Raw genomic sequence first — 55,626 nt, 5'->3', positions numbered from 1 at the left:
CCCGGGCAGCGATGGGGCATCTGTGCATATTCTCACCCGCTGCAAACTGTCCGGTCAGACCGGTGTCGAAATGGAGGCGCTGACAGCAGCAAGTGTTACAGCACTGACGCTTTACGACATGTGCAAGGCCGTAGACCGTGGCATGGAGATCGGTTCGGTGCGTCTGTTGGAGAAGAAAGGCGGCCGGAGTGGCCACTGGGTCGCCGATAACGCCTGATCTGGCGAACCGCTGCGCTCGTAAAAGCTGGTTATCAGAACCACTCCGGAGGAGCGACAGTGCCGAGACTACGCCAAGCGGGCGGGCCCGTGCTAGAATGCGCGGCCCGATTGACTGAACCACGAGGAAACACTGTGGCTGTTCGTTACATCCAGACCTGCCGGTTGCCGACCCCGTTCGGGGTGTTTGATATGCACGGCTTTGAAGAACCGGACACCGGAAAGGAACACGTTGCCCTGACTCTGGGCGACCTGGACAGTGACGAACCCATGCTTGCCCGCACCCATTCCGAGTGTCTGACTGGCGATGCCCTCTACAGCATGCGTTGTGATTGCGGTTATCAGCTGGAAGAGGCTCTGCGCAGCATCGCCCGGGAAGGTCGGGGTATTCTGATGTATCTTCGTCAGGAAGGGCGGGGCATCGGGTTGCTGAACAAAATCCGCGCCTACCACCTGCAGGATCAGGGTGCTGACACAGTTGAAGCCAATGAGCGCCTGGGGTTTGCGGCGGATCTGCGCGATTACAGCATGTGCAAGGACATGCTGCAGCACCTGGGTATCAAGAGCCTGCGGCTGATGACCAACAATCCCCGCAAGGTGAAGGCGTTATCTTCCTACGGTATTGCTATTGCCGAGAGAGTGCCTCTGCATGTGGGCAGAAACCCCCACAATGAACACTATCTCGATACCAAGCAGAGCAAGTTGGGGCACTGGTTGGAGACACACCAGGACGATGATCCCGAGGTGTGACTCGACCCGCTACTGATCTGCTGACGAAAAAGCCCGCGAGTTTCGCGGGCTTTTTGCGTTTTTAGGGCAACTTGCTCGTTTATTTGACGACTTTCAGGCTCTGGTGGCGGAGGGTTTCCATCCGCGTGCGAATGGAAGATTCAATGCCGGTTGCATCCAGACCGCATTCGGCCAGCAGTTCTCCATGCTTGCCATGGTCCATAAAGGTGTCCGGCAGGCCCAGTTGAAGAATCGGCATGGACACCAGCCGGCTGTTCAGAAACTCGGTTACAGCGCTGCCCGCGCCACCGGCAATGGCGTTCTCTTCCAGCGTCACCAGCAGTTCATGCTGCTCGGCCAGTTCCAGAACCAGTTCTTCATCGAGGGGCTTTACGAAGCGCATGTCGGCAACTGTTGCACCAATTGCCTCCGCCGCCTCCAGCGCCGGGGCCAGCAGGGTGCCAAAGTTCAGGATGGCAACTCCTCTGCCGCTGCGAAGCTTGCGGCCCTTGCCAATCTCCAGAGGGGTCAATTCCTGCTGTATTTCGGCGCCGGGCCCGGTACCGCGGGGATAGCGCACTGACGCCGGCCCCTCATACAGCATGCCGGTCTGGAGCATCTGGCGGGTTTCGTTTTCATCTGACGGTGTCATCACCACCATGTTGGGCACGCAGCGCAGGTAGCTGATATCAAAGGCGCCGGCATGGGTCGGGCCGTCTTCTCCGACCAGCCCTGCCCGATCTATAGCGAACAGGACATCGAGGTTCTGTATGGCGACATCGTGGATCAACTGGTCGTAAGCCCGCTGCAGGAACGTCGAGTAAATGGCGACAACCGGCTTGGCGCCATCGCAGGCCAGGCCCGCGGCTAAAGTGACGGCGTGCTGCTCGGCAATGGCGACATCGAAATAGCGTTCCGGGAAGCGCTGTGAGAATGCCAGCAGATCCGACCCTTCGCACATGGCAGGGGTGATGCCGACCACGCGCTCATCCTGCTCGGCGGAGTCGCAGAGCCACTGGCCGAACACGTTGGCATACTTGGGCTTCTTCGGTGTCGGCTTGACCGGTTCGGGCTTGCTCGGTGGCACCGGTTCAATCTTGTTGATGGCGTGGTAGCCAATCGGGTCGGCCTCGGCAGGCGCAAAGCCTTTGCCCTTGGTGGTTACCACGTGGAGGAACTGCGGGCCTTCAAGTTCGCGGATGTTCTCCAGGGTCTCCACCAGCAGGGGCAGGTCATGACCGTCGATAGGGCCGATGTAGTTGAACCCCAGTTCCTCGAACAGTGTTCCCGGGGCAATCATGCCCTTGAAGTGCTCCTCGGTCTTCTTGGCCAGCGCCATCAGGTGTGGCGCTCCCTGCAAAACTTTCTTGCTGCTGTCGCGGACCTGGTTGTAGGTGCGACTGGACAACAGTTTGGCAAAGTAATTGGACAGGCCCCCCACATTCCGGGAGATCGACATGTCGTTGTCGTTGAGAATAACCAGCATGTCGGCGTGCAGGTGACCGGCGTGATTCAGGGCCTCGAACGCCATACCGGCGGTCATGGCGCCGTCACCAATAACGGCAATACTCTTGCGGCCGGACTTTTGCAGGCGCGCGGCGATGGCCATGCCCAGTGCTGCGCTGATGGAAGTGCTCGAGTGGCCAACGCCAAAGGTGTCGTATTCGCTTTCGGCCCGTTTCGGGAAGCCGGCCAGCCCGCCCTTGCGCCGGATGCTGCCCATTGATTCCTTCCGGCCAGTCAGAATCTTGTGGGGATAGGCCTGATGGCCGACGTCCCAGACCAGACGGTCGCTGGGCGTATCAAAGACGTAGTGAAGGGCAACGGTAAGCTCAAGCACGCCGAGGCCCGCGCCGAAATGGCCGCCGGTCTGGCCCACTGACCATAACAGAAATGCCCTGAGCTCCCGGGCGAGCAGGGTCAACTGCTCCGGGGCCAGCTCTCTCAGCTGGGCCGGTTCATCAATCCGGTCCAACAGAGGCGTGTTGGGCCGCTGCGACGGGATTTCCTTGAAAATATAAGTGTCCTGCATCTGCTCGGGTCTTTTCCGGTACGTTCAGTAACTGACTGGCATTATAAGGGAACAGGGGAAGCTGTTTCACACAAAGCGGGCCAGTTGTTACGAAAATATTTACGGCCAGTGTGCGCCTTCGGGGCGCCGGGGTTCAATGGGTTCTTGCCACCACGTAATCGGCCATGGCCCGGAGGGGGTCGGCTTCGGCGCCGAAATCCTTCAGGCTTCGCTGGGCCTGTTCAAGCAGATCTGCCAGATGCTCCCGGGCGCCGGCCACGCCCAATAGAGCGGGGTAGGTGGGCTTGGCTCGGGCCGCGTCCGAACCCTGGGGCTTGCCAATGACCGTTGTGTCGCCTTCTATGTCCAGCAGGTCATCCTGAACCTGGAAGGCCAGGCCCAATGCCTTGGCGTACTCTGTCAAGGAGGCCAGAGCCTGTTCGCTGACAGAGGGTGCGGTCAGGGCGCCAATCCGCACGCTGGTCTCGATCAGGGCGCCAGTCTTGTGCCGGTGCATGGTTTCGAGCTGGGCCAGTGCCAGGGTTTTGCCAACGGATTCAAGATCGATGGCCTGGCCACCAACCATTCCACCGTGGCCGCTGGCCCGGGCCAATTCCCGCACCATAATCAGGCGCACGGATTCTGGCAGTCCCGGAGCTTCGGCCAGCCAGCCGAATGCCAGCGCCTGCAGGGCATCTCCGGCCAGGATGGCTGTGGCTTCGTCGAAGGCTATGTGGGTGGTGGGCCGTCCGCGGCGCAATTCGTCATCATCCATGGCCGGCAGGTCATCGTGGATCAGTGAATAGGCATGGATCAATTCCACCGCGCAGGCCGGGATCAGGGCCTCGTCGCCGGTCTGTCCAAGTGCCTTTGCCGCGGCAAGGCAAAGGGCTGGCCGGATCCGCTTGCCGCCGCCCAGTACGCTGTAGCGCATGGCTTCCTGCAATCGGCCGGAGGCGGAATCACGGGTGATGCAACGGTCCAGTTCCGCATCGACGCGGGCCCGGCAGGTTTCCAGAAAATCAGAGGCAAGCGGGTTTGGTCCGGGCATCAGTCAGCATCATCCGGAGAAAACGGGCGGGTTTCGAGGGTGCCGTCGCTGTTCTGGACCAGCTGTTCAACCCGTTGCTCGGCGCTCTTCAGCGCCTGCTGGCATTCACGGGTCAGCTTTACACCTCGCTCAAACGCCGTGAGGGACTGTTCCAGAGACAGCTCGCCCTGTTCCAGATCGCGAACCAGCCTTTCCAGCTCATCCAGAGATTTCTCAAAATCGGCTATCGATGTGGCGCCTTGTTCACCGGCCATCAGGGGCCCTCCGATCGGGTGGCAGAATTTCGCGGATTATACCAGAGCCTGATCGCTATCGCTGCCAATGGAAGTGACGTCGTTCACCGGGTTCGGCGTCCGGGCCCCAGCTCTGTTCGGTCACCTGGATTTCGCCCCCTGCAGAGACGGTCACCACGGTGGTTGCCCGGGTGCCATAATCGGTCCCGACGATAAAGGGCGATGACAGGAAACGCTCGGTCCCCAGTCCAACACCGGTGTCGGGCAGCAGATGGTCCGGTGCCGGCGTGCTGTCCTGAAGCAGAGGAATCAGGTCGTTGTGCAGCTTTTCCGCGTTCTGGCCGGCGGCGCCAATGATCTCGCCTGCAGACTCGCGCAAACGCAGAAGCTTGGGCCAGGGTGTCTGCAGGAGGTGGTTGCTCAGGCCATAGACCCCACGGTGGACATGCCGACCGGGGTGTGCATCCCGATTACTGAAATACCAGCCGTTTTCAGTGGTAAGGCGCACTAGGTTGAAGCCGGAAAACTGGTCGGCCTTATCGAGCAGATAGCCCTCAAGCTGCTCCCGCGACTCGGTCAGAGCCCGCAAAGGCAGTTCGCCCCGGCTGATTCGACCGGTTTCCGGTGTGCCTTCGCGAACGTTGGTCACAGCACTGACCTCGCCTTTGGCATTTATCGCAAGCCAGGTGCCCCCGGAAAGCAGGTCGCGGCCGGCAAGTACCCGGGTGCCGGAGTCCGTGGTCCACCAGTTCATGGCGGCCGTCGGGCGACGGAAGAATTCATCCCGATTGGCCGCGACTACCAGCGGAAAATGAGGGTTCTGGCCAAGGGCAAAGGCGATCAGGCACATGGTGGCGGATAGCGCTCCCGGAGTTAATGAAGTTGACTCTTGCGCTGTGTATCATACCAGCCTTGGTTTTCCCGGGTGTGCCTCAAACTATGACCCTGATTTATGTAATCGCATCGTATCTTGCCCTTGGCGCCCTGGCGGGCACCGTAGCGGGCCTGTTCGGCATTGGTGGCGGGCTGATCATCGTGCCTGTGCTGATGTTCAGTTTTGGACTGCAGGGAATCAATCCGGACATTATTCCCCATCTGGCCGTTGGTACCTCGCTGGCAACCATCGTTTTCACTTCGGTCAGCTCTATCCGATCCCATAACAAGCATGGGGCCGTGCGCTGGGACCTGTTCCGACCCATGACCGTGGGAATCGTGGCCGGGGCTCTGGTTGGCGCCTGGACAGCATCCCTGTTGAGCGGGCGCGCCCTGGAACTGGTGATCGGTATTTTCGTGATCCTGGTGGGTCTCAAGATGTTTTTCCAGGTCGACCCCAAACCCGGTCGCGATGTCCCGGGCGTCGTCGGTCTGGGCGCTGCCGGCGGCGGTATCGGCTGGGCCTCCGCGATTTTCGGAATCGGTGGTGGAACCCTAACGGTTCCGTATCTGAGTTGGTGCAACGTGCGGATGCAGCAAGCGGTGGGAACATCGGCGGCCTGTGGCCTGCCGATTGCCATCGCCGGTGCCCTGGGTAACATCTGGACCGGATGGAGCAACCCCGCATTGCCGGAGCTGAGTGCCGGATTCATTTATCTGCCGGCCCTGATCGGTATCATTCTCACCAGCGTTTTCTTTGCCCGGGTGGGTGCCAATCTGGCCCATCGACTGAATGCCCGGATTCTCAAGCGCACTTTCTCCATCATGCTCCTGCTGGTGGGGCTTCGTTTTCTCCTGAGCTGAGAGGTAGTTGATGCTGCAGCATCCCCAGATTGATCCGGTGGCCATCGCCATCGGCCCCCTCAAGATCCACTGGTACGGTCTGACCTATCTGTTTGGTTTCGTGGCCGGCTGGTGGCTTGGGCGGCTTCGCACCCGCAAACCCTGGTCGCCCATCAACGAAGAGCAGATGGGCGATCTGCTGTTTTACCTGGCCCTCGGGGTGATCCTGGGCGGGCGTTTCGGCTATGTCCTGTTCTACAACTTTGATGCCTTCCTGGCTGACCCGCTGTGGCTACTCCGTGTCTGGGAAGGCGGCATGTCCTTCCACGGCGGTCTGCTGGGCGTGATGCTTGCCATGTGGTGGTATGGCCGCAAGGTGGGTAGTGGTTTCTGGCGCATGGCAGATTTTGTAGCGCCGCTGGTACCCCTGGGTCTTGGCGCAGGGCGTATCGGAAACTTCATCAACGGCGAGCTGTGGGGCAAGCCTACGGATGTTGCCTGGGGCATGGTATTTCGCACGGCGCCGGACTCGCTCGCCCGGCACCCGTCGCAGCTGTACCAGTTTGCCCTGGAGGGAGTCGCCCTGTTCGTGATTCTTTGGTGGTTCTCATCCCGGCAGCGGCCGACTATGGCTGTTTCCGGTCTTTTCCTGGTCTGCTACGGCGTATTCCGGTTCCTGGTGGAGTTCGTGCGCCAGCCGGATCCGCAACTGGGTTACCTTGCTTTTGACTGGCTCACCATGGGGCAGGTACTGTCCTTTCCGATGATCGTTGCCGGCGCCGCCCTGATGTTTATTGCCTACCGGAGACAAGCCCGATGAAAGCCTATCTCGACCTGATGCAAGACGTTGTTGATAACGGATTCGACAAGGGAGACCGTACCGGTGTCGGCACCCGGTCGGTGTTCGGCCGCCAGATCCGTTTCAACCTGCAGGAAGGCTTTCCCCTGGTGACCACCAAGAAGGTCCACCTGCGCAGCATTATTTATGAATTGCTCTGGTTTCTCCGGGGCTCCACCGACAACACCTGGCTGCAGGAGCGGAAGGTCTCCATCTGGAACGAGTGGGCATTGGAGAATGGTGACCTCGGGCCCATTTACGGCAAGCAGTGGCGTAGCTGGCAGTGCCCGAATGGTGAGGTGGTCGACCAGATCAGCGAAGTGATCGAACAGATCCGCACCAAGCCCAATTCCCGCCGCCTGATTGTCTCTGCCTGGAACCCGGCAGAGCTCCCGGATGAATCCATTGGCCCGCAGGATAACGTTCGTGAGGGCCGCATGGCCCTGGCGCCTTGCCACTGCCTGTTTCAGTTCTATGTGGCCGACGGAAAGCTGTCCTGCCAGCTCTACCAGCGCAGCGCTGACCTGTTCCTGGGGGTGCCGTTCAATATCGCTTCCTATGCCTTGCTGACGCACATGATCGCTCAACAGTGCGATCTGGAAGTGGGGGAGTTCGTCCATACCTTTGGTGACTGTCACCTGTACCAGAACCATCTGACCGATGACATCGTCTTTGAGCAGCTCAAGCGCGAGCCGCGGGGCTTGCCGACGCTGGTGATCAAACGCAAGCCCGAGAGCATCTTCGAGTACGAGCTGGAGGACTTCGAGTTTGCGGGGTATGACCCGCATCCGGGCATCAAGGCGCCGATTGCCATCTGATTCAATTTCAAACAGGCGAGTCCATGAGAAAAGCACTGATTGTCGCCATGTCCCGCAACCGGGTCATCGGCCGGAACAACAAATTGCCCTGGTATTTGCCGGGTGATCTCCGTTATTTCAAACAGGCCACCATGGGTAAGCCCATAATCATGGGGCGGAAAACCTGGGACTCCATCGGTCGACCGTTACCGGGCAGGATGAACGTGGTGATTTCCAGGAACGAAACCTGGGAAGCACCAACCGGAACGGTCGCCGCCAAGTCATTGCCCGAGGCGCTGGTGAAAGCTGAAGCCCAGGCCGAGCTTGAGGGTGGCGACGAGGTGATGATCATCGGTGGCGGGCAGATCTACGCCGAGGCATTGCCGATGATTGATCGGATGTACATCACCCAGGTGCACGCTGAGGTTGACGGCGATGCGTTTTTTCCGGAAGTGAACTGGGATGAGTGGGAAGAAATCGGACGGGAGGATTTCTCCGCGTCCGATAACAACCCTTACGACTACAGCTTCGTGGTCTATCAGCGCCAGGCTTAAGCCTGGCGAGGTGGGCGCTTGCCAGCGGGCTTGCCGCCCTTACCGGGAGACTTGCCTTTGGGCCCCGGGCCGCCGCGTCCCTTCGGTCCTTTCTTGAATCCGCCTTTCGGGCCTTTGCGGTTATCGCCCGGGCGGCCACCCTTGCGGTCGCGACGCGGCGGAGGCGTGGCGGAGACCACCGGCAGTGCCTCGGGCTGCTCCAGAGGCAGGGAACCGGGTTGGGCCGCTTCCATCCAGCAGGCCAGGGCACCCGCCACCATGGCCATATCCATCTCGTTGCGCTCGGCGATCTCGTCCAGCAGGGCCATGGTCTTGGCCAGCTTCTTGTCTTCAGCGAACGCCAGTAGCTGGGTTTCAAACTGCTGCTCGCGCATTTTCTTCAGTTCAACCGGTGACGGCAGCTCATAGGCCTGCATAGGGGAGTTGGTGGCACGTTCCAGCGTGCGCAGCCAGCTCCGCTCCCGGGGCGTGACCAGCAGAATGGCCTTGCCTTCCCGACCGGCGCGGCCGGTACGGCCAACACGGTGGATGTAGGCTTCGGTGTCGTAGGGCACATCGTAGTTGATCACGTGGGTAATGCGCGGCACGTCCAGACCGCGGGCCGCCACGTCGGTCGCCACGATAATGTCTTTCTTGCTGCGCTTGAGGTCTTCAACGGTCTGCTCGCGCTGACGCTGGTTCAAATCGCCGTTCAGTGGTGCCACCGCGTGCCCGCGTGCCGACAGTTTCTCGGCCAGCAGCGTGGTTTCAGCCTTGGTGCGCACGAAGATGATGGAGGCGTCAAACGGCTCCACTTCGAGAATCCGTGTCAGGGCGTCTAGTTTACGCTCGGCGTAGACCGGCAAAACAAACTGGGAGATGCGCTCGACCGTGCGGGTTTCGCTTTCAATGCGAACTTCCGTGGCGTTGCGCAGGTAAGTCTGGGCCACTTTCTTGATTTGCGGCGGCATGGTGGCTGAAAACAGGGCGCGTTGGCAGTTCTCCGGCGTTTTCGCCAGGATCGCTTCCACGTCGTCGATAAAGCCCATGCGCAGCATTTCATCGGCTTCATCCAGAACCAGTGCCTTCAGACCGTCCAGTTTCAGGGTGCCTTTGCGCAGGTGGTCGAGCATGCGGCCCGGGGTACCCACAACGACCTGGGCACCCCGGCGGAGGCCCTTGATCTGGGGGTAAAAATCCTGGCCGCCGTAGATGGGCAGCACATGGAAATTCCGGAACTTGCTGGCATAGGTGGTAAAAGCTTCAGCCACCTGGATGGCCAGTTCCCGTGTTGGTGCCAGCACCAGAATCTGGGGTTCGGTAACAGAGGCGTCAATCCGGCTCAGCAGGGGCAGTGCAAATGCCGCGGTTTTACCGGTACCTGTCTGGGCAACACCCAACAGATGGTTGCCGGCAAGCAGCGCGGGAATAGACTGGGCCTGGATGGGAGACGGGGTTTCGTAGCCAACGGCGGACACAGCTTCAAGTACGGCTGGATCAAGCCCCAGTTCGGCAAAGGACAATTCAGACATTGATTCACTCGGAATTCGGGAGGTAGAGCATTGCCGGGCAATGCATGATGTGCGGGCATTATAGCGGTTTTGTTGATGTTTTAATACGCAAAACCCCGGAGGCGCTGTAGGTACTTGCCGGGGACCGGTTATTGCGTTGCCGTCCGATCTTGGGCAGGCTTCGTATTATCCCGATAGGTTGCTAACAGGAACTTGAGATGACCTTTGACGAATTATTGCAGGCGGCCCGTGGCAGCGAGGAACTGATCATGCCCGGCAGTTGGTCCCAGGGAAGAGCTACATTCGGTGGTCTTACGGCTGCATTGATGTTCGAGAGAATGGAGATGCTTGTTGCCGAGGGCCGCGCCATGCGGTCATTGCAGGTCTCGTTCGTGGGACCGGTGGAGCCCGAAGTGCCGGCCAGATTTGAGGCCGAGATTCTGCGTGAGGGAAAAGCGGTCAGTCAGGTGCAGGGGCGCATTGTCCAGACAGGAGAAACCCGGCTGGTCTGTCTGGCCAGCTTTGGCGGCGACCGGGAGTCGGAGGTACAGGTGGACGCGCTTCCAGCGCCCGAGGCGCCTCCGATGGATCAATGTCACGGGCTCGACTATATCGAGGGTGTGACACCGGAATTCATCCAGCAGATTGAGATGCGATGGGCGTTCGGAAACCTGCCGTTCAGTGGCAAAGGCGGTCGGGAACTGGGCGGTTGGATGCAGTTCCGGAAAACTCCGGAGTCGTTCTCTGACGCCCATATCGTTGCCCTCATTGATGCCTGGCCCCCGGCAGTACTGCCGTATGTCAAACAGCGGGTACGAACCAGTTCCCTGAGCTGGGCTTTGGACATCGTCCATCCCAGGCCGGCCATGGAACCGGGAGACTGGCTGTTGTACAAGGTCTCTATCGATCAGGCGGGTGCCGGTTACGGTCATACCCAGGCCGGTATCTGGACTGCCAAAGGCGAGCTTGTGGCTTTGAGTCGCCAGACGGTGACCGTGTTCGGGTGATGGAAATGGCGGCTCAGGCCGCCATTTCCGATTTCAGGGCATCGATGATAATGCGGGCGAAGTCTTCCGGTGAATCTTCCTGCAGGAAGTGCCCTCCCCGGAGCGTGATGTGGGGTTGGCCATGGGCACCGGGAATCCGACGCTGCATATGCCTGTCGCCGCCCCGGGTAATGGGGTCGCCACTGCTGAAACAGGTGATAAACGGTTTTTTCCAACGTTCAAGCACCTGCCAGGCGGCCTTGTTTGCATCGCTGTCCGGTGTGCCAGGCTCAGTTGGCACCAGCTTCGGAAACGCCCTGGCTCCGGCCTTGAACTCCGCCGATGGAAAAGGAGCCTCGTAGGCGGCCAGTTCAGCCTTGCTCAGCGTGCGATCGGTTCCCAGCTGCACAATGCGCCCAACCGGAAACCAGGGACTGTGTGTGGCAAAGGCCTTCCAGACTGAGAATACCGCAGGCACAGGCGCCTCCCCGGTTGGCAGCATGCCATTGCCCACGATGATGCGGCTGAAGCGCTGTCGGTGTTCGGCTGCCAGACGAAGGCCCAGCAGCGATCCCCAGTTCTGGCAAACCAGGGTGATGTTGGTGAGGTCCAGCTGTTCCAGCCAACTGGTCAGCCATGCCAGGTGGCGGCCATAACTGTAGTCGGTCACCGAGGCCGGCTTGTCGGATTTGCCAAAGCCGATCAGATCCGGAGCCAGTACCCGATGTCCGGCGCTTGCCACGAGGGGAATCATGTGCCGGTAAAGGTAGGACCAGGATGGTTCGCCGTGGAGCATGAGTACCGGCGACGCGCCTCGCGGGCCCTCGTCAACGTAGTGCATCCGGAGCCCGGGTTCTACGTCGAGATGGTTTGGAGTAAAAGGGTAATCCGGAAGACCTGCGAAGCGGGCTTCATCGGTTCTCAGAATACGCATGCCATCGACTGTCCTGACTGATTGGTTGCGTGATTGCCGGGCGGCATCCGGTGATCAGAATGCCCTACTACAATCGTCGAATATCAGGATAAAGCAGATGGAAAATTTGTGTGTTTGAGTTGCGTAACAGAGCGTTGCCGCTTTGAATCAGGACGCGATGCCGAACAGGCGTTCGGGGTTGTCAACGCGGGCCAGAGCCTCGTCGCAGCAATTGACTGCACCGCAATCGTCAGCTGAACAAAGGCCAATGGTGCGGCATTCCATGTCCTGCTGGTGGTCACCCTGATTGTTGAAAATCCGGGCCCTGGAGAGAATCGAATGGCAGTGGCCGCACAGCAGGGTAGGAACCGCGCTGCCCTCAGCCAGAAGTGCCGTGTAATGCTGTGTTTGAGTCATAAATATCCTCCTGATACTGCCCAACATATGGGCCAAGTATGACATTTCAAAGTCGGGTTGCCGGATTTATACGGCTTAACTGTCTGGATCGACCAGTGGCCGACGGTTGGATCGCTTGTCATCCCAGTCCAGCTCCTTCGGGTCATACCAGCCAATCGCCTCCAGAACTCTTTCCCGTGTCTGTGGCGACAGTGTGGGCCAGAGCTCCTGGAAGTCCTCCAGGCCAAGGTCCCGCTGCTTCTGTTGCTTGCTCTGAAGTCGGTTGATGATACGTGGCAACTGCAGGGCTTCGCCGAGCTGACCGGGCACCACGACTTCCTGGCCCATCACCTTGCGCCGGTGCGTTCTGGCGGCCAGTACCTTGCGCAGCTCGGTGGCCGCGTCCAGGGCTGTTTCGACAGTGAAGGTTTCCAGTTCCAACAACATGACCTGTCTATTAGTTGAACAACAACCGTCCACTATAACCCGAAGAGAGCTACAGTGGCCACGCCAGCGTGGTAGGGTAGAATGCATTCGTTAACATGCAGAACCACATCAGGGAACCGCAAAAATTATGTACGCAAAACTTGAAACACGGACTTTTCTGGCGTTGCTGGTCGGCGTTTCCCTTGCCTTTGTATTTCTGATGAAGCCCTTCTTCGGGCCCATATTCTGGGCGGTCGCCATCGCCCTGATTTTTCACCCGGTGCAGCAACTGCTCGTACGTAAACTGGGTGACCGGCCAAACATCAACGCGCTGATTACCCTGTGCATCTGCATGTTTATTGTGGTTATCCCGGTTCTGGTTCTGGTGACATCTCTGGTTGCCGAGGGCGTCGCGCTCTACCAGCAGATCCAGAGTGGCGCCATTCGCCCCGGGGAATACATTGATCGGGTCAATCAGTCTTTTCCGGCTATTCAGGCGTTCCTGGCACAGTTTGACATCAGCTTTGCCGAGCTGAGGGACCGGGCGGTGAGTATTTTTGTCGGCGGCAGTCAGTTCCTTGGCAAGCAGGCCCTGGGCGTTGGCCAGAACACCTTCCAGTTTTTCCTCGGCCTGGCCTTGATGGTGTATCTGGCGTTCTTCCTGCTGCGGGATGGTAGTGCACTGGTGGAGTTGATCATCCGGGCGCTGCCACTGGGCGACGAACGGGAGCGGTTGCTGTTCGCCAAGTTTGCAGAGGTAACCCGGGCGACGGTCAAGGGAAACCTGCTGATTGCAATCATCCAGGGGGCCCTGGGCGGGCTGATTTTCTGGGTCCTCGGGATCTCCGGGGCCCTGCTCTGGGGTGTGGTCATGGCGATCGTATCGCTGTTGCCGGCGGTTGGTGCCGCTTTGGTCTGGGTGCCCGCTGCCATCTACCTCGCGGCGGTTGGAGACGTGATCGAGGCGGTGGTTCTGACGGCCTTCGGAGTCGTGGTCATAGGGCTGGCGGACAACCTGTTGCGCCCGGTACTGGTTGGTCGCGATACCAAACTGCCTGATTACATTGTCCTGCTGTCGACTCTTGGCGGCATCGTCATGTTCGGCATCAACGGGTTCGTGATGGGGCCGTTGGTGGCAGCCCTGTTCATGGCGTTCTGGGGGATTTTCATCCGCGAGTTCAGCGAAGAGGCCCACCGCCAGTCGGCCACTGTGGAAGATGAGGCGCATGAGTCTGACAGGTCAACGGGACATGATGTCCGGTAAGGCGACATACGACAAAAGTATGGTAGGCTTTTAACCGTTTGCCCCAGCCTGTGGAGATAGGCACCACATAACAAGAAAGAAACGGATATCGAAGAGATATCAGGAGTTAGCAGGTGAGTACCATGAAAAAAGCAACTTCCCGACTGGGACGCCTGACCGCCGCGGCCGGACTGGCGGTCACACTGGGCTTTGCCCCTGCAGCCTTCGCTGATGAGATCGTTGCACTCAAGAATGCACTTTACGGAGCCGGGTACGATATTACCAATGTCAGCCCGCAGATGGACGACTCTACCCGGTCTGCGTTGACCCGGTTCCAGCAGGATAACGGTCTCCAGGCCACCGGTATTTTGGACGATCCGACCAAGGAAGCCCTGGGCATGATTTCGGTTCAGGTGGCCGCGTCGGCGCCAGCACAGTCTACCGGAACCAGTAGCGCTCCGGCTCAGGAATCAGCGTCTTCCGCAGCGGCGGAGACTTCGGCCCCGGAGCCTGAGCAGGACGACGCCATCGAAGAAGATGACGACGGCGGCTGGTCGCTCTGGTAACCGGAATCTTCTGAACAGAAAAAGCCCGCCGGGTTTCCCCGCCGGGCTTTTTTACTGGCCAGCGTTCAGGATTTTCAGTCGAGCTTTTCCAGATCCCGAACGGCACCCTTGTCGGCACTTGTGGCCAGTAGCGCATAGGCTTTCAGGGCTGCAGATACCTTGCGGTCCCGCGGCAGTTCCGGTTTCCAGCCCTTGGCATCCCGGGCTTCCCGGCGACGATCGAGCTCGCGCTGGTCGACTTCAACGTTGATGCTACGGTTCGGAATGTCGATGCGGATCGTATCGCCATTCTCGATCAGTCCAATGGCTCCACCGGCGGCTGCCTCCGGCGACGCGTGGCCGATGGACAGGCCCGAGGTGCCGCCTGAGAAACGTCCGTCTGTCAGCAGTGCGCAATCCTTTCCGAGGCCCTTGGATTTCAGATAGCTGGTCGGATAGAGCATTTCCTGCATGCCCGGGCCACCACGGGGGCCTTCATAGCGGATGATCACAACCTCACCCGGCTTGATCTCGTCTGCGAGAATGCCGGCAACGGCAGAATCCTGGCTCTCGAATACCCGGGCCTTGCCTTCGAATACATAGATGCTTTCGTCCACCCCCGCGGTTTTGACCACGCAGCCGTCAAGGGCAATATTGCCGTAAAGCACCGCCAGGCCGCCCTCGGAGCTGTAGGCGTGCTCAACCGAGCGTATACAGCCGGTTTCCCGGTCGCCATCGAGTGTTGGCCAACGGGTGCTCTGGGAGAAGGCCGTCTGGGTGGGAATGCCGGCAGGCCCGGCTCTGTAGAACTCGACCACTTCGGTGGTCGGCGACCTCATGATGTCCCAGGTCTCCAACGCTTCCTTCATGGTTTTGCTGTGAACCGTCGGAAGATCGGTGTTGATCAATCCGCCTCGTTCCAATTCGCCGAGAATGCCCATGATGCCACCTGCACGGTGCACGTCTTCCATATGGTATTTGGGCGAGTTGGGCGCGACTTTGCACAGCTGCGGAACTTTGCGCGACAGCTGGTCGATTTCGTTCAGGGTGAACGGAACGCCGCCTTCCTGGGCGGCCGCCAGCAAGTGAAGGATGGTGTTTGTCGAGCCGCCCATGGCGATGTCCATAACCATGGCATTCTCAAAGGCCGCCATTGAGGCAATGCTCAGAGGCAGAACGCTGGCGTCGTCTTCCTCGTAATAGCGCCGCGCATTCTCCACAATCTGTCGACCGGCCTTCAGGAACAGCTGTTCCCGGTCGGCGTGCGTGGCCAGGAGTGAGCCGTTGCCCGGCAGCGCCAGACCGATGGCTTCGGTGAGGCAGTTCATGGAGTTGGCGGTGAACATGCCGGAACAGGAGCCACAGGTGGGACAGGCGCTGCGCTCATACTCTTCCACCTGTTCGTCGGAGGCGTTGGGGTCTGCAGCAATGACCATGGCGTCCACCAGATCGAGCTTGTGCTCGGACAGTTTGGTCTTGCCTGCTTCCATGGGTCCGCCGGAGACGAAAATCGTGGGGATGTTCAGGCGCATGGCGGCCATCAGCATGCCCGGGGTGATCTTGTCGCAGTTGGAAATACAGACGAGAGCGTCGGCGCAGTGGGCGTTCACCATGTACTCTACCGAATCCGCAATGATTTCCCGGGATGGCAGGGAGTACAGCATGCCGTCGTGGCCCATGGCGATGCCGTCGTCGACCGCGATGGTGTTGAATTCCTTGGCAACACCCCTGGCTGCCTCGATTTCGCGGCACACCAGCTGACCGAGGTCTTTGAGGTGCACATGGCCCGGCACGAACTGAGTGAAAGAGTTGGCAACCGCGATAATGGGTTTGCCGAAATCTCCGTCTTTCATACCGGTAGCGCGCCAAAGGGCACGGGCGCCGGCCATGTTGCGACCTGCGGTGGATGTCCGCGAACGATACTGAGGCATGGTGTTCTGTTCTCTCTGTTGTTACCTGATGACGGTGATCAAAAAAACAGAGGATACCAGATTAGACTCGAGGCGCATGGTTGTTTTCAGAGTCGCTGTTTACAATAGTTAACACAATTGCCAACTTATTTTCCGGTTTGAACCGACAAGGAGTATGCCTATGGCCGGCCAGGAAAGCCTGCCGCTTCGTCGCCTGAAAGAGTTTCAGCCATTAAACCGGCTGACCGATGATCAACTGGTCCTGCTTGCCAGCCGCGCCGAGCGACGGACTCATGGGCCCGGACAAAGGGTTCTGGAGCGGGGTGTCCGGGATGGTCTGGACTTTTTCCTGGTAGCGGGAAAGATCGAACTTGAATCCGTGGATGGCCGGAAAACAATCATCGAAGCTGAAACCGAGAAGGCCCAGAACCCCATTGCCCGGCTCCAACCCCGTATGTATGACGTTACGGCTGTCAAACCCTCTGAATTCCTGGTTGTCGAGCAGGACATCCTTAACCAGTTGCTGCGTTCGGCGCCTGTCGAACAGGTTGAGATGGATTCAGGTGAAGGTAATGGAGGGCTGGAGAGCGAGGAGCATCACCTGCTGATGGAGTTCCTGTCGGAGTTGCGGTCGAACCAGGTCAAGCTGCCCAGTGTGCCGGATGTGGCGTGGAAAGTGCGGCGAGCGGTCGATCGAGAGGAATCAACGGCGGATCAGGTAGCGCTGGCGGTGTCAGCGGACCCGGCTATGGCGGCCAAACTGGTCCGCGCCTGCAACAGCCCTCTGTACAGAGGGTTCAGTGACGTCCGGAACGTCCGGGAAGCCGTGGTTCGCCTTGGCATGCGTACCACCCGGCAACTGGTGACGGTGTTTTCCATGCGGGAGGTATTCAAGACCCGCCAGGCGTCACTTCAGAAAGAGATGGAAAAGCTCTGGCGGCATTCCCGGGAGGTGGCAGCCCTGTGCTGGGTGTTGGCGGATCACGCCACGAAACTGAATCCGGAGGAGGCGTTGCTGGCGGGCTTGCTCCACGATATTGGCGTGGTGCCGATACTCGTCCAGGCTGAACACCATGTGAACCTCTTTGCCGATGAGGCCAACCTGAGCCATGCGATCAGGGAGCTCAGGGCAGACGTGGGCACTGCTGTACTCGAGAACTGGTCCTTCCCGCCGGCCTTTGTGGAAGCGGTCCGCCATGCCGAAGACTGGGGCTATGAATGCCGCGAGACGACGCCCCAGCTCGTGGATGTGGTTATCGTGGCGCAATTGCATTCGATGATTGGTTCCAGCCAGAATGCCGAGCTGCCCCCGTTCGATCAGGTGCCGGCGTATCGGCGTCTGGGTGAACTTGAACTCAATGCCTCCCGCAGTTTGCAGCTTCTGACGGAGGCCAGGGCCCGGGTCGACGAAGTTCAGCAATTGTTGGCCATCCGATGATGCGGGCTGTGTAAACTGTGGAGTCTGCTTTCCGGTGACTGTTGCGCTTATGAATGTACCTTTGTTCCCCCTGAATTCCATCGTCCTGCCCAGGGGGAGGATTCCATTGCAGCTGTTCGAGCCGCGCTACATCGACATGCTGACGCGTTGCCTCAAGGAGGATCGCGGGTTCGTTGTGGTGCTGTTGCAGGAAGGCGGAGAGACCGGGCGCACCGCAGCCTTTTACGACATTGGCACCTATGTGCGAATTATCGATTTCCAACAGCTTGATAACGGCCTTCTGGGGATTACTGTTGAGGGTGAATCCAAGGTGTCGGTGGTTCGGAGCTGGCAACAGGAAGACGGGCTGAATGTTGGCGACGTGGAGTGCCTGCTGGAAGAGTCAGAGAGTGAGGTGCCGGCGCGCTATAGCGAACTGCCCTCCGTGCTCAAGGCGCTGTTCCGGCATCCGGTCATCCGCGATCTGAACATGGACATTGATTATGGCGATGCCCGGGATGTTGGCTGGAGGCTTACGGAGCTATTGCCTCTGGACAAACAGGAAAAGCAGAAACTGGTAGAGTTGCAGGACCCGCTGGAACGCCTGAGCCGACTTCAGGAGCTTCTGGAAGCGCTCGAGGAGGGCTAGGTTCTAGCCGATCGGACGGAAATTCAGTACGGCTTCGTCCCATGACAGCACGATATACCCGCCTGCAAATACCGCCCATACAACTGCTGCAGCTACGATGGTTATATCCGGTGCCAAAGGGACCTTGTCGTACCGGCTGTAGCTCGCCCGTACGGCTCCGGTGACAGCCAGCGCCAGTAGCAACCCTCCGATCACGTCAGTGAACCAGTGAACCCCCAGGTAAAGCCGGCTTAGAGCCACAGGAACCAATGGGAGAGAGAGCAGGACATAGTAGTGCCAGCGCTTTCGGTGCCGGCTTTCACCGGCAACGAAGCTTGCCAGCAGGGTAACCAGCAAGGTAATACCTGCCGTATGGCCGCTCGGGAAGGCGCCGGAATTCGGTGGCCCCATGACTTCTTCCGGCCGGGGAACGCCGAGCAGAGATTTCAGGGCCCAGACCAGAACCACCGTTAAAACGACGGCCACCACAATATGGACAGCAGCGGCGTAGTAGCCTCGGAACATCATTGCTGCGCATGCCAGGGCACCGGCAGCCACAAGTACCGGGGCGTCACCAAGCAGCGTGATGGCAATGAAGGGACCATCGAGCAGCGGCTGGCGGAGTTGCTCGAACCAGAGAAGAGTCGCCCGGTCGAACCCATCAAGCAGGTGAGTCGCTGTGGCCAGTTGTCCCCAGAGTAACAGCAGGGCGGAAGCGCCCAGTGCGAGCATGAATGAGGCCAGCGGAAATTCACCTTCCCGGGCCGGGCGCTGATTGGTATACAGGCGCCAGAATCGGTGAGTGGCGTCGTACTGTGCCATCCACTGTTTCAGCCATTGGTAGAAGCGGCTGCTTTCGCCAAGCCCCAGCTGGAACCGCAATAGCACGAAATAGACCACGGTCAGGGCCGCGAGGCTGATACCGATCACCGCATAGAAGTGCGCAGGCGGCCTGATCTCGCTAGCCAGGGCACTGCCCACGAGAAATCCCGGGAAGATATAAACCGGTGCCCAGGCGATGGCCGAGCCGATGTTGAAGGCCAGAAAGCGACGCCAGGACATCATCAGGGCCCCGGCCACGAGAGGAATAACCGGTCGTACCGGCCCGACAAAGCGGCCGATGATCACGCTTTTGCCACCGTGACGGTTAAAGAAACGCTCGCCGGTGCTGATAATTTTGGGATAACGGCTCAGTGGCCAGGACGTTGTGAGTCGACCCTGCAGCAGTCGCCCGAGACCGAAGCTTGCCGTATCGCCCGCAATGGCGCCCAGCCCCGCCCAGAGCAATGCTTCTGGCAAGGGCATCCCGGTTTCACCGGCCAGCACAGCGACGGCAAACAGTATGGCAACACCCGGGACAATAATGCCGGCGATGGCAAGGGATTCGATAAAAGCGGTCGTAAACAGCGCCGTAGCAAGCCAGCCGGGATGCAGGCTCAGCCATGCCGACAGGTCATTCAGCCAGGCACTGCTCATGTTTCGATGGTTTCTCCCGGGCTGAACCAGACCGAATCCGTGCCGCGTCTGCGAGCTTCCTCCATGGCCTGGTGGGCCCGATTGCGGAGTGTGTCGGTTCGGGTGTCGCCGCTGCCTCGGGTGGTGCAGCCCAGGCTGACAGTGGCTTTGCCTACCACAGGCCAATGGTGCTCAGCGATGGTCCGGCGAATCCGCTCGGCTATCACCCTCACCCCTTCCTCCGGCGTAAATGGCAGGATCAGGAAAAACTCGAAGTCTTTCAGGGTATACAGGGTGTCACCGGCACGAATCACGCCAAAGAGGTGTTCGGTCATATCCCGGAACAGGCCCTGGACCTGATCTCTGCCGTGGAGGTCGGCTACCTCATCCGCGTAATCGATGCTCAGGTCGATCACTGAGAGGCAATGGCCGGTGGCTATGGCGCGGCTGATTTCTTTCTGCAGGGTTTCATCGAGGAAGCGCGCGTTGTGGGCGCCGGTCACCGGATCGGTGATGGCCAGATCCTCGGCCGACTGTGCCATATGATCGTAGTGCCAGATGTACAGGGCGGCGACCGCCAGAAGAATAAACAGCCCCCCGGTAATGGCAATGGCGTCAGCCGGCGCCTGTTCCAGGAACAGGAGGATCGTCATGGGCACCAATAGCAAAAGGGAGAGCCCCACACCCTGTCGCAACGGCAGGATCAGCAGGTTCAGTACGAGCAGGGGCATTGCCCAGTGGCTGATGCCGGGTGCATCCATGGTCAGCAGTGCTGCCAGCATGCCGCTGTTCAGGCCGGAGAGAATGATAAGGTGCCCTGGCGCTGACAGTTGGTGCCGGCGACAGATAATGGTGTAAATGGCGCCAGCCAGGGTCAGGACCGCCATCCCGGAGGCCAGATAGAAAAGCTCGTAGAAGCCGTAACGCAGGTTCTGCATGGCCAGGGTGAAAATGAACAGGCAGGCGATGCCATAGCCGAAGGCGTGGGTCCAGGTTCGGAGTCGGGTCTCTGTCATGATGCCGGTCCCTGTGCCTGAGGTTGGCCCGGTTGCGCCGGCTGCGACCATGAACTGTAGGCCTGGCTCCGGTTGCCACCCTGCTGCTGGGCCCGGCGCAGGGCATTCGCTGCGCTTTGCTGAAGGCTGTTGGCATCGTCACCGATATTCAGGCCGGCGATCCCGGTGCTGACAGTGAGGTTCATGCCGTGGGACTCGAGAAGTGTTGCCAGGCCCTTGCGGATCGTCTCGGCACGGGTGATGGCGTCGCTGGTGGAGATGCCTGGCAGGATCACCAGAAACTGAAGATCGGCCACCCGGTAATAGGTATCGAAGTCACGGATCTGGGAGTGCAGGTAGCGACCAATGCGAGGAAGTATCGAGCGTATGTCTTCGTCGGGATCATTGTCGCTGAGGTGGGTGTCCAGTCCGATCATGATAACGGACATGTCCGTACCTTCCCGCTCGCTGCGCTGGATTTCCTTGTGCAGATCAGCGGAAAGATATTCCCGGCTGGCAGCCTGGGTAAGTTCATCGGTCCGACGCAACGGGGCCAGTTGCCGGGCTTTGTAGTCGCGAAGGAAGACCAGCAGCGCAGAGAGCAGCATGGTGAGCAGAAAAGCGCTGATCATTTGGTGGCGGTCGGCAAGGCCAACGCCCCATTGTGTCGCGATCATCGCCAGAACAGCGATCAGCAGCGTCACCAGTACAGCGGCCGCGGGCGGAACCAGTGCGAAAGCGGCCAGTGGAAGTGCGTAGAGCCAGTGGCTAAGCACCCAGGGGCCGGTCCAGAAGCCGGCCAGAAGAATCAGCAGAAGAATGGCAAAAAAGGCCTGCTGGACTCGGGGCCAGGGCTGATTCACCCGGCTGGGGTGGAAGGTTTTGCCAGAGATTACAATGCCTGAGGCCGCAGCTGCGGCTGCTGCAACCATGGGCTCTCCCAGCAAGGCACAAAGCGTCGCAATGGCGATCAGGGCCGCGAAACCTGCCCGTGACAATTTGCTTAACAGGAATTTTTCGGCCATCTGGGCCATGGTGTCCTTCCTTTTCCTGAGCTCCCTGAAAAAAACGACCCCGGGGAGTTGATCAAAAGCTCCTTCAGGTTCCGAGTATGGCATATCGCAGCGGTATAATATCTGTTTGGGATGCGTACTTGAAACGGGAAAGGTAAAGTTAGGCACTTATTCCTGATTCCGCTTGAAAACAGAAAGGTATTTGAATGGATATTGCAGCGTACATGGCTGAGGTTGGGCAGCAAGCCCGAGCAGCGGCAACCGGAGTGGCTCGTTCGACCACGGCCGTGCGTAATCAGGCGCTCCTGGCGACGGCCGAGGCTCTGGATGCAGCCCGGGAAGAACTGGGCCTGGCCAATGGCAAAGACCTGCAGAGGGGCCGTGAAAATGGCCTGGATGCGGCGATGCTCGATCGTCTGGAGCTCACGCCCCAGCGAATCGATACCATGATCGAGGGCCTTCGTCAGGTCGCGTCGTTGCCGGACCCGATCGGTGCCATTACCGACATGGCCTACCGTCCCTCCGGTATCCAGGTGGGCAAGATGCGTGTTCCGCTTGGCGTCATCGGTATTATTTACGAGTCACGCCCCAATGTGACGGTCGAGGCTGCGAGTCTGTGCCTGAAATCCGGCAATGCAACCATTCTCCGGGGCGGCTCCGAGTCCATTCATTCCAACCAAGCCATCGCCCGTTGTCTTTCTGAGGGGCTGGCGAGAGCCGGGCTGCCCGAGAACGCGGTACAGGTAATCAAAACAACGGATCGCGCGGCCGTGGGTGAGTTGATCACCATGCCGGAGTATGTCGATGTGATTGTGCCCAGAGGTGGCAAAGGCCTGATCGAGCGCATCAGCCGAGATGCCCGGGTGCCGGTCATCAAGCACCTGGATGGTGTCTGTCATGTCTACATCGACAGCCATGCGGATCCGGAAAAGGCGATGAAAGTGGCGATCAATGCCAAAACCCATCGGTACGGTACCTGCAACACCATGGAAACCCTGCTGGTCGACGCCGAGATCGCTGAGGATATCCTGCCTCTGCTTGCGCAGGCCTTCGTTGAGAAAGGTGTGGAACTGCGGGGCTGTGAACGGACCCGGGCCATCGTAGACGGCGTGGCAGAAGCCACCGAGGCGGACTGGGAGGCCGAATACCTGGCTCCGGTGCTGGCGGTGCGCGTGGTTGACGGGCTGGATGGCGCTATTGAGCATATCAACCGTTACAGTTCCCAGCATACCGACAGTATCATCACCGAGAACTACACGAGGGCGCGTCGGTTCATCACGGAGGTGGATTCCAGTTCGGTGATGGTTAATGCGTCCACGCGCTTCGCGGACGGCTTTGAGTATGGTCTGGGGGCTGAAATCGGTATCTCCACTGACAAGATCCACGCCCGGGGTCCGGTGGGGCTCGAGGGGCTCACGTCCCAGAAGTACGTGGTCTTCGGTGACGGGCATATCCGGACCTGATGCCCATGCATGTCATTTATGGTGGAACCTTCGATCCGGTGCATCATGGCCACCTGAGGCTGGCCCTTGAAATCAGTGACCGTCTTGGCGTGGAGTACGTCAGCCTGGTGCCCTGTCATATTCCGCCGCATCGGGGCCAGACCGGGGCTTCCTCTGGCCAGCGCCTGGCGCTGCTGAGGCTGGCGGTGGCCAACGAGCCCCAGTTACGGATTGACGACCGGGAACTGGCGCGGGAGGGGGCCTCCTACACGGCCGATACCCTGCGTCAGCTGCGGGCCGAGCTGGGACCCCGTGAGCCCCTGGTGATGGTGGTTGGCACCGATGCCTTTGCCGGGTTCGATCGCTGGCGGGAATGGCAGCAGATTCCGGAACTGGCCCACGTGGTGGTAGTCCGCCGGCCCGGTCCGGCGCTGGACCCCGCGGGCGAGCCTGCCCGGATGCTGGCGGAACGGGGCGTGAGCGGTCCCGAGGCCCTGCACGAGAGGGCCTTTGGCCATTTCCTCGAGCTGGATCCACCACTCTTGGATATTTCCGCCACCGGCATCCGGGAACGGATTGGTGACGGGCGGTCGCCACGCTACCTGATGCCGGATCCCGTATGGGCAGAAATTCGTCGCCTGGGGCTCTATGGTGCATGCCCCGACGGGAACTTTTAGTGCTACAATCGCGTCTGAATATGACATTTCGGGCGGCCATACCGGCAAACGCCCGTCCAACAGGGTGATTATGCAGGCAGAGCAACTGAAAGATCTGGTAATTAATGCGCTTGAAGATGTGAAAGCACAGGACATCAGCGTGATTGATGTCCGTGACCGCACCAGTGTCACCGACTTCATGGTTCTGGCATCCGGAACATCCAATCGACATGTAAAATCCCTCGCCGACTCCGTTGTAATCGAAGCCAAAGAGCAGGGTGTGCGGGCCAGCAATGTTGAAGGCGCTGGCGTCAGCGACTGGATCCTTGTGGACCTGGGCGATGTGGTTGTTCACGTGATGATGCCTGCCACACGGGAGTTTTACGATCTGGAGCGCTTCTGGCGCGATGCTCCCGATCTTGGTGTTGCGGGCAGCGAATAATCATGCGGTTACGCCTGATCTGCGTGGGGCAGAAAATGCCCGACTGGGTCAGTACCGGATTCGGAGATTACGCTCGCCGCATGCCGCCGGAGCTACCCGTGGAACTGGTTGAAATTCCCGTCGCCCACCGGGGCAAGAATCCCGACATTCCCAGACTGATGCAGCGTGAAAGTGACGCCATCCTCGCGGCGACTGGTCCGAAAGACCGGGTGATCGCACTGGAGGTTGGCGGTCGCCCCTGGTCGACGGAAAAACTGGCGACCCAACTGGAAAACTGGCAGCAGGATGGCCGAGATGTGAGCTTTCTGGTTGGCGGACCAGACGGCCTTGCCGAAGATTGCCGGAAGCGGGCCGACCAGCAGTGGTCGCTGTCCGCGCTCACCTTGCCCCACCCGCTGGTACGCATTGTTCTGGCAGAACAGCTGTACCGGGCCTGGTCGATCACCCGCAATCACCCGTATCACCGGGCCTAGGGGCTAGTTATGCCATGGGGTGAATTCAAGGATACAGCGGCAGAACGCCGGCTCTTCCAGCGCCGGACCCTGGTAATGCTGGCTTTTGTAATGCTGGCGATTGGCGGCCTTATTGCGCGGATGTACCAGCTTCAGGTCGTCGAACACGAGGTATACACCACCCTTTCGGACAAAAACCGCGTCCAGGTTCAGTCAGTGCCACCCCCGCGGGGGCTGGTGTACGATCGTAATGACACCCTGCTAGCCGAGAACCGGCCCGTTTTCAGCGTAACGCTCGTTCCTGAGCGGGTGCAGGGCATGGATGATACCCTGGCTCAGCTTGGCAAAATCCTGGAGATTTCCGACGAAGACCGCGAACGTTTCCAGCGCCGGCTTCAGGAACCCCGTCGACCCTTCCAGGAAATTCCCCTCCGCTACGACCTGAATGAACAGGAGATGGCCCGTCTCGCTGTGCATCGTCATGAGCTTCCTGGGGTAGAGGTCAAGGCTGAGCTTGTTCGTTTCTACCCGCACAGTGAATTGACGGCCCATGCCCTTGGCTTTGTCGGGCGTATCAACCGCGACGAGTTGCAGCGGATCGATCCGGTCAACTATGCCGGCACCAACTACATCGGCAAGTCGGGCATCGAACGTTTCTATGAAGAGATCCTTCACGGTCAGGTCGGCTACCAGCACGTTGAAACCAACGCACGGGGTCGAACGCTGCGAGTTCTGGAGCGGGAAAACCCTGTGCCTGGAGAAGATCTGCAGCTGCACCTGGATCTAAGGTTGCAACAGCGCGCTCACGAGCTATTGGACGGTCGCAGGGGTGCCATTATTGCGATTGAACCTGATACCGGTGGCATTCTTGCCCTGGCCAGTGTGCCGGGTTTCGACGCCAATAAATTCGTTACCGGGATCAGCGTCAACGACTATCGGGAGCTGAGCGACAGTAAGGACAAGCCCCTGTTCAATCGGGCCTTGCGGGGGCAGTACCCTCCGGGTTCGACGGTGAAACCTATGCTCGCAGTAGCCGCCCTTGATAGCGGGGCCACCACCCGGGATTACACCATCTGGGATCCCGGGCATTTCCGTCTGCGTGAAGGCGGCCGGCTATGGCGGGACTGGAAGCGTACCGGACATGGCTGGGTTGATCTGAAGGATGCGGTGGCCGAATCCTGCGACGTTTATTTCTACGAGGTGGCCGTGGAGATGGGGGTGGATACCATGCACAGTTATCTGTCCCATTTCGGTTTCGGAGAAGACGCTACTCTCGATGTCTCGGGTGCCCTGAGCGGTTTGCTGCCTTCCCGGGACTGGAAACGCGCGGTCCGGAATGAGCCCTGGTATCCGGGGGATTCCGTCAATATGGGCATCGGTCAGGGTTTCATGCTGGCTACACCCTTGCAGTTGGCGACGGCAACCGCCTTGATAGCCAACCGTGGCCGATGGGTAGAGCCAAGGCTGCTGAAAGACATCAAAGGGGACCGGCCAGTCGAGGAATTCCTGCCTGCCGAGACTCACGAACCGCTCAATCTCAAGAACTCCGACGACTGGGAATATGTCGTCGACACCATGGTTGAGGTCATGCATGGGCCGAAAGGAACGGCACGCTCTGTCGGCCGGGGTGCGTCTTACAAGATGGCGGGCAAGACTGGTACAGCGCAGGTTTTCAGTCTTGCAGAAGATGAAGAATACGATGAAGAGGAAATCCGCGAGCGGCTCCGGGATCACGCGCTTTTTGTCGGTTTTGCGCCGGCGGATAAACCGGAAATCGCGGTTGCTGTCATTGTCGAAAACGGGGGCAGCGGCAGTGGTACCGCCGCGCCGGTGGCCCGGGCTCTGTTTGATTCCTGGCTGCTTGAGTACAACCAGGCCGATGGCGCACTGGTCAGTGGGGTTGGTGAGGTGGCCAACTGATGGCTTTCAAGGCGTTACTGGATTCAACCGCGAGCAATCCACTTGGCCGGCACCGAAGTATCTGGACCGCGCTGCATCTGGATCCAATTCTTTTGCTCCTGCTGCTTCTGCTGGTTTCCGGCGGGCTGTTCGTTCTGTACAGCGGCGCTGACCGGAACTTCGAAGTCGTCAAGGCCCAGGGCATACGCCTGGGTGTCGCGTTTGTGGTGATGCTGGTGTTTGCCCAGCTGGATCCTTCGGTGTTCCGCCGATGGGCGCCCTGGCTATACGCAGCCGGCATTGTTGCATTGATTGCCGTCATGCTGGTTGGTGTCGGTGCCAAGGGCGCTCAGCGTTGGCTGGCGATACCGGGGCTGCCTCGTTTCCAGCCCTCGGAGCTTATGAAACTGGTGGTTCCCATGATGGCGGCCTGGTACCTGTCCAGGCATTTCCTGCCACCGAGGTTCCGGCATGTGGCTGTGGGGCTCGCGATCGTTCTTGTGCCCATGATCATGATCATGCAGCAGCCGGATCTGGGGACGTCGCTGCTGGTGGGCATGGCGGGCATTTTCGTGGTGTTTTTCGCAGGCATCAGCTGGAAACTGATCACCGCTTTTGTGGCCCTGGTGTCCGTGTCGGCTCCGCTGATGTGGTTTTTCGTCATGAGGGAATATCAGAAACAACGGGTACTGACACTCCTCGATCCGCAAAGTGACCCCCTGGGTGCTGGCTGGAACATCATCCAGTCCAAGACGGCGATTGGTTCCGGGGGTGTGGACGGGAAAGGCTGGCTGCAAGGGACTCAGTCACACCTTGAGTTTCTTCCGGAGAGCCATACCGATTTTATCGTTGCGGTGCTGGCGGAGGAATTCGGTTTTGTAGGTATGCTGATCCTGATGACGGTGTATTTCCTGATTATCCTTCGTTGCCTGTACATTGCCGTCACGGCTCAGGACTCGTTCAGTCGGCTGCTGGCCGGTGCGCTCACCATGACGTTCTTTATCTACATCTTCGTGAATGTCGGGATGGTAAGCGGACTTTTGCCCGTGGTTGGTGTGCCATTGCCCCTGATCAGCTATGGTGGCACTTCGGGTGTGACACTGATGGCAGCGTTTGGCGTTCTGATGTCGATCCATACGCATCGACGAATGATTGGTGCCTGAGCGGTGGTCAATCGAACCATGGCGGTCGGGTAATGGTGATTGCGGCGCAGAACCCGTTACAATGATAGCCAGAGCGCCGAACACCTGACGGCGGTGCCAGTGAAGTGAAGAGGAACTCCGGACAGTGAACTTCAAGCCATCATTCTTTCTCCTGCTGACGGTTGTGGTGTCCGTGATACTCGGCGGCTGCGCGTCAGCTCCGGAAACCGACCACTCCTCTCGCTATACCCTGGCGACCGACAGGGCGCCCTCGGGCAATTTTGATGTCTCCGGGCTTGATGATGCGGTCCCGGTTTATGAGGCGCCCCGCAGGGCCGGTAATAAATCGCCCTACAAGGTCTGGGGAAAGCAGTATCACGTCCTTGACAGCAACGACGGTTATGTTGCCCGGGGTACGGCCAGCTGGTACGGCGAAAAATTCCATGGCCACAAGACGTCCAATGGCGAAACCTTTGACATGTATGCCATGTCCGCCGCGCACAAATCCCTGCGGATTCCTGGTTTTGCCCGGGTAACGAATCTGGATAATGGCCGCTCGGTGATCGTCCGTGTCAACGATCGTGGGCCTTTTCACAGCGACAGAATCATCGATCTGTCCTACGCTGCCGCTAAAAAGCTGGGCTACCAGGCCCGGGGCACGGCGAGGGTGGAAGTCGCCGCCATTACGGTCAGGCCGGATGGATCCATGTTCATTGCCGGTCAGCCCTTTTCTCCGGGAGACGCGACCACATACGCAGAAAGCCGGGTGAAGGCAAGCGGCGACATGGCAATGAGCAACCGGTCATTGTTTGTACAGCTGGGCTCCTTCAGCAGCCGGGACCCGGCCGAGAAGCTGCTCAGCCAGGTAAGGTCGGTGCTGGAAAACCCGATGCGTGTTCGGGCTGTTGATACCTCCTCGGGGCGATTTCACCGGGTTCAGGTGGGCCCGTTCAGCGATGAAGACAGCGCCAGGCGCACCCAGAGCCTCCTGGAAGCTCGGGGTTTCGATCAGTCCATCGTGCTGACCGATACGCACTGAGCATGGCAAACAAGACACCTTCATAAGAAACACACTTAACGACGAATGAATGGACCCATGGCCTTAAACTCTGTTTTTCGAACCCTATCTATTGTCTTTGTGTTGATGCTTGCTCTGACAGGCAAGGCGATGTCCCAGGCGGTACTGATTCCGTCGCCGCCGCAGATTGCTGGCAGCTCTTATGTGCTGATGGATCCCAAGAGCGGACGGATCATCATGGAGGAGAACAGCCACGAGCGTTTGCCGCCCGCCAGTCTGACCAAAATGATGACCGCGTATATCGTTGAGCGGGAGCTTGATGAGGGCCGGATTGCCATGTCCGACATGGTGCCGATCAGCGTGAATGCCTGGAAAACCGAGGGGTCCCGAACCTTCGTCCGGGAAGGCACTCAGGTGTCGGTTGAGGATCTGCTCAGGGGGGTGATCATTCAGTCGGGCAACGATGCCTCAGTCGCCCTTGCGGAATTTGTTGCTGGTAGCGAAGACGCCTTCGTTGATATCATGAACCAGCAGGCCCAGTTGCTGGGCATGAAAGACACCAACTTTGAAAACGCTACCGGTCTGCCGTCGCCGGATCATTTTTCAACGGCCTATGACCTGGCCATGCTGGCGCAGGCAATCATCAATGATTACCCGGAAAACTATCCGCTGTACGCTGAAAAGCACTTCACCTATAACAATATCCGCCAACCGAACCGGAACAGCCTGCTCTGGCGTGATGACAGCGTCGATGGTCTGAAGACCGGTCACACCGAGGAAGCTGGCTACTGTCTGGTTGCTTCGGCCAAGCGCAACGACACCCGCCTTATTGCGGTCGTCATGGGTACCAACAGCTCAGAAGCTCGGGCTCAGGAAATCCAGAAGATGCTGAATTACGGCTTCCGCTACTACGAGAGCGAACGCCTGTTCCAGTCCGGCCAGGAGCTGATTGAAGCCCGTGTCTGGGGTGGCCAGACTGACCAACTGTCAGTAGGCATGACCGAAGACGTCTATGTCACCATTCCTCGGGGTTCAAGAAACGATCTGGAGTCCACGGTTGACCTTGATTCTGTGATCAAAGCACCCATCAAGGTCGGGGATGAGCTGGGACGGGTCAAGGTGTCCTATAACGGTGAGGTACTGGTTGATCAGCCGGTGCTGGCCCTGACCGAAGTTCCGGAGGGCGGATTCTTCAAGCGCATCTGGGATGCCATCAAGCTCTTTTTCGTTCAGTTATTTCAGTAGGGTGATGTTGATCCCGGGGAGTAAAGCGGCATGAGTCAGCCGAAAGCACCAAAAATTGAGTTTCCTTGCGACTACGTGATCAAGGTGATCGGCAATGCAGCGCCGGATTTCACCGAGTTCGTGGTTGAGGTTGTGGAGCAGCATGCGCCCGGGATCAGCGAAACCGACATCACGGTTAACGACAGCAGCAAGGGCCGGTTTTCCTCGGTCCAGCTCAAGATTGTGGCAACGGGTGAAGCACAGCTCAAAGCCCTGTTCAAAGATCTCAAGGCCAGCGGCCGCGTGCACATGGTGCTCTGAGCCCGATGCCTGACCTGATTGTTCGATCCCTAGGGGAGCAGCCCTACCTGGAAACCTGGGAGGCCATGAAAGCGTTCACCGCCGACCGCGATGACAGCGTGGCGGACGAGTTATGGTGCCTTGAGCACCCCCGGGTCTATACCCAGGGCCAGGCGGGTAAGGCGGAGCATATCCTCGCTCCGGGCGATATTCCGGTGATCCCGGTTGATCGGGGCGGGCAGGTGACCTATCACGGGCCCGGTCAGTTGGTGATTTACCTGATGATCAACCTGACTCGAAAAAAAATGGGTGTGCGTTCCCTGGTGGATGAGATTGAACAGTCCATAGTCCGCACCCTGGCCGGTTTGGGTATTGAGGCCGCCCCCAGGCCGGATGCGCCCGGTGTTTACGTGGGAGATGCCAAGATCGCTTCCCTCGGCCTCAGGGTTCGCCGTGGTTGTTCTTTCCACGGACTGGCATTGAACGTGGATATGGACATGGAACCCTTCCAGCGGATTAATCCCTGTGGCTATGCCGGCATGGCCATGTGCCAGGTGCGGGACTTTGTTCCGGGTATAACCCTGGCCGACGTGCAGCAACGACTGTCAGAGCAACTCGTCAACGGCCTGGCCCGCGGGGATGTCGAGTTCTGCCAGGGTTGGTAGTTCAGGCCGCCGCTTCATCCTCATAACCGCAGGCGCGGTTTCGGCCCTCGGATTTGGCCCGGTACAGGGCTTCATCTGCCCGCTGAAGGAGGCGGTCGATGGACTCGGATCCCCGGATTGATGCCACGCCCACACTGATTGTGGCCTGCACCTGACCCTGCTCGGTGCTGACGGATCTTTCGGAAAATGCTTCCCGGATCCGGTTGGCAGATGACATGGCCTCCTCGGTGGTTGTCTCCGGCAGCAGTACCAGGTATTCCTCACCGCCCCACCGGGCCAGGGTGTCAACCTTGCGACATTGCTCCCGCAGGGTTCTGGCCACCAGGGTGATCAATTCGTCCCCGACGTGATGTCCGTAGTTATCGTTGACGCTCTTGAACAGGTCGATGTCCATCAGCAGTACAGAAAACGACCGGGCGTTGCGAAGGTAGCGCTGGTATTCGATGTCCAGCTGCTCGAGGGCTTCCCGTCGGTTGGCAAGGCCGGTGAGTGCATCATGCTTGGCCGCATACTCGAATTCCGCGGCCAGCTTCAGCAGGCCCAGTTTGCTGCGCCGGCGGCTCTGGTCAAGGATGTAGCAGGTGACCATCTCAAAGCCGAGAACCGCCACCATGGTAATCCGGAAACTGGTGCTGTGAGGGGGCTCAAACAACAGGTCGCCCAATGGGCTGAACAGCAGAATGACGGCTGCAAATCCGGCGCCGCAGGCGAGCACGCCAACCCGGGATTCGCTGATGTAAAAAATGATGGGAGGGTAGGCAAACAACCAGACAATGGCTGAGCCATCTTCCACTGCAAAGATCGCGAGGTAGGTGAACAGCACTGTGATCAGGGTAATGAAACCCCGTCGCTGCAGGGTTTTGTTTCCGAACAGCAGATAGGTTACAGAATTGATCGCCAGAAGGATGGCAAAGGCAACCAGCAACAGCGGCGTGATCGGATCCTTCTGCATGCTCGAACGCCAGCCAAAAAACAACAGCAGGGGAACGGCAACGGTAGTCAGCCAGTTGATCAGAATCGGGACAGGAATCTCGCCCTTGACCCGGAACTGGGACAGTTCCGTATCCGGCGTTTTTCTGGCGGATTGCGGCATGTTCGGATCTTGTTCTTGTGATAATCGTTGCTGGACCTTACGTATGTAGAAATAGTAGACCGGTTTCCTGCCAGAAACTGTGTCGAAACGTAAACGATCCGGTTGCCCAGATGTAAACCGGCGACGGTGTTGGCACATTGGCCCCGTGGCCGCAGAAAGCCGGTCGACTCGGTTAGGTCAGCTCCCCTGACTATCCGTATAATGGAGTTAGACGCCAAACGTGGTGAAATTCTCTGATCCGAACAGGTCATTATGTCTTCCAGACGTTCAGGAAATTCGGTTTCCCGCATCAAGACAGGCAGTTTCGAGCGCAGGTTGAGCCTGACCCGTGCCGGGTTGTTTGCGGGTACCCGTATGGCTTCGCATATGGCAACCAACTGGTTCAGCAGCCGGGAAAACCGGGAGAAGCGCCACCGCGCCATGCTCTCTAACCAGGCGCGGTTCCTGGTGGATGAGCTGGGACAGCTGAAGGGTAGCGTGGTCAAGATCGGCCAGGTCATGGCCCTGTATGGCGAGCATTTCCTGCCCGAGGAAGTTACGGAAGCCCTCCATACCCTGGAGGACCAGACCACGTCACTGGAATGGCCGGCCATTGAGCGCGTTCTTAAAGACGAGCTGGGAGCCGATCGCCTGGCTCAATTGGATGTGGAACCCGAACCCATTGGGGCGGCCTCGCTGGGGCAGGTGCACCGGGCCTGGCGCAAAAGTGACGGCCTGGAATTGGTGCTTAAGGTTCAGTACCCCGGCGTTGCCGATGCGGTTGATAGCGATTTGAATGCGGTTGCCCAGTTGTTGCGGGTGGCAAGGCTGGTCAGTTTTGGCCCGGAGTTTAATGACTGGCTGGAAGAAGTCCGGCAGATGATGCACCGGGAAGTGGACTATCGTCTGGAGGCGAAAACCACCGAGAAATTCCGCACCATGCTGGCGTCGGATCCGAGGTTCATCGTACCCAGGGTGCTGCCGGAATTCTCAACGGCGCACGTGATTTGTTCGACCTACGAACATGGCCATTCTGTCAGTTCCCAGGCGGTAAAAGACCTTCCTCTGGAGCGTCGGAGCGCCCTGGGCAAGGCTGCCCTGGAGCTGTTCTTCCGCGAGCTGTTCGTCTGGGGTGAGATACAGACCGATCCGAACTTCGGCAACTACCGCATCCGGATTGCTGGCGAAGAAGGTGATGACCCGGGTTACGACCGCATAGTCCTGCTTGATTTCGGGGCTGTTCAGGCCTACTCGGATGACTTCCTCAAACCGGTTATCCAGATGATCAGGGCGTCCTATGAGAACGATCTGCAAGCCGTGATTGATGGTGGTGTCAAGTTGCGCTTCATGAGCACCGAGTGGCCCGACGAAGTGCTGGAGAAATTCGGTCAGGTGTGTATGTCGGTGCTCGAGCCGCTATCCAGTGACAAGGACGCCTGGCCGGATTATGCGGTAAACAGCCACGGCGAATATCGCTGGAAGCAGAGTGAGTTGCCGTCCCGGGTAGCAAGACAGGCCGCCCGATCGGCTATCAGTCGGTATTTCCGTGTGCCTCCGAAGGAATTTGTTTTCCTTAACCGGAAACTGATCGGGGTCTACACCTTTGTTGCGGTGCTGAATTCCGAGTTCAACGGCGAGCCACTGCTCAGGAAATACCTCTACGGTGAGGGTGATGACGCGCCGGATGCCTCGGCAACAAGCCAGAGCACGAAGGCGTAGCGGGCGCCCTTGCCAATCCCCACCAGAATGACAAAGTTGAGCCAGGGCACGCGCATGATCCCGCCAACGAGGGTCAGCGCGTCACCCCCCAGGGGCAGCCAGCCCATCAACAGTGACCACTGGCCATAACGGTTAAATCGGTTCCGCGCCTTGTGCAGCTGCATTTCGCTGACCGGAAACCAGCGCTTATGCTTAAAGCGATCCACCTGCCGGCCGATAACTCCGTTAACGACCGAGCCCAGCGTGTTGCCCAGCGTTGCCCAGAACCAGAGCCACCACCAGGAGTAGCCCTGGGTTATCAGGGTACCAAGCAGGACTTCCGAGTAGGCAGGCAGCAGCGTGGCGGCAGCGAACGCGGTCAGAAATAGCGTCAGGTAGGCCACCGTGCCCTCCGTGCTTTAAGATGAAACGAACCTCCAACATTCCGCAGGTCCGGCCTTACCATGAAACAGTTATCGCTGCGCTTCAAGCTCTATGCCCTCGTTGTGTCACTGCTCCTGATTATGGGCATTAGCATTGTAGTCACGGCCCAGTTATCCCTCGGCGACATGGAAGAAAGACTGACGGCAGAAACCCAGGATACGGTGCAGGGTATTGTGATGGATCAGCTAGGCGCAACCGCCGGCAAATATGGTGAGCTGGTCAGTGGCCAGTTTGCGACCGCTTTTCGCACGCCGGAAGTCGTTCGCAACGTCATCATCCGTAATATTCAGGCCGACAGCTCCGGGCGTATCAGCCGGTCAGCCCTTCAGGAGACCGTTGGCGCGGTTCTGGAGGAGCAGAAAAGCCTGAGCTCGATCTACGCCCAGTTCGAACCGGATGGCTACGATGGCCAGGATCGCTATTTCACCGGTGGTGTTGAAGAGCACAGCAGCGACGAGGGCACCCTGGAGATATACTACTACCGGGAGCCGGACGGGCAGGTCCAGTTCAGACGCACAGAGGACCCCTCCACCAAGTATCTGGATAACCTCAACGAATTCGGGATCAGGGAAGCTGAGTGGTATCTCTGTTCGCGGGATACCAAAGCGCCCTGCATTATGGAGCCCTACGAATATGAAATCAGTGAGGGCTATTCCGAGCTGATGACCAGTCTGGTGGTTCCGATTCTGGATGACGGAACATTCGCCGGTGTGGTGGGTGTCGATATCAATCTTTCGACCCTGCAAAAAACCATTGCCGGTGTCAGCCAGGAGCTGTTTGGAGGCCAGTCCAGGGTCACGCTGATCAGTGAGCAGGGTCTTATCGCGGCCTCCAGCCATTATGAGTCGCACCTTGGCCGGCCTCTGCAGGAAGCCGTGCCCGATCACGGCAGCACCTTCGCAGGGCTGCACCAGGGTGAGGGCACCTTTGATGACGGTCAGACCCTGGCCGTGGCCTATCCCGTGGAGATCCGGTTGCCGGATGCCGAGTGGTCGCTGCTGATCGAGTTGCCCCGGGATGCCGCGCTGGCAAGCGTTTCGGAAATTACTGGCCTGTTGTCGGACGAAGTTGCCGCCACCGCCACTCGCCAGAGCCTTGTGGGTATCGGTGTGGTTGTCCTGGCCATTGTGGCCCTGGTGCTGCTGGTGCGCTCGGTGACCCGCCCGCTGGATGAAATTCGGGATCGTATGAAGAACCTGGCCAGCGCCGAAGGAAACCTGACCCGTGAACTGGAAATCGACACCCACGCCGAACTGATCGAGCTGGCCGGCGGGTTCAATGCCTTCCTGGCGCGTCTGAGAGAAATGATCAATGATCTGAAGGACGTGAATGTAAAGGTCCGCGAACAGGCCAGGGATGTAGGCAGTATTGCGGTCGAGACCGATGAACAGACAGGTCGACAGCACCAGGACATCGACAGCGTGGTCACCGCCATGAACGAAATGTCCGCCGCTGCAGGAGAGGTGGCAGGGTTTGCCGGCGAAGCGGCCGATAACGCCCGGATGGCCCAGGACGGCATCCGGTTTACCCAGGATACGCTGTCATCGGCGGTGAATGGAGTGAGCGCGGTGGCCAACGATATGGGCGAGGCCAGTACAGCGATCGGGCAGGTGGCCAATCGCAGCGAGGATATCAATCGCATCCTGGATGTCATCCGGGGCATCGCCGAGCAAACCAACCTTCTTGCCCTCAACGCTGCCATCGAGGCCGCCAGGGCTGGCGAACAGGGACGCGGATTTGCCGTGGTTGCCGATGAGGTCCGCACGCTGGCCTCCCGCACTCGGGAATCCACCGATGAAATCAGCACCATGATCGACGGCCTCAAGCAGGATGTGAACGGTGCCGTTTCGGTGATACAGAGCGGCGTTGATCGCGCCACCTCGGCGGTTGATGGCACCCAGGAAGCGGCCCATTCGCTGGCCACGGTAGTCGACCGGATCGGGACCATCGTGGAGCATGTAACCCAGGTGGCCACTGCGGCGGAAGAACAGAGCTCGGTGAGCGAGGAAATCAACCGCAACCTCACTCAGATCGGTGACGCTGCCAACGATCTCCGGGAGCTTGCCGGCAGGGTCAAGGGCAGTGGTCAGGCCCTGGACCACGAGGTGCAGGTTCTGGAGCGTGAGCTCAGCCGGCTCAGAACATGATGGCTCGCTACTATGGCGGCGATTCAAAGCATCAATTTTCAATTACCGGGTGCCGTGTCATGATTCGCTCATGCGATTTTAATCCCGGAATTTACCGCCAGAGATCTTGGAGGTGTTTATGGAGCAGGTCACGATTTACGGCCGCTCAAGTTGTGGGTTCTGTGTGCAGGCCAGGCACCTGTGTGAGGCCAGAAACATTCCCTATGTGTGGGTCGATATGATCGAGAAGGGTATGAGTAAGCAGGATATTGCCGACAAGATCGGCCGGCCAGTTTACACAGTGCCGCAGATTCTTGTGGGGAGCCAGTATGTGGGAGGTTTTGATCAGTTCTACGCCTATGTTCGAGACCATCAGGCGGAATTGGCTCGATAGCTCACAGCGATGACTCTTCAAGCAACCAAAAAAGCCTGACAGCGTAAACTGTCAGGCTTTTTTATTCGCTGAGTCCTGCAGTGGACTAGAGTTCAAAATCCGTTTTCAGCTTCTTCTCGGTCAGCGTGTTCTGGAGCCTGGCAACCCGAGGCAGGCCATTATCGAACGGCGGGAAGCTCTCTCCGGCAATGAGGGGCTCCAGGTAGTCCCGGCAATCCTGGGTGATACCAAAGCCATCGTCGGTGATGAAGTGGATCGGCATCTTCTTTTCCTGGTTTGCCACCTCACTGAGGGGCGCTTCGCCAATCTTCCAGCGGTACGGCTTTGCCTGCTCGCGCACGATGGTGGGCATCAGCGCCTGCTTGCCTTCCAGGGCCATTTCCACCGCTGCCTTGCCAACCGCATACGCCTGTTCAACGTCGGTAGCGGCGGCAATGTGGCGGGCGCTGCGCTGCAGGTAGTCGGCAACGGCCCAGTGGTATTTGTGGCCCAGGGCCTGTTTGACCATATTGGCCAGGGCCGGAGCAACACCACCGAGTTGGGTGTGGCCAAACGCGTCCTTGGCTCCGGCATCTGCCAGGAACCGGCCATCTTCATACTGGGCACCTTCGGAGGCGACGACAACACAGTAGCCGTATTCCTTCACACAGTGGTCTACGCGCGCCAGGAAAGCGTCGCGATTGAAAGGAATTTCAGGGAACAGAATGATGTGGGGCGGCTCGCCCTCGCCCTGTCCCGCCAAGCCGCCGGATGCGGCAATCCAGCCGGCGTGACGGCCCATCACTTCCAGGATGAACACCTTGGTGGATGTCTCGCACATGGATTTGATGTCGAGGCTGGCTTCCAAAGTGGACGTGGCAATGTACTTGGCAACCGAGCCGAAGCCCGGGCAGCAGTCGGTGAACGGCAGGTCGTTATCCACCGTCTTGGGCACGCCGATGCAGGTAATGGGATATCCCATTTTGTCCGCGATCTGGGAGACCTTGTAGGCGGTATCCTGTGAATCCCCGCCGCCGTTATAGAAGAAGTAGCCAATGTCGTGAGCCCGGAATACCTCAATCAGACGCTCATACTCGCGGCGGTTTTCGGAAATGTTCTTTAGCTTGTGGCGACAGGAGCCGAAAGCGCCGCCCGGGGTATGAATCAGTGCCTGGATGTCATCGTCGCTCTCGAGGCTGGTATCAATCAGTTCTTCCTTCAGCGCCCCGATAATGCCGTTGCGTCCGGCAAACACTTTGCCGATTTTGTCCGGATGCTTGCGGGCAGTCTGGATGACGCCACAGGCACTGGCATTGATGACGGCGGTGACACCGCCGGACTGAGCGTAGAATGCGTTCTTGATGGCCATCTCGGGCTGGAGCCTCCTGCTGGTTCGACAATGGCGCAGATGATACGCCAATCGCCGGCAATTTTCATGAGCAGGATTGCGGATAGCATGGCTCTTGACGGGGTGGGGCGGATACGGGAGGCTTGTCGGGTTTCAACTCAGAGGGCAGTTGCCGAATGCACATTCATATACTCGGAATCTGTGGCACCTTCATGGGCAGCCTGGCGGTTCTTGCCCGGGAGCTTGGCCACACCGTGACCGGCTCTGATCAGGGTGTTTATCCGCCCATGAGCACGCAGCTGGAGGCTCAGGGTATCAGCCTGATGGAAGGCTACAGCGCGGATCACCTTGAGCCCAAACCGGATCTGGTTCTGATCGGCAACGCCATGTCCCGGGGCAATCCGGAAGTCGAAGCGGTGCTTAACCGGAACATTGACTACATGTCCGGGCCCGAGTGGCTGAGCCGCGAGGTGCTTCGGCATCGTTGGGTGATGGCGGTGGCCGGTACCCATGGCAAGACCACAACCACGTCCATGCTACTCTGGATCCTGGACCAGGCCGGGTTCGAACCGGGTTACCTGGTGGGCGGTGTTCCCCGGGATTTTCCCGTCTCGGCACGGCTGGGCAACAGCGACTTTTTTGTGATCGAGGCGGATGAATACGACAGCGCCTTCTTCGACAAGCGCTCCAAGTTCGTTCATTACCGTCCCCACACCCTGATCCTGAATAATCTGGAGTTTGATCACGCGGATATTTTCGACAACGTCGAAGCGATTGAGCGACAGTTCCATCATCTGGTTCGGACTGTCCCCTCCCAGGGCCTGATCATTCGTCCCGCAGTAGATCGCCACCTGGATAATGCCCTGGAATTGGGCTGCTGGAGCCCGGTCCAGGACACCGCCATTGGCAGCGAGACTCCTCGCATGTCGGATTGGCGCGCCGAGCTGCTCTCGGAGGATGGCAGCCGGTTTCTGGTTATTCACCACGAGCAGCCGGTGGCAACGCTGAAGTGGGATCAGACCGGTCTTCACAATGTCCGAAACGCCCTGTCTGCCATTGCCGCTGCCCGCCATGTGGGTGTCACTCCCGATCATGCCGTGGCGGCGCTTTGCCGGTTCTCTGGCGTCAAGCGGCGCATGGAGTTGCTGGCAGACATCGACGGCGTGCGGGTCTACGATGACTTCGCCCATCACCCGACTGCCATTGCCACCACCCTTGAGGGCTTGCGTAATCAGGTGGGTGAGGAGCCTATCCTGGCGTTGATTGAACCGCGCTCGAACACCATGAAGCAGGGCGTTCACCGGCAGACGTTGCTGCCAAGTGCAGAAACCGCCGACCGGGTTCTGTGGGCCAACCTGAACAACATGGACTGGCTGCCGGAACTGATTTCCGGATGGCAGGCGCTGAACGCTGGTTCGGAGAGGCACAGGGTAGAGGCCTCGGTGGAAGACTTGCTGGCACGTACCCTGGAAGATCTGTCCAGCCCCTGCCACATTGTGATCATGAGCAACGGTGGCTTTGGCGGTATCCACAGTAAACTCATTGCCGAGCTTGAGCGTATTCGTGGCTGATCCGGCGTGGCCGGTGACTTTTCCTGACTGACAAGTGGCGACATCCATGAGCAACGACCAGAACCGGCCTTCAACAGTTAACCTGGCCATGACCGGCGCCTCGGGCGCCCAGTATGGTCTGCGCCTGCTGCAGTGCCTGGTATCGGCCGGCTGCCGGGTGAATGTGATGGTCAGCCGGGCCGCGCAGGTAGTGATCGCCACGGAAACCGACCTCAAGCTGCCGGGAACCCCGCCGGCCATGCAGGAAACCCTGTCTGCCTATTCAGGCGCGGAGCCGGGCCAGGTTCTGGTGTTTGGCCGGGAAGACTGGTTTGCACCGCCGGCCTCCGGTTCCGGGGAGAAAGCGCCGCTGGTGGTATGTCCCTGCAGTACGGGAACGCTCTCGGCCCTGGCGACCGGCGCCAGCAATAACCTGATCGAGCGGGCCGGCGATGTGGCCATGAAGGAACGTCGCCCGCTGATTCTTGTGCCCAGGGAAGCGCCTTTCTCCGAGGTGCATCTGGAGAACATGCTGAAACTGACCCGCATGGGTGCGGTCATCATGCCGGCGAGCCCCGGCTTCTACCACAAACCCCAGGCAGTCGAGGACCTGGTGGACTTTATTGTTGCCCGAATCCTTGATCATCTGAATCTGCCCCAGGATCTCATGCCCCGGTGGGGCGAAGCCCGAGCCCAGGACAAGCGCAAGGGCTGACCCTGCTCCGGGCGATGGTTTTGGTCAGCCCGATTGATGCTTTTCATCATTGAGCAAACCGGGCTCCGGGCAGAGACTTGGTGAACGACAATCACAACACAGGTCATTCACCGAGGTTCACCATGATTCCACGTACTCTCTTCGACGCCGACCTTGAAGGCTTCCGCGATTCTGTCCGCAAGTTTCTGGAGCAGGAGGCTGCGCCTTACCATGATCAGTGGGAGAAAGACGGCCAGGTCAGCCGCGAACTCTGGCAGAAGGCCGGCGAGCTGGGTTTTCTGTGTCCCTGCCTGCCGGAGGAGTTTGGCGGTGTAGGCGCGGACTTCCGGTACAGCGCGGTGTTGATCGAAGAGGTCGCCAGGGCCGGCTTGACGGGGATAGGCTGGGGCCTGCACTCTGACATTGTTGCGCCTTACGTGCTCAACTACGGCTCGGACGAGCTGAAAAATCATTATCTGCCCAAACTGGCCAGTGGTGAAATGATTGGCGCCATCGCCATGACCGAGCCGGGGGCCGGCTCGGATCTGCAGGGTGTGAAAACCACGGCGGTCAAGAACGGCGATCATTACGTTCTGAACGGTTCGAAAACCTTTATTACAAACGGTCAGCTTGCCGATGTGGTTATTGTGGTCGCCAAGACCGACCCGAAGGAAGGCGCCAAGGGTATCAGCCTGTTCATGGTGGAGACCGCCTGGGAAGGGTTTGAGAAAGGCCAGAACCTGAACAAGGTGGGTATGAAGGCCCAGGACACCTCCGAGCTGTTCTTCCAGGACGTAAAAGTACCTGAGAAGAATCTGATAGGTCCGGGCGAAGGCCAGGGCTTTTTCCAGCTCATGCAGGAGCTGGCGGCCGAGCGCCTGCAGGTGGCGCTGGGGGCTGTTGCCGCTGCTGAAGCCGCCTGGCAGTGGACCCTGGATTACGTCAAGGAGCGTAACGCCTTCGGGAAACCGGTGATTGCGTTTCAGAATACCCGCTTCAAGATGGCGGAAATGAAGGCGGAAATTACCGCTGCCCGGGTGTTCACCGATCGGTGCCTGGAGCTGCATCTTGACAAGAAGCTCGACATCCCCACCGCGGCGATGCTCAAGCAGCTCACTACAGACCTGCAGTGCAAGGTAATGGATGAGTGCGTGCAGCTTCACGGGGGCTACGGCTACATGTGGGAGTATCCGATCGCACGGGCCTGGGCAGACTCGCGGGTGCAGCGGATCTACGCCGGCACCAATGAAATCATGAAGGAAATCGTTGCCCGCTCATTCTGAACCCTCGCCAGATGGGCTGGTCATAAGGGCAACGAAGGGCAGTGCTGGCGCTGCCCGGTTCCTTTGATCAGGAGAGGCACAGATGAACAAGCCGTTGGGGCGAGAAACCCGTTTCGATGTGAGCAACCTCGAAGAACTTGCACCGATGGCTGACTATTCGCTCATGGATAGTCTGATCTGCGATCCGGATGCCACGTCCGATGGTGTTGATCACCGGCCAAGGCAGGTCTTTTCGGGGCATTATGTCCCGGTCAGGCCCACGCCCATCGAAACCCCTGAATACGTTGCCCACAGTGAGGATTTGTTCCGCGAACTGGGTTTTGCCGACAGCCTGGCCCAGTCCGACGACTTTATCCGGATGTTCTCCGGAGACCTCTCACAGGTGCCGGCGCCCATGAGCAAAGTCGGCTGGGCCTGTGGCTATGCACTTTCCATCTACGGCACCGAATACACCCAACAGTGCCCGTTCCAGACCGGCAACGGCTATGGCGACGGTCGCGCCATTTCGGTTTTGGAAGCTGTTCTGAACGGTCAGCGCTGGGAAATGCAGCTCAAGGGTGGCGGACAGACGCCGTATTGCCGTGGTGGTGATGGCCGTGCGGTCCTGCGTTCCAGCGTTCGTGAATTCCTGGCCCAGGAGCACATGCACGCACTGGGTGTGCCGACCTCCCGGTCGCTGAGCCTCTATGTTTCGAAAACAGAGAGAGTACGGCGCCCCTGGTACTCTCCGGGCTCCCATTCCCTGGATCCCGACCAGCTCATTTCGGAGCCGGTTGCCATCTCCACACGTGTCGCCCCGTCCTTCATTCGGGTGGGCCAGCTGGAACTTTTCGGGCGCAGGGCTCGAAAGCAGGAGCACCCCCGCGCCCATGAAGAACTCGAACAGCTGGTGCTGCACCTGATTGATCGGGAGTACCACGGTGTTATTGACCAGTCCCTCGATACGCCCACAAAAATCGTGATGCTCGCGCGGGAGTTTCGCGGCCGCCTTGCCTCGCTGGTGGCGAACTGGATCCGGGTTGGTTACTGCCAGGGCAATTTCAACAGCGACAATTGCGCCGCTGGCGGTTTCACGCTGGATTACGGGCCTTTTGGCTTCTGCGAACTATTCGAGCCGTTCTACCAGCCCTGGACCGGTGGCGGGCAGCACTTCTCTTTCCTTAACCAACCCGCAGCGGCGGAACGGAACTTCAAGAGTTTCTGTTCGGCCCTTCAGCCGCTGCTGGCAGATCACGAGAACGAACAGGCGCAACTCCAGGAGATTCACGGTGGATTTGCCGAGGTAATGCAGGCGGAGCTGGAAAAGATGTGGGCAGCGAAGCTGGGCCTTGGCACTTTTGACGCCGAACTCTTCAGGGAACTGATTACGCTGATGACCCGGACCCCAGTGGATTATACGATGTTCTTCCGGGAGCTTTCCTCCGTACCCGAAGACATCGAACCCCTCAAAAACAGCTTCTACAGATCATTGGATGAGTCAGCAGCGGCCGATCCGGAAGGGCTACTCAACCGCTGGTCAGAGTGGTTTGCCAGATGGAAATCGCAGATTGGGATCGATGACTCCACTGTCAGCTCCCAATTCCGTGAGGAGCTATCCCGCAACATGAAGCTGGTGAACCCCAAATACACCATGCGTGAGTGGTTCGTGCTGCCTGCCTATCAGCGAGCAGCAGAGGGCGATTACCAGCCCCTGCGTGCCTTGCAGGGTGTTTTGACGCAACCCTATGCCGAGCAGTCGAATGCGGTTGAGGCGCAATACTACCGGCTGAAGCCGTCGGAGTTGTTCAACCTGGGTGGGGTTTCACACTACAGCTGCTCGTCGTGACTGAAGCCCCGTCTGGTTACCAAACTTTACAAATTGCCAAACCTATCAAGGTCTACAGCCACCACATCCCCTAAAGTAGCGGCACAACCTCTAACAAGGATAAACGGTTGCCGCGATGAAACGCCTGATTGGTCTGCCTGTTACTGCTGTCTCCCTCATCCTCGCCGGTTGCGGTGAGGAATCCGACCAGTTGCCCGTGGACGGGCGGGATTTCGATGGCGTTGAATACAGCGAGCCTGCGCCTTACACGGGTAAGGTCATCGACGGCTACCTGAAGAACGCCCGGGTCTGGCTCGACATGGATGGGGACAGTCAGTTCACCCCGGGGCCTCTGGTTATCGAGCTGGATAATGGCAGGGAGGTTACTCTTGCCTCGGGGGAGCCCACCGCCATGAGTGGTGCCGGCGGTCGTTTCGCGATGGATATTTCGGAACTGGTCCTGGATCCTTCAGTGGGGCCGGATCTTGATCCACGGGATTATGCGCTGCATGCCGTAGCCCTTCCGGGTAAAACCCTTGAGGAAACGCGCAACGGGGAAGTTCCGGTGGTCAGTGCCTACCTGATGTCGGCGCCTCCGGGTGTCCGCAATATCACGCCATTAACCACGCTGGCCCGTTACCGGGGCATCGTCGGCCTTGGTGCCTTCCTGCAAACACCTTCCGGCGCGGCAGCGAGCCTGGCGGACCTGAATCTGGTGCGGGACTATATCCTCGCCCAGGACGAGCGCTCACATGCCTATGCCCGGGCACTGGCAAGGTTCATGGCCAGCCAGATTCCCTCTGCCTACAACGACCTGCTGGCGGCCGGAGACAGTGACGGCACGGAGCGATTCCTGAGCAGGGAAGCGGCGTTTCTATTGGGCGTATCGCTGGTGCAGAACGCTGCGGATGTGATCGCGGTGGTTGATGATGTCGCCCAGGGTGATTTTGCCAATGTCGATGTGGACGCCCTGGTGCTCCCCGAAGTGGATGTGGAATTGAGCGACCCGGTGCTGCTGACCAGCCAGAAGGTATACGCCGAGCCCTCCAATCAGGACAGCCTGCCTGCCAACCGCTCCGGCCTGCAGATCTCCGCCGAGCTGGCGTTCGCTTACAGTGAGAGCGGGCGCCTGCTATCCGTCTCCGCGAACGGCTGCCTGTCACCCTCCATGCCGGAGCTGGCACGACTGATCGGTGTTAACGGCTACATGGCGGACCTGGAAACCCAGTGGTTGCCCTCCGCCGCGCTTTCGGAGCAAAGCCGTCTGAATTTCGACGAAGAGGGCACGGATGAGCGGCTGGTTTTCGATTGGGGCAATCGCCGCATTCACTTCGAGACCAGCACCACCTGTCATGAACACAGGGGAATTGCAGCGGATTCAACGGAATTGGGCGGCCCTCCAGAGGTCACCTACAGCTGGACGACGGACAGCGGCGATCTGGTGGAACTGGTTGCTGAGACCAGCGGTGGCGCAAGGCGCACGCTGGTTCCGGAAACCGACAATTCCTCGTCCGTTTTTCCCGGATACCGGATTTCAGAGCAGGGCGTTGAGGTGGAGGCCGTAACCTTTTCGGCGGGTATAGACAGCTGCGCTCCACAGCAAGAGGCTGTCGACGCGAGTCAGGTTGTGACAGGCGTTCAGGCGTACCAGTTTTCCGGCTATGATCCCCAGCCTGCGGGTTTCACCGATCCGGTGCTTGAATTTGATCGACGGGAGTTTTCCGGGCCCGAACAACCGAATCTCCGCCTGTTGCGCTATGGATTCCTGGATCCGGATCTTCTACAGCTGCCCCGCGTGACTGGCGATGGCAGTTTCGAGTGGGCGATAAACTATCCGGCAGCAGACGGGCCAGGCTTTGTTGCAGAACAACCGAACCTTATCCGCGATGCCTATCTGAAAAATTACAATTCGTCCGGAGAATGCGGCCGCGAGTTTGAGGGTGTGCCCAATTCTGCTTATGCGAAGGTAGAGTTTGGTTACCAGAGGTTGTCTGAGTACCTGGTGGGACTGCTGGATTAGTCGCGATCAGTGGCAATCTGGCTTCTGGCAAGAAGGCTTCGTAGATCGGATGCTATTTGAGGAAATTGACGACTTCGCCGGTTGGCTGTCTTGCCATTTCCTGGGGGAGGAAATGGTGCCGAGGAGAGGACTTGAACCTCCACGGGGTTGCCCCCACTAGCACCTGAAGCTAGCGTGTCTACCAATTTCACCACCTCGGCAGGTGATTTGCAGAACCTTAGCTTGTTGAAAACTAAACGTTTCTGCCAACGTTGAGGCGTGTCCCTCAACCGATGGCGCGTACTTTAATAATTCCCGCCGAGGCTGTCAAACATTTTTTCGCAAAAAGAATGGCAGGTATTTGTGCCTATTCCTTGCAGGTTGATAGGCAGGAGCTCCATCCCAACGTTATACTCCATTGCAAACGAATCTGAACTGTGCCGCGTTGGTACAGCCTCTTAACAAGGATCCGAATGGTTTCCAGGAAGAAAAACGACCGGGATCCTCACGCCAGCCGTGAGGCCCAGAAATACGAAAATCCTATTCAAAGCCGGGAATTTATCCTCGCGCATCTCAAAGAGCGTGGCGCTCCCGCAACCCACGAAACACTGTGTTCAGAACTTGGTCAGTCGTCAGAGGAGGGCATTGAAGCCCTTCGTCGGCGATTGATTGCCATGTGTCGGGACGGGCAGTTGATTTGTAACCGGCGTGGCGCCTACCTTCCCATTGAGGAAGCCGACCTGGTAACGGGGCGGGTGATTGGACACAAAGATGGCTTCGGCTTTCTGGTGCCGGATGACGGGGGCTCCGATCTGTTTCTCACTGCCCGACAGATGCGTCAGGTGTTTCATGGGGATCGGGTGGCCGCTCGGGTTGATCGGGTTGATGATCGAGGCCGGCGCGAAGGTGTGATTGTTGAAGTTCTGGAATACCGGACCAGCCAGACGGTGGGACGCTTTTTCGAGGAAAGTGGTATCAACTTCGTTGTTCCTGAAAACGCGCGGATCAATCACGAAGTACTGATTCCCCAGGAGAATTGCGGCAATGCCCGCCACGGCCAGTATGTTGTGGTGGACATAGTTCGCCAGCCCACCGTGCGCACTCAGCCACTGGGCAAGGTTGTTGAAGTGCTTGGCGAACACATGGCGCCAGGGATGGAAATTGACGTTGCCATCCGTTCCTACGACATTCCCCACAGCTGGCCGCCCGCTGTCGGTGAGCAGACGGCACAGATTCCGGAAGAGGTCACTGAGAAAGACAAGGCCAACCGGAAGGACATCCGAAATCTCAGGCTGGTAACCATCGATGACGAAACGGCCCGGGATTTCGACGATGCTGTCTATTGCGAGCCAAGGCCTCGTGGTGGCTATCGTCTGATCGTTGCGATTGCCGATGTGTCCCACTACGTCCGGCCCGGTTCTCCACTGGATGAAGAGGCGTTAAACCGCAGTACCTCGGTCTATTTTCCGGACCACGTTGTGCCAATGCTGCCAGAAAAGCTGTCCAATGGCCTTTGCTCGTTGAATCCGGGCGTCGATCGCCTCTGCATGGTGGCCGATATGACCATTAGCGCCGCCGGTAACATCAGCAGCTACAACTTTTATCAGGCGGTCATGTTCAGTCATGCGCGGCTTACCTACAACAAGGTAAGTACCATGCTGGAGCATCCGGACACCGAGCAGGGCTATAAGCTGTGCGAGCAATACGCCAGCGTTCTCCCGCAGTTGCACAATCTTTATGGTCTCTACCAGTTGTTGCGCAAGGCGCGTACCGAGCGTGGCGCAATTGATTTCGAAACCACCGAAACCAAGATTGTGTTTGACGCCGACCGGAAGATAGAAGAGATAGTGCCGGTTCAGCGCAACGATGCCCACAAGATCATCGAGGAGTGCATGTTGTGTGCGAACGTTGCTACAGCGCGATTCCTGAAAAAACACAAACTGCCTGCACTGTATCGGGTGCATGATGGCCCCTCAGAAGAGCGGCTCAATGCGGTTCGGCTGTTCCTGGGTGAGCTGGGTCTCCAGCTGGGCGGCGGTGATAACCCCACGTCTGCGGACTACCAGGAGCTGCTGAACAGTATCAAGGACCGCTCGGATGCCAATGTTATCCAGACGGTGATGCTGCGTTCACTCAGTCAGGCCGTCTACAGCCCTGAAGAGGGCGGCCATTTTGGCCTTGGTTATGCGGGTTATGCTCACTTCACGTCGCCGATTCGACGTTATCCGGACCTGATCAATCATCGGGCCATCAAGTCGGTTATCCACGGAGGGAAGCCCTCCAAGGATGTGGTTCCGCCTCCCAAACCGGATCCCGAGCTCGCCGAGTACCCCTATGATATGGCCCGGATGGAGCAGCTGGGTGAGCACACCTCAATGGCAGAACGCCGTGCCGACGATGCTACCCGGGATGTCATGGCGTGGTTGAAGTGTGAGTACCTTAGTGATCATGTCGGTGAGGAATACGATGGCGTCATTGCCTCCGTGGTGCCTTTCGGTTTCTTTGTGGAGCTATCGGGTGTTTACATAGAAGGGTTGGTACACGTGTCGACCCTGAGCGGTGACTTCTTTCACCATGATTCGGTCAAGCATCGTCTAATCGGCGAGCGCACGGCAATGAGTTTCCGGCTGGGGGATGAGGTCCGTGTGAAGGTTGTTCGGGTTGGAATGGAAGATCGCAAGATCGACCTGGAGCTGATCAGCGAGCCAGTCCATCGGCAGGCCGATCGCGACGCGCTTACGGTTCCTGAAAAAGGTGAGCGGGGAAAGGGCAAACGCAGCTCCGGCAAAGGTGGCAAGCCGCCGGGCAAAGCCAAGCCTGCACGAAAGAGTGCATCACCCGGCGAGCCTGGCCTGAAGCGCCCGAGGAAACGCCCGGCTTCGACGTCATCGAAGAAAAAGGGGCCTGAGGCCTTCGATGATAATGAAACGCCTTCTGCCAGGGATGAGCTGGTTGCGAAGGCTGCGAAGCTCGCCCTGAAAAAAGGCAAGAAGGGCAGTGGCGCTGGTAAAGGCGACAAAAAAGCCAAGCCGCGCAAATCAGGCAAGTAACAGGAAGCAGAATCAGTGTCCGGAGAATTTGTGTTTGGCTGGCACGCGGTTGAGGCTGTCCTCAAACGCGAGCCTGAGCGTCTGCGGCAGGTCTGGATCCAGACCGGCAGGCAGGATAAAAGGGTCAAGAGTATTACCGATACCCTTGATAGCCTGGGTGTGCGATGGAAGGTTGTGCATCGCAGAGAGCTGGACGAGCGGGTGTCCGGTGTTCACCAGGGAATTGTTGCGGCCGTAAGTGAAAGCCGGGAATGGACCGAAGACGATCTGCTGGCGCAGTTGGCCGGCAGTGACAAGCCGCCTTTCCTGCTGGTGCTTGACGGTGTGACCGATCCCCATAATCTCGGCGCCTGCATGCGCACTGCTGATGCTGTGGGTGTTCAGGCGGTCATTGTACCCAAGGACAAGTCCGCTTCGCTGACTCCGGTTGCCCGCAAGGTTGCCTGTGGTGCTGCCGAGACGGTGCCCTTTGTCCGAGTCACCAATCTCGCCCGTTTTCTGCGCAGTTTGCAGGATAAGGGTGTTTGGCTGATCGGTACTGCCGGTGAGGCAAACGCAACGCTATACCAGGCCGATTTCAAGGGCCCGGTGGCGCTGGTGATGGGAGCCGAAGGCAAAGGGATGCGCCGACTGACCCGAGAGCACTGTGACCAGCTGATCAATATCCCTATGCTCGGCCATGTCGACAGCCTTAACGTGTCCGTGGCTACGGGTGTTTGCCTATACGAAGCCCTGCGCCAACGGCTTGGTTAACCCTTGCACACAAGGGCTTCCCCGCCTAGAATACGTGACCCCTTTTTTAAGGGGTGGTTTTGTATTGTCTGAATGCAGGCGGTACGGGGCCAAGCTTTTGATCAAGCCTTTCTTGTAAAGCCTTATTGATAAAGCAAAAAGAAACCGGCAGCGGAACGCTGTCAACTCCTTGCTTTCATGTTTGTCGGTCGCGGGTTCAGATCCGTGCCGGGAAAAAGGAAGCTGTTTAAACCGTAGGGAGAACTCATGCGTCACTACGAAATCGTTTTTATGGTACATCCGGATCAGAGCGAGCAGGTGCCCGCGATGATCGAGCGTTATACCGGCGTCATCACTGAAGATGGCGGCAAGGTACATCGCCTGGAAGATTGGGGCCGTCGTCACCTGGCATACCCGATCAATAAGATTCACAAGGCTCACTACGTACTGATGAACGTTGAATGTTCACAGGCCGCAATGGACGAGCTGACTCACAACTTCCGTTTCAACGATGCAATCATCCGCGACATGATCCTGCGCCGCGATGGTGCGGATACAGAACTGTCCCCGATGAAAGCTTCCGAGTCCCGTGAAGACCGTCGTGGCGGCGATGATCGCCCGCGTCGTTCAGCCGAATCTGACGAGCCACGTCAGCGTGCTGAAACCCAGGACGAAGAAGAGTAATTAACCGGAGTTGAGGAGTTAAGTTATGGCTCGTTTTTTCAGACGTCGTAAGTTCTGCCGCTTCACGGCAGAGGGTGTAAAGGAGATCGATTACAAAGATCTGGACACCCTGAAAGGCTACATCACTGAAACCGGCAAAATCGTGCCCAGCCGCATCACCGGCACCAAAGCACGTTATCAGCGTCAGCTGGCTACCGCTATCAAGCGTGCCCGCTACCTGGCACTGCTGCCGTACTCGGACAGCCACGATAACTAAGTAACAGAAACACAGGACTTGGGACCATGCGTGCACTTGCACAGTATGTAATGCGCGGTCCCCTCCAGGCCGGTGGGGTAGCAGCAGTAACAACTGCCGTACCCTTGTTGTTCTGGATTGGCGCAGCCGTTGTTGGCCTGGTCATTCTCAGGCTTGGCATCAGTCAGGGGCTCAATATCGGGCTCTGGGCATTACTTCCGGCGCTTGGCTGGAGCATTTTCGGGCAGGACCCGACCGCTCTGGCCGTGTTGCTCCAGGTGATGCTTATGGCGTCATTGATCAGGACAACGCTGTCCTGGGAAAAAGCTCTGCTTGCGGGAAGTTTTCTCGCAATCGTCACGGGCCTGATGTTGCCTGTGGTGTACCCGGGGCTGCTGGATGATCTGGTCCAGGCCGGGGTGAGTTTTTACCAACAGTACAATGCCGAAATTGCGAAGAGTCTCGGCGATGACCTCGATAAGGTTATCCGGGACACGATGAACGCGAGCATGGCAGGCACCTACCTGGCAACGGGTGTGGGCATGACCATGCTGGCGCGGGCCTGGCAGGCGGGGCTTTACAACCCCGGTGGATTCCGCAAGGAATTCCATGGCCTGAGGCTATCTCCGCCCATTGCGGTGTTGTGCGCGGTGACCATGGTAGTCGGTCCGTTCCTCGGGCTGAATTCCATGCTGCTGGCCTGGGCCGCGGGAACGCCGCTGTTCCTGGCCAGCCTGGCGCTGGTGCACGGCGTTGTTGGTTTGAAACAGCTCAGTGGGAACTGGTTGGCGATGTTCTACGTAGCGCTGATCCTTCTGGGCCCAAGTCTGATGATTCTGTTAGTGGTTCTGGCTTTTGTGGATAGCTGGCTGGATATCCGGAGGCGCATAAGTCCTGCCGGGCCGGCTGAATAAAGCACGAAGAGGTTAACGAGATGGAAGTTATTCTGCTCGAGAAAGTTGCAAACCTTGGCTCCCTGGGTGACAAGGTAAAGGTCAAGGCCGGTTACGGTCGTAATTTCCTGCTTCCTTATGGCAAGGCTGTACCTGCCACCGAAGCAAATCTGAAGGCGTTCGAAGAGCGTCGTGCCGAGCTTGAGAAAGCGGCTGCTGAGAAGCTGTCTGCTGCCCAGGCCCGCGCCGAGGCCCTCGAGGGTGCTGCTTTCACCATCAGCTCCAAGGCCGGTGAAGAAGGCAAACTGTTCGGCTCTATCGGTGTGCGCGACATTGCTGACGCGATCACTGCCGGTGGTACCGAAGTCGAGAAGAGCGAAGTTCGTCTGCCGGAAGGCCCGATCCGGGTGACTGGCGAGTACGAGATCGAGCTTCAGCTGCACTCCGACGTTGAAGTTACGGTCAAGCTGGCGGTCGTTGCCGAGTAAGCCGTTTTCCCTGAAAACGGTGTCGGGGTTTCCCCGGCTCTGGTAATACGCTGGTGGCCCTCGCTTCCTCTTTATGAGGTCCAGCGCTGGCCAACCTGACAGGCCCGAACCGCATCTCGCGGCTTTCGGGCCTGTTGCTTTCTGGTATGCTGTTAAGTCCCTGTAACCCTCTCCCATTGCTGCGGCAGGTCGCTTAAACTGTCGTGGTTGTGATGTCCAACTGAAGATGTGTTCATGGCCAAGCCCAATCTGAAGCCCGCGAGTACCGATCTCGAAACCAGTCGTATCAAGGTGCCTCCCCACTCTGTGGAAGCAGAGCAGGCGGTATTGGGCGGCCTGATGCTGGATAACCGCCGGTTCGACGAGATCTCGGAAGTGATTTCGGCCGCCGATTTCTATCGGCAGGACCACCGCCTGATTTTTGGCGCCGTGGAGCGTCTTGCCAGTGAGAGCGAGCCACTGGATGTTGTTACCCTGGCGGAATTCCTGGAGCGCGCCGGCGATATTGAGGATGCCGGTGGCTTGTCTTATCTGGCGGAATTGGCTGAGAAAACTCCGGGCGCAGCAAACATCCGTGCCTACGCGGATATTGTCCGTGAGCGGTCCATTCTGCGACAGCTGGTAGAGGTGTCCGGCAAGATTTCCGATTCGGCCTTCAACCCGCTCGGCAGGAACAGTAATGAAATTCTCGACGAGGCCGAGCGGAGCGTATTCCAGATTGCTGAAGCGAGGGTCAAGGAAGGTTCCGGTCCACAGGCCATAAACCCGATTCTGGCCAAGACCCTGAGCCGGATCGAGGAATTGTTTGAGTCTGGCGAGCAGACCACCGGTCTGACGACGGGCTTCAAGGATCTGGACGAACAGACCTCGGGCATGCAGCCCTCGGATCTGATCATTGTGGCGGGTCGTCCCTCCATGGGTAAGACGACCTTTGCCATGAATATCGTGGAGAATGCCCTGATCAGCACCGGCACGCCGGTGCTGGTGTTCAGTATGGAAATGCCGGCGGATGCCCTTGCCATGCGGATGCTCTCGTCGCTCGGTCGCATTGATCAGACCAAGGTCCGTGGCGGTAAGTTGGAAGAGGACGACTGGCCCCGGCTGACGTCGGCGGTGAGTCTGCTCAAGGACAAACCTCTTTATATCGACGATACGCCGGGTCTGAGTCCCACGGAAATGCGCTCCCGGGCCCGACGCATTGCCCGGGAGAATGACGGCAAGATAGGCCTGATCATGGTCGACTACCTGCAGTTGATGCGGGTGCCCGGCAACACCGAAGGCCGGACGGCCGAGATTTCGGAAATCTCGCGGTCCCTGAAGGGCATTGCCAAAGAGCTTAGCTGCCCGGTGGTGGCGCTGTCCCAGCTTAACCGGAGTCTTGAGCAGCGGCCCAACAAGCGCCCGGTTAACTCGGATCTTCGGGAATCGGGCGCCATCGAGCAGGACGCCGACGTCATCATGTTTGTGTACCGGGATGAGGTCTATAACGAAGACACGCCGGACAAGGGCATTGCCGAGATCATCATTGGCAAGCAGCGGAACGGCCCCATCGGCACTATCCGCCTGGCCTTTATCGGCAAGTACACAAAATTCGAGGACCTGGCCCACGGCGATTACAGCGACTATGGCGGGGAGTATTGATGCCCCGCAGCACTGTTGCCCGGATTGATCTCGACGCCCTTCGCAAGAACTATCAGACAGCCCTGAATCGGGCCGGCGGGGCGCAGGTGATGGCCGTGGTCAAGGCCGACGGCTATGGCCACGGCATAGGGCCGGTGGCCTCGGCCCTGGACAGCCTGGCCCCGAAGTTTGCGGTGGCGTGTATCGAAGAGGCGGCGGCCATACGGGAAGCGGGCCTGGCACAGCCGGTAGTCCTGCTGCAGGGTGTCCACGCCGAAGCGGATATTGATGAGTGCGCCCGGAACAGGTTTGAGCCGGTTTTCCACAGTTTCCAGCAACTGTCGTGGCTGGAGCGCCTTGAAGCACGACCGGCGTTCTGGCTGAAAGTGAACAGCGGCATGAACCGTCTGGGCTTTCATCCGGACGAGCTGGCCAAGGTAATGGGCCGGCTGCAGGCCATGAGTGCGGAGAAGGGGCTGTTGGGCTTTGTGACCCACTTCGCCTGTGCCGACGATCCGGATAGTGCCATGACGGCGCAGCAGACATCGGTATTTGAGAAGGCTACCTCTGCGTTTCCCGGACTGATGAAGAGCGTTGCCAATTCGGCCGCCCATTTTCACCCTGACCAGCCGATGTTTGACTGGAGCCGACCGGGCATCATGCTGTATGGCGGTTCGCCAATGGTTGGCAAAACCGGCCCGGAGCTTGGTCTGGAACCGGTGATGTCGCTGGAGGCACCGTTGATCAGCACCCGAATGGTGCCAGCGGGAGAGTCTGTTGGGTACGGAGCCGGCTGGGTCGCCGATCGGGACACCCGGATGGGTATGGTGGCCATTGGTTATGGCGATGGTTATCCCCGGCATGCGGGCACCAACACACCGGCGGCGATCAATGGACAGCGGATCCGGCTCATCGGTCGGGTATCCATGGATATGCTGGCGGTTGATCTCACCAATGCTCCGGATTCGAAGGAGGGCGACACTGTCGAACTCTGGGGGCGCACAGTTGGTGTTGATGAGGTGGCGACCTGTGCTGGCACCATCTCCTACGAGTTGATGACCGGCATCACCGGGCGTGTGCCGCGGCAATACCGGTAGTATCGCGGGGCGCTCTGTCAGCCCTGTTCCGGTTCGTGGATGATTTCCTCGATGAAGTCGAGGATGGCAGCGAGGCTGCGGTCGTCCAGCTTTTTGAGCACCTTGTGTACGACCATCTTGCTGCCCTTGAGCATGCTGCTGATGCCCATTTTGGCCATGCTCATCATCATGTTGCTGGCATGGAGGCGGCGAAGCGGCTCCAGGAAAAAGAAGTCCAGACCTTCTTCGGTCATGTCCACAATCAGGTTGAAGAGCTTGTCGATGGCCTCTTTGTCGGCCTTGCCCCGCTCGCGCAGTTCGCCGACGGTGTAAAGGGCCCGGGTTCGCAACTCGTCGGGGATCGGCGCCACAATGTGGCTCTGTTGTTTCAGCATGACAGTTCCTGTTGTTGTATGCTCTTGAAAGAAATAGCAAAGCATTAAGTTCAGACTGCATCAGTGTAGGCGCCGGAATCCAGAAGCCATTGGCCAGACCGGTTCCGAAATACCGTCACATAAGTGATACCAGGAGGCATTGAATCCTCGTGCATGTACTTGTTGTTCACGATTACGGCCCTTTGGGGAAGGTTCTGCTGGAGCGTTTGCGGGCTACGCACCTGCACGTCAGCCCATTGCTTGTCAGTGACCCCTCCAATGCCGACCTTGATGCACTGGAGAACTGGATTCCCGAGGATACCGATCTGATTGTTAACGCACTCTGGATGGCCGATCCCGAGGTCGCCGAGAAAGACCCAGAGGGCGTCCACATGGCTGCGTTTTCGCTACCCCTGGCCATGGCGGAGTTTGCCCGTGATCGCGGCATGGCGTTGCTCCAGCTTTCCTCCTGTTACGTATTCGATGGCCGTAAGCAGAGTGGGTATATCACCTCTAACCCCGGGCAGCCGGTGAACGAATTGGGGAACTGGCAATGGGAATGCGAGCAGGCTCTGCGCACCCTGCTGCCGAGACACATTATCCTGCGAACCGGCTGGAGCCTGGCGCGATTTATACGAAAGGTTCAGGCCAGCACTGCTGCCGGTGAGGTGCTGTCATTGCCTGGGCGGTGCCGCGGTCAGCCTGTGGCGGTTCGGGATCTGGCCCGGGTGATCGAGGCGGTGGTTCTTCAGCTTGATTGCGGGGCCGAGGTGTGGGGCACCTATCAGTACGCCGGCGCCGAGGAAATCAATCTCTACGAGCTCGGCCTGGCAATCGCCGGCCTTCCAGGGATCCCGGAAGGTATTCGGGTCGTGGATGAGGTGCCTGAGTGGGGGCATCTTGAACCGGTGAATACCACGCTGATCTGCACCAAGATCCGAAACACCTTCGGGATCAAACAGATGCCATGGCGCTCGGGCCTGGTGGATGAACTGGCCATGTTGAAAAAGAATAATGGAAGGGAAGTGGAGAGTGAGCCCGCCGGTTCATGAAACCGACGGACACGAAGCAGCTTCTCAGTTATTGCACTGGCGAGAAAATTCCCGGCTGACCATCTGCAGGCCTTCGATATCCAAGAGTTCGACTTCCCGGCCCCTGGCCTTGATGAGCCCCTGATTCTGGAAACGCGTGAAGACCCGGCTCACGGTTTCGACAGCCAGCCCCAGGAAGTTGGCGATGTCGTTACGTGCCATGGGCAGGCTAAAGTTGGTCGGAGACATG

The 55,626-nt window shown here is 58.8% G+C and carries 55 protein-coding genes and 1 tRNA gene (2 of these 56 only partly in view); 38 read left to right on the top strand and 18 right to left on the bottom strand.

The genetic code is table 11. The annotated features are described in order from the left end of the window. Nucleotides 1-217, top strand: the end of a protein-coding gene (gene moaC / locus GJU83_RS13955; protein WP_153634599.1) for a cyclic pyranopterin monophosphate synthase MoaC. Its footprint begins 266 nt before the window's first position; 217 of the gene's 483 nt are visible here — the last part of the coding sequence; its start codon lies off the left edge, out of view; its stop codon occupies nucleotides 215-217. 134 nt (nucleotides 218-351) lie between these two features. Next, nucleotides 352-966, top strand: coding sequence for a GTP cyclohydrolase II (ribA, locus tag GJU83_RS13950; protein ID WP_153634598.1), 615 nt, complete (start codon nucleotides 352-354; stop codon nucleotides 964-966). A 79-nt stretch (nucleotides 967-1,045) separates the two neighbouring features. Here ribA and dxs read toward each other — a convergent pair whose 3' ends face one another. The 4 genes from dxs to GJU83_RS13930 form a co-directional block, all read right to left on the bottom strand. Beyond that, nucleotides 1,046-2,977: a 1-deoxy-D-xylulose-5-phosphate synthase gene (dxs, locus tag GJU83_RS13945; protein WP_153634597.1), complete on the bottom strand. Its 1,932-nt coding sequence runs from the start codon at nucleotides 2,975-2,977 to the stop codon at nucleotides 1,046-1,048. 133 nt (nucleotides 2,978-3,110) lie between these two features. Beyond that, entirely contained in the window at nucleotides 3,111-4,007 is an 897-nt protein-coding gene (locus tag GJU83_RS13940; protein WP_153634596.1) for a polyprenyl synthetase family protein, read from the bottom strand. Further along, on the bottom strand, nucleotides 4,007-4,261 hold the full coding sequence (locus tag GJU83_RS13935) for an exodeoxyribonuclease VII small subunit (protein ID WP_069183983.1): 255 nt from the start codon (nucleotides 4,259-4,261) through the stop codon (nucleotides 4,007-4,009). The genes GJU83_RS13940 and GJU83_RS13935 overlap by 1 nt, the downstream gene beginning before the upstream one ends. A 55-nt stretch (nucleotides 4,262-4,316) precedes the next feature. Then, nucleotides 4,317-5,090 (bottom strand): NRDE family protein, encoded by a 774-nt coding sequence (locus GJU83_RS13930; protein WP_153634595.1) that lies wholly within the window; start codon nucleotides 5,088-5,090, stop codon nucleotides 4,317-4,319. Nucleotides 5,091-5,179: 89 nt separating this feature from the next. On the opposite strand from GJU83_RS13930, the gene GJU83_RS13925 reads away from it, so the two are divergent. The 4 genes from GJU83_RS13925 to GJU83_RS13910 are packed head-to-tail and all read left to right on the top strand — an operon-like array spanning nucleotide 5,180 to nucleotide 8,145. Next, the gene (locus GJU83_RS13925) at nucleotides 5,180-5,977 is read left to right on the top strand and encodes a sulfite exporter TauE/SafE family protein (protein WP_153634594.1); all 798 of its coding nucleotides are present in this window, start codon (nucleotides 5,180-5,182) and stop codon (nucleotides 5,975-5,977) included. A 10-nt stretch (nucleotides 5,978-5,987) separates the two neighbouring features. After that, a complete protein-coding gene (lgt, locus tag GJU83_RS13920; RefSeq protein ID WP_136629751.1) occupies nucleotides 5,988-6,776 on the top strand; it encodes a prolipoprotein diacylglyceryl transferase in 789 nt (262 codons plus the stop codon). Further along, the gene (locus tag GJU83_RS13915; protein ID WP_136629752.1) at nucleotides 6,773-7,612 is read left to right on the top strand and encodes a thymidylate synthase; all 840 of its coding nucleotides are present in this window, start codon (nucleotides 6,773-6,775) and stop codon (nucleotides 7,610-7,612) included. The genes lgt and GJU83_RS13915 overlap by 4 nt, the downstream gene beginning before the upstream one ends. 23 nt (nucleotides 7,613-7,635) lie before the next feature. Continuing rightward, the gene (locus tag GJU83_RS13910) at nucleotides 7,636-8,145 is read left to right on the top strand and encodes a dihydrofolate reductase (protein ID WP_153634593.1); all 510 of its coding nucleotides are present in this window, start codon (nucleotides 7,636-7,638) and stop codon (nucleotides 8,143-8,145) included. Here the strand turns inward: GJU83_RS13910 and GJU83_RS13905 are convergent. Then, entirely contained in the window at nucleotides 8,142-9,656 is a 1,515-nt protein-coding gene (locus GJU83_RS13905; protein ID WP_069183977.1) for a DEAD/DEAH box helicase, read from the bottom strand. The genes GJU83_RS13910 and GJU83_RS13905 overlap by 4 nt on opposite strands. A gap of 197 nt (nucleotides 9,657-9,853) precedes the next feature. Here GJU83_RS13905 and GJU83_RS13900 point away from each other — a divergent pair, with 197 nt between their 5' ends. Further along, nucleotides 9,854-10,642: an acyl-CoA thioesterase gene (locus GJU83_RS13900; RefSeq protein ID WP_153634592.1), complete on the top strand. Its 789-nt coding sequence runs from the start codon at nucleotides 9,854-9,856 to the stop codon at nucleotides 10,640-10,642. 13 nt (nucleotides 10,643-10,655) lie between these two features. On the opposite strand, the gene GJU83_RS13895 is transcribed toward GJU83_RS13900, so the two are convergent. From GJU83_RS13895 to GJU83_RS13885, 3 genes are all read right to left on the bottom strand, one after another. Further along, the gene (locus tag GJU83_RS13895) at nucleotides 10,656-11,555 is read right to left on the bottom strand and encodes a haloalkane dehalogenase (RefSeq protein WP_136629755.1); all 900 of its coding nucleotides are present in this window, start codon (nucleotides 11,553-11,555) and stop codon (nucleotides 10,656-10,658) included. 147 nt (nucleotides 11,556-11,702) lie between these two features. Next, nucleotides 11,703-11,951, bottom strand: a complete 249-nt coding sequence (locus tag GJU83_RS13890) for a hypothetical protein (protein ID WP_069183974.1) — start codon at nucleotides 11,949-11,951, stop codon at nucleotides 11,703-11,705. Nucleotides 11,952-12,026: 75 nt separating this feature from the next. Next, nucleotides 12,027-12,377 (bottom strand): hypothetical protein, encoded by a 351-nt coding sequence (locus GJU83_RS13885; protein WP_069183973.1) that lies wholly within the window; start codon nucleotides 12,375-12,377, stop codon nucleotides 12,027-12,029. A gap of 127 nt (nucleotides 12,378-12,504) precedes the next feature. Between GJU83_RS13885 and GJU83_RS13880 the strand changes: the two genes are divergently transcribed. Both GJU83_RS13880 and GJU83_RS13875 read left to right on the top strand, forming a co-directional pair. Continuing rightward, a complete protein-coding gene (locus GJU83_RS13880; RefSeq protein WP_153634591.1) occupies nucleotides 12,505-13,620 on the top strand; it encodes an AI-2E family transporter in 1,116 nt (371 codons plus the stop codon). Nucleotides 13,621-13,742: 122 nt separating this feature from the next. Continuing rightward, nucleotides 13,743-14,165, top strand: a complete 423-nt coding sequence (locus GJU83_RS13875) for a peptidoglycan-binding domain-containing protein (RefSeq protein ID WP_153634590.1) — start codon at nucleotides 13,743-13,745, stop codon at nucleotides 14,163-14,165. A gap of 74 nt (nucleotides 14,166-14,239) precedes the next feature. On the opposite strand, the gene ilvD is transcribed toward GJU83_RS13875, so the two are convergent. Continuing rightward, nucleotides 14,240-16,075, bottom strand: coding sequence for a dihydroxy-acid dehydratase (gene ilvD, locus GJU83_RS13870; RefSeq protein WP_153634589.1), 1,836 nt, complete (start codon nucleotides 16,073-16,075; stop codon nucleotides 14,240-14,242). A gap of 160 nt (nucleotides 16,076-16,235) precedes the next feature. Between ilvD and GJU83_RS13865 the strand changes: the two genes are divergently transcribed. Then, on the top strand, nucleotides 16,236-17,492 hold the full coding sequence (locus GJU83_RS13865; protein WP_153634588.1) for an HDOD domain-containing protein: 1,257 nt from the start codon (nucleotides 16,236-16,238) through the stop codon (nucleotides 17,490-17,492). A 49-nt stretch (nucleotides 17,493-17,541) separates the two neighbouring features. Next, nucleotides 17,542-18,120, top strand: a complete 579-nt coding sequence (locus GJU83_RS13860) for an LON peptidase substrate-binding domain-containing protein (protein WP_153634587.1) — start codon at nucleotides 17,542-17,544, stop codon at nucleotides 18,118-18,120. Between the two features lie 3 nt (nucleotides 18,121-18,123). On the opposite strand, the gene GJU83_RS13855 is transcribed toward GJU83_RS13860, so the two are convergent. From GJU83_RS13855 to GJU83_RS13845, 3 genes are read right to left on the bottom strand one after another with little or no spacing between them, the layout of a single operon-like run. Next, nucleotides 18,124-19,575: a bifunctional DedA family/phosphatase PAP2 family protein gene (locus GJU83_RS13855; RefSeq protein ID WP_153634586.1), complete on the bottom strand. Its 1,452-nt coding sequence runs from the start codon at nucleotides 19,573-19,575 to the stop codon at nucleotides 18,124-18,126. Further along, a complete protein-coding gene (locus GJU83_RS13850; protein WP_069183967.1) occupies nucleotides 19,572-20,570 on the bottom strand; it encodes a GGDEF domain-containing protein in 999 nt (332 codons plus the stop codon). Before GJU83_RS13850 ends, GJU83_RS13855 begins: the two co-directional genes overlap by 4 nt. Further along, nucleotides 20,567-21,583, bottom strand: a complete 1,017-nt coding sequence (locus GJU83_RS13845; RefSeq protein ID WP_153634585.1) for a GGDEF domain-containing protein — start codon at nucleotides 21,581-21,583, stop codon at nucleotides 20,567-20,569. The genes GJU83_RS13850 and GJU83_RS13845 overlap by 4 nt, the downstream gene beginning before the upstream one ends. Before the next feature lie 185 nt (nucleotides 21,584-21,768). Between GJU83_RS13845 and GJU83_RS13840 the strand changes: the two genes are divergently transcribed. The 10 genes from GJU83_RS13840 (at nucleotide 21,769) to lipB (ending at nucleotide 30,802) form a co-directional block, all read left to right on the top strand. Next, the gene (locus GJU83_RS13840) at nucleotides 21,769-23,025 is read left to right on the top strand and encodes a glutamate-5-semialdehyde dehydrogenase (RefSeq protein WP_153634584.1); all 1,257 of its coding nucleotides are present in this window, start codon (nucleotides 21,769-21,771) and stop codon (nucleotides 23,023-23,025) included. A 5-nt stretch (nucleotides 23,026-23,030) separates the two neighbouring features. Further along, a complete protein-coding gene (gene nadD / locus GJU83_RS13835) occupies nucleotides 23,031-23,681 on the top strand; it encodes a nicotinate-nucleotide adenylyltransferase (protein ID WP_153634583.1) in 651 nt (216 codons plus the stop codon). Nucleotides 23,682-23,751: 70 nt separating this feature from the next. Next, complete coding sequence (rsfS, locus tag GJU83_RS13830; RefSeq protein WP_064227041.1) at nucleotides 23,752-24,102, top strand: ribosome silencing factor; 351 nt, start codon at nucleotides 23,752-23,754, stop codon at nucleotides 24,100-24,102. A 2-nt stretch (nucleotides 24,103-24,104) separates the two neighbouring features. Then, nucleotides 24,105-24,575, top strand: coding sequence for a 23S rRNA (pseudouridine(1915)-N(3))-methyltransferase RlmH (gene rlmH / locus GJU83_RS13825; RefSeq protein WP_069183963.1), 471 nt, complete (start codon nucleotides 24,105-24,107; stop codon nucleotides 24,573-24,575). A gap of 9 nt (nucleotides 24,576-24,584) precedes the next feature. Next, nucleotides 24,585-26,474: a penicillin-binding protein 2 gene (gene mrdA, locus GJU83_RS13820; RefSeq protein WP_153634582.1), complete on the top strand. Its 1,890-nt coding sequence runs from the start codon at nucleotides 24,585-24,587 to the stop codon at nucleotides 26,472-26,474. Continuing rightward, complete coding sequence (gene rodA, locus GJU83_RS13815; protein WP_153634581.1) at nucleotides 26,474-27,616, top strand: rod shape-determining protein RodA; 1,143 nt, start codon at nucleotides 26,474-26,476, stop codon at nucleotides 27,614-27,616. The genes mrdA and rodA overlap by 1 nt, the downstream gene beginning before the upstream one ends. A 124-nt stretch (nucleotides 27,617-27,740) precedes the next feature. Further along, entirely contained in the window at nucleotides 27,741-28,634 is an 894-nt protein-coding gene (locus tag GJU83_RS13810; RefSeq protein WP_153634580.1) for a septal ring lytic transglycosylase RlpA family protein, read from the top strand. A gap of 57 nt (nucleotides 28,635-28,691) precedes the next feature. Next, the gene (locus tag GJU83_RS13805; RefSeq protein ID WP_069183959.1) at nucleotides 28,692-29,858 is read left to right on the top strand and encodes a D-alanyl-D-alanine carboxypeptidase family protein; all 1,167 of its coding nucleotides are present in this window, start codon (nucleotides 28,692-28,694) and stop codon (nucleotides 29,856-29,858) included. A 30-nt stretch (nucleotides 29,859-29,888) separates the two neighbouring features. After that, nucleotides 29,889-30,158: an HP0495 family protein gene (locus tag GJU83_RS13800; protein WP_153634579.1), complete on the top strand. Its 270-nt coding sequence runs from the start codon at nucleotides 29,889-29,891 to the stop codon at nucleotides 30,156-30,158. 5 nt (nucleotides 30,159-30,163) lie between these two features. Then, nucleotides 30,164-30,802 (top strand): lipoyl(octanoyl) transferase LipB, encoded by a 639-nt coding sequence (gene lipB, locus GJU83_RS13795; protein ID WP_153634578.1) that lies wholly within the window; start codon nucleotides 30,164-30,166, stop codon nucleotides 30,800-30,802. A gap of 1 nt (nucleotide 30,803) precedes the next feature. Here the strand turns inward: lipB and GJU83_RS13790 are convergent, their stop codons facing one another. Continuing rightward, nucleotides 30,804-31,895 carry a GGDEF domain-containing protein gene (locus GJU83_RS13790; protein ID WP_153634577.1) on the bottom strand — a complete coding sequence of 364 codons (1,092 nt, stop codon included), beginning with the start codon at nucleotides 31,893-31,895 and terminating at the stop codon, nucleotides 30,804-30,806. A gap of 252 nt (nucleotides 31,896-32,147) precedes the next feature. Here GJU83_RS13790 and GJU83_RS13785 point away from each other — a divergent pair, with 252 nt between their 5' ends. Next, the gene (locus tag GJU83_RS13785; RefSeq protein ID WP_069183955.1) at nucleotides 32,148-33,593 is read left to right on the top strand and encodes an ABC1 kinase family protein; all 1,446 of its coding nucleotides are present in this window, start codon (nucleotides 32,148-32,150) and stop codon (nucleotides 33,591-33,593) included. On the opposite strand, the gene GJU83_RS13780 is transcribed toward GJU83_RS13785, so the two are convergent. Then, nucleotides 33,533-33,976: a YqaA family protein gene (locus GJU83_RS13780; protein ID WP_064227051.1), complete on the bottom strand. Its 444-nt coding sequence runs from the start codon at nucleotides 33,974-33,976 to the stop codon at nucleotides 33,533-33,535. The two genes, GJU83_RS13785 and GJU83_RS13780, sit on opposite strands and share 61 nt — an antisense overlap. A gap of 60 nt (nucleotides 33,977-34,036) precedes the next feature. Between GJU83_RS13780 and GJU83_RS13775 the strand changes: the two genes are divergently transcribed. Both GJU83_RS13775 and GJU83_RS13770 read left to right on the top strand, forming a co-directional pair. After that, entirely contained in the window at nucleotides 34,037-36,163 is a 2,127-nt protein-coding gene (locus GJU83_RS13775) for a methyl-accepting chemotaxis protein (protein ID WP_153634576.1), read from the top strand. A gap of 118 nt (nucleotides 36,164-36,281) precedes the next feature. Then, a complete protein-coding gene (locus GJU83_RS13770; RefSeq protein ID WP_153634575.1) occupies nucleotides 36,282-36,536 on the top strand; it encodes a GrxA family glutaredoxin in 255 nt (84 codons plus the stop codon). A gap of 85 nt (nucleotides 36,537-36,621) precedes the next feature. Here the strand turns inward: GJU83_RS13770 and GJU83_RS13765 are convergent, their stop codons facing one another. After that, complete coding sequence (locus tag GJU83_RS13765) at nucleotides 36,622-37,884, bottom strand: 6-phosphofructokinase (protein ID WP_069183953.1); 1,263 nt, start codon at nucleotides 37,882-37,884, stop codon at nucleotides 36,622-36,624. 155 nt (nucleotides 37,885-38,039) lie between these two features. On the opposite strand from GJU83_RS13765, the gene mpl reads away from it, so the two are divergent. The 5 genes from mpl to GJU83_RS13740 all read left to right on the top strand — a co-directional run bounded on the left by mpl (nucleotide 38,040) and on the right by GJU83_RS13740 (nucleotide 45,214). Next, the gene (gene mpl / locus GJU83_RS13760) at nucleotides 38,040-39,434 is read left to right on the top strand and encodes a UDP-N-acetylmuramate:L-alanyl-gamma-D-glutamyl-meso-diaminopimelate ligase (RefSeq protein WP_153634574.1); all 1,395 of its coding nucleotides are present in this window, start codon (nucleotides 38,040-38,042) and stop codon (nucleotides 39,432-39,434) included. Nucleotides 39,435-39,480: 46 nt separating this feature from the next. Then, nucleotides 39,481-40,128, top strand: coding sequence for a flavin prenyltransferase UbiX (locus tag GJU83_RS13755; RefSeq protein ID WP_153634573.1), 648 nt, complete (start codon nucleotides 39,481-39,483; stop codon nucleotides 40,126-40,128). Nucleotides 40,129-40,250: 122 nt separating this feature from the next. Then, the gene (locus GJU83_RS13750; protein WP_069183950.1) at nucleotides 40,251-41,390 is read left to right on the top strand and encodes an acyl-CoA dehydrogenase family protein; all 1,140 of its coding nucleotides are present in this window, start codon (nucleotides 40,251-40,253) and stop codon (nucleotides 41,388-41,390) included. An 82-nt stretch (nucleotides 41,391-41,472) separates the two neighbouring features. Next, a complete protein-coding gene (locus tag GJU83_RS13745) occupies nucleotides 41,473-43,215 on the top strand; it encodes a protein adenylyltransferase SelO (RefSeq protein ID WP_153634572.1) in 1,743 nt (580 codons plus the stop codon). Nucleotides 43,216-43,330: 115 nt separating this feature from the next. Continuing rightward, a complete protein-coding gene (locus tag GJU83_RS13740) occupies nucleotides 43,331-45,214 on the top strand; it encodes a hypothetical protein (RefSeq protein WP_153634571.1) in 1,884 nt (627 codons plus the stop codon). A gap of 113 nt (nucleotides 45,215-45,327) precedes the next feature. Here GJU83_RS13740 and GJU83_RS13735 read toward each other — a convergent pair. Further along, nucleotides 45,328-45,414 (bottom strand) — tRNA-Leu (locus tag GJU83_RS13735). A gap of 252 nt (nucleotides 45,415-45,666) precedes the next feature. Here GJU83_RS13735 and rnr point away from each other — a divergent pair. The 8 genes from rnr to alr all read left to right on the top strand — a co-directional run bounded on the left by rnr (nucleotide 45,667) and on the right by alr (nucleotide 53,992). Next, nucleotides 45,667-48,243, top strand: coding sequence for a ribonuclease R (rnr, locus tag GJU83_RS13730; RefSeq protein ID WP_153634570.1), 2,577 nt, complete (start codon nucleotides 45,667-45,669; stop codon nucleotides 48,241-48,243). 15 nt (nucleotides 48,244-48,258) lie between these two features. Further along, complete coding sequence (rlmB, locus tag GJU83_RS13725; RefSeq protein WP_153634569.1) at nucleotides 48,259-48,996, top strand: 23S rRNA (guanosine(2251)-2'-O)-methyltransferase RlmB; 738 nt, start codon at nucleotides 48,259-48,261, stop codon at nucleotides 48,994-48,996. Nucleotides 48,997-49,242: 246 nt separating this feature from the next. Further along, nucleotides 49,243-49,659 (top strand): 30S ribosomal protein S6, encoded by a 417-nt coding sequence (rpsF, locus tag GJU83_RS13720; protein WP_069184037.1) that lies wholly within the window; start codon nucleotides 49,243-49,245, stop codon nucleotides 49,657-49,659. Nucleotides 49,660-49,684: 25 nt separating this feature from the next. Further along, nucleotides 49,685-49,915 (top strand): 30S ribosomal protein S18, encoded by a 231-nt coding sequence (gene rpsR / locus GJU83_RS13715; RefSeq protein WP_007154918.1) that lies wholly within the window; start codon nucleotides 49,685-49,687, stop codon nucleotides 49,913-49,915. Between the two features lie 26 nt (nucleotides 49,916-49,941). Beyond that, nucleotides 49,942-50,808, top strand: coding sequence for a hypothetical protein (locus tag GJU83_RS13710; protein ID WP_069184038.1), 867 nt, complete (start codon nucleotides 49,942-49,944; stop codon nucleotides 50,806-50,808). A gap of 20 nt (nucleotides 50,809-50,828) precedes the next feature. Beyond that, nucleotides 50,829-51,275 carry a 50S ribosomal protein L9 gene (gene rplI / locus GJU83_RS13705; RefSeq protein ID WP_064227062.1) on the top strand — a complete coding sequence of 149 codons (447 nt, stop codon included), beginning with the start codon at nucleotides 50,829-50,831 and terminating at the stop codon, nucleotides 51,273-51,275. Between the two features lie 234 nt (nucleotides 51,276-51,509). After that, nucleotides 51,510-52,916, top strand: coding sequence for a replicative DNA helicase (gene dnaB, locus GJU83_RS13700; protein ID WP_041644976.1), 1,407 nt, complete (start codon nucleotides 51,510-51,512; stop codon nucleotides 52,914-52,916). Further along, nucleotides 52,916-53,992, top strand: a complete 1,077-nt coding sequence (gene alr / locus GJU83_RS13695; protein ID WP_153634568.1) for an alanine racemase — start codon at nucleotides 52,916-52,918, stop codon at nucleotides 53,990-53,992. Before dnaB ends, alr begins: the two co-directional genes overlap by 1 nt. A gap of 17 nt (nucleotides 53,993-54,009) precedes the next feature. Here the strand turns inward: alr and GJU83_RS13690 are convergent, their stop codons facing one another. After that, nucleotides 54,010-54,366 (bottom strand): hypothetical protein, encoded by a 357-nt coding sequence (locus tag GJU83_RS13690; RefSeq protein WP_153634567.1) that lies wholly within the window; start codon nucleotides 54,364-54,366, stop codon nucleotides 54,010-54,012. A 149-nt stretch (nucleotides 54,367-54,515) separates the two neighbouring features. Between GJU83_RS13690 and GJU83_RS13685 the strand changes: the two genes are divergently transcribed. Continuing rightward, the gene (locus tag GJU83_RS13685) at nucleotides 54,516-55,397 is read left to right on the top strand and encodes an SDR family oxidoreductase (RefSeq protein WP_069184040.1); all 882 of its coding nucleotides are present in this window, start codon (nucleotides 54,516-54,518) and stop codon (nucleotides 55,395-55,397) included. Between the two features lie 24 nt (nucleotides 55,398-55,421). On the opposite strand, the gene fnr is transcribed toward GJU83_RS13685, so the two are convergent. Further along, nucleotides 55,422-55,626 carry the 3' portion of a fumarate/nitrate reduction transcriptional regulator Fnr gene (gene fnr, locus GJU83_RS13680; protein ID WP_153634566.1) on the bottom strand. The gene runs 545 nt beyond the window's last position, so 205 of the gene's 750 nt are visible here — the last part of the coding sequence; its start codon lies off the right edge, out of view; it ends in the stop codon at nucleotides 55,422-55,424.

The sequence above is a fragment of the Marinobacter salsuginis genome (genome assembly GCF_009617755.1).
Lineage (GTDB): Bacteria > Pseudomonadota > Gammaproteobacteria > Pseudomonadales > Oleiphilaceae > Marinobacter > Marinobacter salsuginis.
The sequence above is the reverse complement of the archived record's forward strand: the minus strand, read 5'-3'. Positions and strand labels throughout refer to the sequence as shown.

Excerpts from the sequence above, each read along its gene's own strand:
- dxs (WP_153634597.1), bottom strand. The coding sequence starts at position 2,977 with ATGCAGGACACTTATATTTTCAAGGAAATCCCGTCGCAGCGGCCCAAC.
- GJU83_RS13940 (WP_153634596.1), bottom strand. The coding sequence starts at position 4,007 with ATGCCCGGACCAAACCCGCTTGCCTCTGATTTTCTGGAAACCTGCCGG.
- GJU83_RS13935 (WP_069183983.1), bottom strand. The coding sequence starts at position 4,261 with ATGGCCGGTGAACAAGGCGCCACATCGATAGCCGATTTTGAGAAATCT.
- GJU83_RS13930 (WP_153634595.1), bottom strand. The coding sequence starts at position 5,090 with ATGTGCCTGATCGCCTTTGCCCTTGGCCAGAACCCTCATTTTCCGCTG.
- GJU83_RS13925 (WP_153634594.1), top strand. The coding sequence starts at position 5,180 with ATGACCCTGATTTATGTAATCGCATCGTATCTTGCCCTTGGCGCCCTG.
- lgt (WP_136629751.1), top strand. The coding sequence starts at position 5,988 with ATGCTGCAGCATCCCCAGATTGATCCGGTGGCCATCGCCATCGGCCCC.
- GJU83_RS13915 (WP_136629752.1), top strand. The coding sequence starts at position 6,773 with ATGAAAGCCTATCTCGACCTGATGCAAGACGTTGTTGATAACGGATTC.
- GJU83_RS13910 (WP_153634593.1), top strand. The coding sequence starts at position 7,636 with ATGAGAAAAGCACTGATTGTCGCCATGTCCCGCAACCGGGTCATCGGC.
- GJU83_RS13905 (WP_069183977.1), bottom strand. The coding sequence starts at position 9,656 with ATGTCTGAATTGTCCTTTGCCGAACTGGGGCTTGATCCAGCCGTACTT.
- GJU83_RS13900 (WP_153634592.1), top strand. The coding sequence starts at position 9,854 with ATGACCTTTGACGAATTATTGCAGGCGGCCCGTGGCAGCGAGGAACTG.
- GJU83_RS13895 (WP_136629755.1), bottom strand. The coding sequence starts at position 11,555 with ATGCGTATTCTGAGAACCGATGAAGCCCGCTTCGCAGGTCTTCCGGAT.
- GJU83_RS13890 (WP_069183974.1), bottom strand. The coding sequence starts at position 11,951 with ATGACTCAAACACAGCATTACACGGCACTTCTGGCTGAGGGCAGCGCG.
- GJU83_RS13885 (WP_069183973.1), bottom strand. The coding sequence starts at position 12,377 with ATGTTGTTGGAACTGGAAACCTTCACTGTCGAAACAGCCCTGGACGCG.
- GJU83_RS13880 (WP_153634591.1), top strand. The coding sequence starts at position 12,505 with ATGTACGCAAAACTTGAAACACGGACTTTTCTGGCGTTGCTGGTCGGC.
- GJU83_RS13875 (WP_153634590.1), top strand. The coding sequence starts at position 13,743 with ATGAAAAAAGCAACTTCCCGACTGGGACGCCTGACCGCCGCGGCCGGA.
- ilvD (WP_153634589.1), bottom strand. The coding sequence starts at position 16,075 with ATGCCTCAGTATCGTTCGCGGACATCCACCGCAGGTCGCAACATGGCC.
- GJU83_RS13865 (WP_153634588.1), top strand. The coding sequence starts at position 16,236 with ATGGCCGGCCAGGAAAGCCTGCCGCTTCGTCGCCTGAAAGAGTTTCAG.
- GJU83_RS13860 (WP_153634587.1), top strand. The coding sequence starts at position 17,542 with ATGAATGTACCTTTGTTCCCCCTGAATTCCATCGTCCTGCCCAGGGGG.
- GJU83_RS13855 (WP_153634586.1), bottom strand. The coding sequence starts at position 19,575 with ATGAGCAGTGCCTGGCTGAATGACCTGTCGGCATGGCTGAGCCTGCAT.
- GJU83_RS13850 (WP_069183967.1), bottom strand. The coding sequence starts at position 20,570 with ATGACAGAGACCCGACTCCGAACCTGGACCCACGCCTTCGGCTATGGC.
- GJU83_RS13845 (WP_153634585.1), bottom strand. The coding sequence starts at position 21,583 with ATGGCCCAGATGGCCGAAAAATTCCTGTTAAGCAAATTGTCACGGGCA.
- GJU83_RS13840 (WP_153634584.1), top strand. The coding sequence starts at position 21,769 with ATGGATATTGCAGCGTACATGGCTGAGGTTGGGCAGCAAGCCCGAGCA.
- nadD (WP_153634583.1), top strand. The coding sequence starts at position 23,031 with ATGCATGTCATTTATGGTGGAACCTTCGATCCGGTGCATCATGGCCAC.
- rsfS (WP_064227041.1), top strand. The coding sequence starts at position 23,752 with ATGCAGGCAGAGCAACTGAAAGATCTGGTAATTAATGCGCTTGAAGAT.
- rlmH (WP_069183963.1), top strand. The coding sequence starts at position 24,105 with ATGCGGTTACGCCTGATCTGCGTGGGGCAGAAAATGCCCGACTGGGTC.
- mrdA (WP_153634582.1), top strand. The coding sequence starts at position 24,585 with ATGCCATGGGGTGAATTCAAGGATACAGCGGCAGAACGCCGGCTCTTC.
- rodA (WP_153634581.1), top strand. The coding sequence starts at position 26,474 with ATGGCTTTCAAGGCGTTACTGGATTCAACCGCGAGCAATCCACTTGGC.
- GJU83_RS13805 (WP_069183959.1), top strand. The coding sequence starts at position 28,692 with ATGGCCTTAAACTCTGTTTTTCGAACCCTATCTATTGTCTTTGTGTTG.
- GJU83_RS13800 (WP_153634579.1), top strand. The coding sequence starts at position 29,889 with ATGAGTCAGCCGAAAGCACCAAAAATTGAGTTTCCTTGCGACTACGTG.
- lipB (WP_153634578.1), top strand. The coding sequence starts at position 30,164 with ATGCCTGACCTGATTGTTCGATCCCTAGGGGAGCAGCCCTACCTGGAA.
- GJU83_RS13790 (WP_153634577.1), bottom strand. The coding sequence starts at position 31,895 with ATGCCGCAATCCGCCAGAAAAACGCCGGATACGGAACTGTCCCAGTTC.
- GJU83_RS13785 (WP_069183955.1), top strand. The coding sequence starts at position 32,148 with ATGTCTTCCAGACGTTCAGGAAATTCGGTTTCCCGCATCAAGACAGGC.
- GJU83_RS13775 (WP_153634576.1), top strand. The coding sequence starts at position 34,037 with ATGAAACAGTTATCGCTGCGCTTCAAGCTCTATGCCCTCGTTGTGTCA.
- GJU83_RS13770 (WP_153634575.1), top strand. The coding sequence starts at position 36,282 with ATGGAGCAGGTCACGATTTACGGCCGCTCAAGTTGTGGGTTCTGTGTG.
- GJU83_RS13765 (WP_069183953.1), bottom strand. The coding sequence starts at position 37,884 with ATGGCCATCAAGAACGCATTCTACGCTCAGTCCGGCGGTGTCACCGCC.
- mpl (WP_153634574.1), top strand. The coding sequence starts at position 38,040 with ATGCACATTCATATACTCGGAATCTGTGGCACCTTCATGGGCAGCCTG.
- GJU83_RS13755 (WP_153634573.1), top strand. The coding sequence starts at position 39,481 with ATGAGCAACGACCAGAACCGGCCTTCAACAGTTAACCTGGCCATGACC.
- GJU83_RS13750 (WP_069183950.1), top strand. The coding sequence starts at position 40,251 with ATGATTCCACGTACTCTCTTCGACGCCGACCTTGAAGGCTTCCGCGAT.
- GJU83_RS13745 (WP_153634572.1), top strand. The coding sequence starts at position 41,473 with ATGAACAAGCCGTTGGGGCGAGAAACCCGTTTCGATGTGAGCAACCTC.
- GJU83_RS13740 (WP_153634571.1), top strand. The coding sequence starts at position 43,331 with ATGAAACGCCTGATTGGTCTGCCTGTTACTGCTGTCTCCCTCATCCTC.
- rnr (WP_153634570.1), top strand. The coding sequence starts at position 45,667 with ATGGTTTCCAGGAAGAAAAACGACCGGGATCCTCACGCCAGCCGTGAG.
- rpsF (WP_069184037.1), top strand. The coding sequence starts at position 49,243 with ATGCGTCACTACGAAATCGTTTTTATGGTACATCCGGATCAGAGCGAG.
- rpsR (WP_007154918.1), top strand. The coding sequence starts at position 49,685 with ATGGCTCGTTTTTTCAGACGTCGTAAGTTCTGCCGCTTCACGGCAGAG.
- GJU83_RS13710 (WP_069184038.1), top strand. The coding sequence starts at position 49,942 with ATGCGTGCACTTGCACAGTATGTAATGCGCGGTCCCCTCCAGGCCGGT.
- rplI (WP_064227062.1), top strand. The coding sequence starts at position 50,829 with ATGGAAGTTATTCTGCTCGAGAAAGTTGCAAACCTTGGCTCCCTGGGT.
- dnaB (WP_041644976.1), top strand. The coding sequence starts at position 51,510 with ATGGCCAAGCCCAATCTGAAGCCCGCGAGTACCGATCTCGAAACCAGT.
- alr (WP_153634568.1), top strand. The coding sequence starts at position 52,916 with ATGCCCCGCAGCACTGTTGCCCGGATTGATCTCGACGCCCTTCGCAAG.
- GJU83_RS13690 (WP_153634567.1), bottom strand. The coding sequence starts at position 54,366 with ATGCTGAAACAACAGAGCCACATTGTGGCGCCGATCCCCGACGAGTTG.